The 57,671-nt window shown below is 44.4% G+C and carries 43 protein-coding genes (2 of these 43 cut by a window edge); 1 reads left to right on the forward strand and 42 read right to left on the reverse strand.

What is annotated here, in order from left to right; all coding sequences use genetic code 11:
• The 16 genes from AC0YOD_RS14555 to AC0YOD_RS14630 all read right to left on the reverse strand — a co-directional run.
• Positions 1-569, reverse strand: the beginning of a protein-coding gene (locus AC0YOD_RS14555; protein WP_475800045.1) for a sensor histidine kinase. 592 nt of this gene lie to the left of the window's left edge; the window shows 569 of its 1,161 coding nt (coding positions 1-569); the start codon lies at positions 567-569; its stop codon lies beyond the left edge, outside the window.
• Positions 570-645: 76 nt separating this feature from the next.
• Positions 646-3,357, reverse strand: a complete 2,712-nt coding sequence (locus tag AC0YOD_RS14560; protein WP_475800046.1) for a stalk domain-containing protein — start codon at positions 3,355-3,357, stop codon at positions 646-648.
• Between the two features lie 187 nt (positions 3,358-3,544).
• Positions 3,545-7,915: an Ig-like domain-containing protein gene (locus tag AC0YOD_RS14565; RefSeq protein WP_475800047.1), complete on the reverse strand. Its 4,371-nt coding sequence runs from the start codon at positions 7,913-7,915 to the stop codon at positions 3,545-3,547.
• Positions 7,916-8,104: 189 nt separating this feature from the next.
• Entirely contained in the window at positions 8,105-9,319 is a 1,215-nt protein-coding gene (metK, locus tag AC0YOD_RS14570; protein WP_475800048.1) for a methionine adenosyltransferase, read from the reverse strand.
• A 153-nt stretch (positions 9,320-9,472) separates the two neighbouring features.
• Positions 9,473-9,751: a small, acid-soluble spore protein, alpha/beta type gene (locus AC0YOD_RS14575; protein ID WP_475800049.1), complete on the reverse strand. Its 279-nt coding sequence runs from the start codon at positions 9,749-9,751 to the stop codon at positions 9,473-9,475.
• Between the two features lie 112 nt (positions 9,752-9,863).
• The gene (locus AC0YOD_RS14580) at positions 9,864-10,355 is read right to left on the reverse strand and encodes a hypothetical protein (RefSeq protein ID WP_475800050.1); all 492 of its coding nucleotides are present in this window, start codon (positions 10,353-10,355) and stop codon (positions 9,864-9,866) included.
• A 76-nt stretch (positions 10,356-10,431) separates the two neighbouring features.
• Positions 10,432-12,516: a hypothetical protein gene (locus tag AC0YOD_RS14585; RefSeq protein WP_475800051.1), complete on the reverse strand. Its 2,085-nt coding sequence runs from the start codon at positions 12,514-12,516 to the stop codon at positions 10,432-10,434.
• 261 nt (positions 12,517-12,777) lie between these two features.
• Positions 12,778-15,321: an S-layer homology domain-containing protein gene (locus AC0YOD_RS14590; protein ID WP_475800052.1), complete on the reverse strand. Its 2,544-nt coding sequence runs from the start codon at positions 15,319-15,321 to the stop codon at positions 12,778-12,780.
• 536 nt (positions 15,322-15,857) lie between these two features.
• The gene (locus tag AC0YOD_RS14595; protein WP_475800053.1) at positions 15,858-19,988 is read right to left on the reverse strand and encodes an S-layer homology domain-containing protein; all 4,131 of its coding nucleotides are present in this window, start codon (positions 19,986-19,988) and stop codon (positions 15,858-15,860) included.
• A 355-nt stretch (positions 19,989-20,343) separates the two neighbouring features.
• On the reverse strand, positions 20,344-21,486 hold the full coding sequence (locus tag AC0YOD_RS14600; RefSeq protein WP_475800054.1) for a glycosyltransferase family 4 protein: 1,143 nt from the start codon (positions 21,484-21,486) through the stop codon (positions 20,344-20,346).
• Between the two features lie 102 nt (positions 21,487-21,588).
• Positions 21,589-22,299 (reverse strand): WecB/TagA/CpsF family glycosyltransferase, encoded by a 711-nt coding sequence (locus AC0YOD_RS14605; protein ID WP_475800537.1) that lies wholly within the window; start codon positions 22,297-22,299, stop codon positions 21,589-21,591.
• A 58-nt stretch (positions 22,300-22,357) separates the two neighbouring features.
• Positions 22,358-23,530, reverse strand: coding sequence for a polysaccharide pyruvyl transferase CsaB (gene csaB, locus AC0YOD_RS14610; protein ID WP_475800055.1), 1,173 nt, complete (start codon positions 23,528-23,530; stop codon positions 22,358-22,360).
• A complete protein-coding gene (locus AC0YOD_RS14615; RefSeq protein ID WP_475800056.1) occupies positions 23,494-25,644 on the reverse strand; it encodes a DUF5693 family protein in 2,151 nt (716 codons plus the stop codon). Before AC0YOD_RS14615 ends, csaB begins: the two co-directional genes overlap by 37 nt.
• A gap of 34 nt (positions 25,645-25,678) precedes the next feature.
• Positions 25,679-27,415 (reverse strand): phospho-sugar mutase, encoded by a 1,737-nt coding sequence (locus AC0YOD_RS14620; protein WP_475800538.1) that lies wholly within the window; start codon positions 27,413-27,415, stop codon positions 25,679-25,681.
• Positions 27,416-27,436: 21 nt separating this feature from the next.
• Complete coding sequence (gene fabZ / locus AC0YOD_RS14625) at positions 27,437-27,868, reverse strand: 3-hydroxyacyl-ACP dehydratase FabZ (protein WP_056631018.1); 432 nt, start codon at positions 27,866-27,868, stop codon at positions 27,437-27,439.
• Between the two features lie 172 nt (positions 27,869-28,040).
• A complete protein-coding gene (locus tag AC0YOD_RS14630) occupies positions 28,041-28,574 on the reverse strand; it encodes a CDP-alcohol phosphatidyltransferase family protein (RefSeq protein WP_475800057.1) in 534 nt (177 codons plus the stop codon).
• A gap of 274 nt (positions 28,575-28,848) precedes the next feature.
• Here AC0YOD_RS14630 and AC0YOD_RS14635 point away from each other — a divergent pair, with 274 nt between their 5' ends.
• Entirely contained in the window at positions 28,849-31,038 is a 2,190-nt protein-coding gene (locus AC0YOD_RS14635) for an Ig-like domain-containing protein (RefSeq protein WP_475800058.1), read from the forward strand.
• Positions 31,039-31,103: 65 nt separating this feature from the next.
• Here the strand turns inward: AC0YOD_RS14635 and AC0YOD_RS14640 are convergent, their stop codons facing one another.
• The 26 genes from AC0YOD_RS14640 to AC0YOD_RS14765 form a co-directional block, all read right to left on the reverse strand.
• Positions 31,104-31,418, reverse strand: coding sequence for a DNA-directed RNA polymerase subunit beta (locus AC0YOD_RS14640; RefSeq protein ID WP_475800059.1), 315 nt, complete (start codon positions 31,416-31,418; stop codon positions 31,104-31,106).
• 16 nt (positions 31,419-31,434) lie between these two features.
• Positions 31,435-32,277 (reverse strand): flagellar hook-basal body protein, encoded by an 843-nt coding sequence (locus tag AC0YOD_RS14645; RefSeq protein ID WP_475800060.1) that lies wholly within the window; start codon positions 32,275-32,277, stop codon positions 31,435-31,437.
• A gap of 30 nt (positions 32,278-32,307) precedes the next feature.
• Positions 32,308-33,171 carry a flagellar hook-basal body protein gene (locus tag AC0YOD_RS14650; RefSeq protein ID WP_475800061.1) on the reverse strand — a complete coding sequence of 288 codons (864 nt, stop codon included), beginning with the start codon at positions 33,169-33,171 and terminating at the stop codon, positions 32,308-32,310.
• Between the two features lie 167 nt (positions 33,172-33,338).
• Positions 33,339-34,337, reverse strand: coding sequence for a rod shape-determining protein MreB (mreB, locus tag AC0YOD_RS14655; RefSeq protein WP_475800062.1), 999 nt, complete (start codon positions 34,335-34,337; stop codon positions 33,339-33,341).
• 124 nt (positions 34,338-34,461) lie between these two features.
• Positions 34,462-34,749 (reverse strand): sporulation transcriptional regulator SpoIIID, encoded by a 288-nt coding sequence (spoIIID, locus tag AC0YOD_RS14660; protein WP_475800063.1) that lies wholly within the window; start codon positions 34,747-34,749, stop codon positions 34,462-34,464.
• Positions 34,750-34,948: 199 nt separating this feature from the next.
• Positions 34,949-35,551 carry a peptidoglycan DD-metalloendopeptidase family protein gene (locus tag AC0YOD_RS14665; RefSeq protein WP_475800064.1) on the reverse strand — a complete coding sequence of 201 codons (603 nt, stop codon included), beginning with the start codon at positions 35,549-35,551 and terminating at the stop codon, positions 34,949-34,951.
• The gene (locus AC0YOD_RS14670) at positions 35,527-35,688 is read right to left on the reverse strand and encodes a hypothetical protein (RefSeq protein ID WP_475800065.1); all 162 of its coding nucleotides are present in this window, start codon (positions 35,686-35,688) and stop codon (positions 35,527-35,529) included. Before AC0YOD_RS14670 ends, AC0YOD_RS14665 begins: the two co-directional genes overlap by 25 nt.
• Before the next feature lie 93 nt (positions 35,689-35,781).
• On the reverse strand, positions 35,782-36,945 hold the full coding sequence (gene spoIID, locus AC0YOD_RS14675; RefSeq protein ID WP_475800066.1) for a stage II sporulation protein D: 1,164 nt from the start codon (positions 36,943-36,945) through the stop codon (positions 35,782-35,784).
• A gap of 150 nt (positions 36,946-37,095) precedes the next feature.
• Positions 37,096-38,286, reverse strand: a complete 1,191-nt coding sequence (locus AC0YOD_RS14680; protein WP_475800067.1) for an ABC transporter permease — start codon at positions 38,284-38,286, stop codon at positions 37,096-37,098.
• Positions 38,228-38,989, reverse strand: a complete 762-nt coding sequence (locus AC0YOD_RS14685; protein WP_475800068.1) for an ABC transporter ATP-binding protein — start codon at positions 38,987-38,989, stop codon at positions 38,228-38,230. Before AC0YOD_RS14685 ends, AC0YOD_RS14680 begins: the two co-directional genes overlap by 59 nt.
• Positions 38,986-40,476, reverse strand: coding sequence for an efflux RND transporter periplasmic adaptor subunit (locus AC0YOD_RS14690; RefSeq protein ID WP_475800069.1), 1,491 nt, complete (start codon positions 40,474-40,476; stop codon positions 38,986-38,988). Before AC0YOD_RS14690 ends, AC0YOD_RS14685 begins: the two co-directional genes overlap by 4 nt.
• 153 nt (positions 40,477-40,629) lie before the next feature.
• Positions 40,630-41,580 (reverse strand): carbohydrate kinase family protein, encoded by a 951-nt coding sequence (locus tag AC0YOD_RS14695; RefSeq protein ID WP_475800539.1) that lies wholly within the window; start codon positions 41,578-41,580, stop codon positions 40,630-40,632.
• A gap of 197 nt (positions 41,581-41,777) precedes the next feature.
• On the reverse strand, positions 41,778-43,223 hold the full coding sequence (gene murA / locus AC0YOD_RS14700; protein WP_475800070.1) for a UDP-N-acetylglucosamine 1-carboxyvinyltransferase: 1,446 nt from the start codon (positions 43,221-43,223) through the stop codon (positions 41,778-41,780).
• A gap of 298 nt (positions 43,224-43,521) precedes the next feature.
• Positions 43,522-43,788 carry a DUF1146 domain-containing protein gene (locus AC0YOD_RS14705; RefSeq protein WP_475800071.1) on the reverse strand — a complete coding sequence of 89 codons (267 nt, stop codon included), beginning with the start codon at positions 43,786-43,788 and terminating at the stop codon, positions 43,522-43,524.
• Between the two features lie 49 nt (positions 43,789-43,837).
• Positions 43,838-47,107 carry a S8 family serine peptidase gene (locus tag AC0YOD_RS14710; RefSeq protein ID WP_475800072.1) on the reverse strand — a complete coding sequence of 1,090 codons (3,270 nt, stop codon included), beginning with the start codon at positions 47,105-47,107 and terminating at the stop codon, positions 43,838-43,840.
• A gap of 591 nt (positions 47,108-47,698) precedes the next feature.
• A complete protein-coding gene (locus tag AC0YOD_RS14715) occupies positions 47,699-49,225 on the reverse strand; it encodes an NADH-quinone oxidoreductase subunit N (protein ID WP_475800073.1) in 1,527 nt (508 codons plus the stop codon).
• Between the two features lie 3 nt (positions 49,226-49,228).
• Positions 49,229-50,866, reverse strand: a complete 1,638-nt coding sequence (locus AC0YOD_RS14720) for a complex I subunit 4 family protein (protein WP_475800074.1) — start codon at positions 50,864-50,866, stop codon at positions 49,229-49,231.
• Positions 50,863-52,734, reverse strand: a complete 1,872-nt coding sequence (gene nuoL, locus AC0YOD_RS14725; protein ID WP_475800075.1) for an NADH-quinone oxidoreductase subunit L — start codon at positions 52,732-52,734, stop codon at positions 50,863-50,865. The genes AC0YOD_RS14720 and nuoL overlap by 4 nt, the downstream gene beginning before the upstream one ends.
• Positions 52,735-52,740: 6 nt before the next feature.
• Positions 52,741-53,043, reverse strand: coding sequence for an NADH-quinone oxidoreductase subunit NuoK (nuoK, locus tag AC0YOD_RS14730; RefSeq protein ID WP_475800076.1), 303 nt, complete (start codon positions 53,041-53,043; stop codon positions 52,741-52,743).
• Between the two features lie 4 nt (positions 53,044-53,047).
• Positions 53,048-53,563 carry an NADH-quinone oxidoreductase subunit J gene (locus tag AC0YOD_RS14735; RefSeq protein WP_475800077.1) on the reverse strand — a complete coding sequence of 172 codons (516 nt, stop codon included), beginning with the start codon at positions 53,561-53,563 and terminating at the stop codon, positions 53,048-53,050.
• The gene (nuoI, locus tag AC0YOD_RS14740) at positions 53,564-54,013 is read right to left on the reverse strand and encodes an NADH-quinone oxidoreductase subunit NuoI (RefSeq protein ID WP_475800078.1); all 450 of its coding nucleotides are present in this window, start codon (positions 54,011-54,013) and stop codon (positions 53,564-53,566) included.
• 16 nt (positions 54,014-54,029) lie between these two features.
• Positions 54,030-55,046, reverse strand: coding sequence for an NADH-quinone oxidoreductase subunit NuoH (nuoH, locus tag AC0YOD_RS14745; RefSeq protein ID WP_475800079.1), 1,017 nt, complete (start codon positions 55,044-55,046; stop codon positions 54,030-54,032).
• Positions 55,046-56,146, reverse strand: a complete 1,101-nt coding sequence (locus AC0YOD_RS14750) for an NADH-quinone oxidoreductase subunit D (RefSeq protein ID WP_475800080.1) — start codon at positions 56,144-56,146, stop codon at positions 55,046-55,048. Before AC0YOD_RS14750 ends, nuoH begins: the two co-directional genes overlap by 1 nt.
• A 6-nt stretch (positions 56,147-56,152) precedes the next feature.
• Positions 56,153-56,887, reverse strand: a complete 735-nt coding sequence (locus AC0YOD_RS14755) for an NADH-quinone oxidoreductase subunit C (protein ID WP_475800081.1) — start codon at positions 56,885-56,887, stop codon at positions 56,153-56,155.
• Positions 56,884-57,402, reverse strand: coding sequence for a NuoB/complex I 20 kDa subunit family protein (locus AC0YOD_RS14760; protein WP_475800082.1), 519 nt, complete (start codon positions 57,400-57,402; stop codon positions 56,884-56,886). Before AC0YOD_RS14760 ends, AC0YOD_RS14755 begins: the two co-directional genes overlap by 4 nt.
• Positions 57,387-57,671: the 3' portion of an NADH-quinone oxidoreductase subunit A gene (locus AC0YOD_RS14765; protein WP_475800540.1), read on the reverse strand. Its footprint extends 87 nt past the window's final position; only the last 285 of its 372 coding nucleotides appear in the window; its start codon lies beyond the right edge, outside the window; its stop codon occupies positions 57,387-57,389. Before AC0YOD_RS14765 ends, AC0YOD_RS14760 begins: the two co-directional genes overlap by 16 nt.

Raw genomic sequence — 57,671 nt, forward strand, 5'->3', positions numbered from 1 at the left:
GCCGGTCCATCATGAATCTCTCTTGCGATTCGTTTGCGTTCTTCTTCTTGCGCCAAAATAATTTTCAGCCCTAAAAGCTGTCGGGTCTTGGCAGATTCTACAATTCGGGTCACTTGGTTTAGATCCCCTGCTAAATATTCAAGTACAACATTTATTTGCGAAGCAATGGTTTCAGCGCGTTCTATGGAGTTCTCAACATTACGGACGCGTTTTTGCAAATCATCTCGCCGCGTTTTTAAATAAGACTCTTTCTCACGGTAAACGGTGTGATCCAGCTGAATTTGGGTAGCTTTCTCATATGCCGTTTTAATATCTTCTTCTTTGTACTTAACGAAATCTCGACTGACTTCCGTTAAGCGAATACGCGCGCGACGATAGTCTCGCTCAAGCTCATCCACTTTTTCAATGGTTTTTCTTGTCTCTTGAAGCACAATCTCAAGCTCCTGCTCAAGCAGCTCCAGCTCCGAGCGCGCGGATTCACAGATTTCATAGATTTGATATTTGCTGTCTTCCATCACTTCAGTTGCGTTTTTTATTATTCGGTTTATATCGACTGTTAGATGGTCCACAATAGCTCGGCAACCTTTCTCTATTTAAAGGTTTATCTGTTCTATCATACCAAGATTTGTTATGTTTCGTCTATCGTTATTGGATGATAATCTTTTTCGTTTTACCGTCATAACCTACCGTTAAACCTAGCTTCTCTGAGAACAATCGAACGGGAATCAATGTTCTATCATTACGAATAATCGGCGATAAATCAGAGGCTTGAAGAACACCATTTAGATTGTATTCTTTCTTGCCTATCGTCATTTCCATCATTTTATTCCCACGAAGGACAATAATTTTTCCTGTTTGACCATTAAACATAAGATTCAAGCCCATTTTGTCTGCTACAAATCGAACGGGTACATAGGTCGTTCCATTCAATACTAGCGGCGCTGAGTCCAATGTTACCGCTTTGCCGTTTACTACTGCAGCTGTTTTTCCTACAGTCATCTCTACCTTTGAAGCTGGAGGAACAGTCGCTGACGGCGGATAGTTCAGCTTTATATTATCCAGTCCGATTGATCCCGAATAGGTACGCTCATCCTGTCCTTCTGCAATCGTTACAACGTAGATGCGTTTCAGCTTAACCGGAAATTTCATGCCTGCTGATGATAAATTGACTTTGACATTTTTCCAGCCTGTCCAATCCAGTTGCTTCGCTAGATCAAGCATATATGCTTTTCCATCAGCGTCGATAAATTCAGCACGGACCCAATTCAAGCTGTTATCACTGTATAGATCAACGTTCATAGCAGTTGGCGAACCCTCAATAGCGAGCCCAGTTGAATTAAACACTGCGTAAGATGCTTTAGTTCCTGTACCATTGGTGAAGTCATAATCAATCTTTAAAGCTTTTGGAGAGGCTTGACCTGGCAGATCAGAAACCAAATTGACAGCTCCAGTGGTTGTTGTCGGCGTTACCTGTGAGGTAATCGCGTAGGTTGATTTCTCAAAATCCTCAAGCGTCTTAACTGTTTCTCCCTTTGTGAAAGGAATCATAGTCGAGAACCCATCATATCGTGCAATGGCGTATCCAGTCGTAGTACCGGCATTTACTGATTGTACAGTCAAGGTACCGCCCTTTTGTGTAGCTTTGAAGCCGACAAATTCCCATTTAACAAGGTCTCCGCTAAGTTTATAGCTTTTGCCATTCTTGAGTTTTGCCGTAAGCGGAACAGATACCGTTGCACCCGCTGCAAGCTCTCCTGCTGCCGTATCAATCGTTAATGATGCTATTTGATCTTGGCCGATCACTTCAATGTTATAGGCAGTCGAGATTGAGCCTGATTTCACGCTAATAGATGTTTTGCCAGCTTTCGTAGCGGTAAATTCATTTCCTTGCATCGTTCCAAGCGGACTAGCAACCTTCCATACAGCTGAACCGTTTCCTACTTCCATCGGATTATAGTATGTATCATAACCTTTAAGAGAATAGGATGCTTTTTGACCGATGAGCATCACATTCTCACCACTAACCGTAATACCTTTTAAAGCGCCCTGCGGTGCAGATGTGAATACACCAATACTATTCGCGATACTTCGTTGCGTTGTTCCATACTGGGTAGGATGTGACAACTGTAGTGAAAAGCTTCCAAGCGGACGTTCGATCATTGTAGTCGAACCGCCTCCATCAAGATTAACGCCTTTGTATACGCCAAGCTTCAGCATAATTTGCTGTAACTCTTTTAAATTAACACCTGTGTTGTTGTCGCTTCTCTCACTCGTAATCAGATAAACCTTTGTGCCATCCTTAGAATAGCCAACTGCCGAACGAGACGTATAGGACGAACCGCTTACCCCTGTAATATCACGCGAGAACGCTGCTGCTGCGCCCCCGTCTACGAGCAACGTATGTCCGCCCGCCATCATTTGAAAGGCAGCAGGATCAACTTTTGCACCCGTCGTTTGCGAGACGAGAGAGTAGTTCGCTGTGATAGGTTGTCCGATTTGCAAATGCTCCTTCACATAAAGAGCCGCTTTGCCATGCGTCCGCAAAATATAACCGTCGGCAGGTATTGCTCCAGCAATGGGTTGGTCGATCGAGATTTCTTCAATAACTCCGTTGCGTACTAGTACTTCTGTAGGTGTTGTGCCGGAATTTTTTGGACGCTCGCCTCCTCCCCAAGCACTTGTATAGATATACATCATATTAACGTGACTATAATTGGTGCCTGTTGTTTCAGGGACATAAGCCGATTGATTCAAACCTGCTAGAGAAAAGGTAGAACCATCTGCTGCTGTCACCATACCATCAAATGTATAGTTATCGATCATCGGCTTTTTGTCCTTCGAGATAGAAAAAGCGAACATGCCTTTCAAGCTTGCTGGGCTAGACATGAAAATGCCATTTGACACTTGACCGCCAAGCGGAGCTCCCTCATTCCCCATAACGAATACATCCGCATTGATTGCAGCTACAGCCCCATTTTCTTTGGACATATTAAGCGTTGTATTCAACTGACCAATACTATTATTTTTACCGCTCATCGCGTTTAAGGATACATAGGGATTGGTTAAATCAATTTCAATAACATGGACATCAGTCTGTACCTTTGCATTTCCTCTTGTCGTATGCCATACATAGTCAAGTCTCTTAGCACCCGAGGTTACAATGGACTCTTGTGAAAGTTTAAGAACTGGATCACTTACGGCTGCTGCCTCTGCTCTATCAATGACTGCCGTGCTCCAGCCGACTGGTAACAGGGATGATACAGGTTGTATGAGTAATGCACTGCCCAACATGATGACAATGACTCTTTTTCCTATGATTTCCGACTTCTGCCCGATGATGCTCTGATTCTTACGCATTATTTTAGCAACTCTCCCATTCTGCAATCTAATCTATTAGTAATAGACTACAATAATGTGGAAAAGTTACGAGTGATAGCATATTCTTATAATCCTCATAATTATGAAAGATATTATTTATTTACTATAGTGGGCATAATAGCTCCATCCACGCATAGAAACAGTGGATGGAGCTATATTTTTCCTGCTATACAGTCAAAAACTTAACTTTTTGCAATAAACGCATAAGCATTACTGTTCCTTCTGCGCGAGTTGCATTGGTTAATGGGCTAATGGTATTAGCTGTTTTGCCATTCATGACTCCAATGTAGACAACCTTAGCTACATCTGTTTGAGCCCATGTACCGATTTTTGACCGATCCGTATACTTTTGCAGGTAGGATGCTGTCGATTGCGGCAATTCAACCGTTAATCCCGCAAACTTCGCAGCTCTAATGAGCATCGATGCCATTTCCTGTCTTGTAATCGGATTGTTAGGCTTAAATGTTCCGTCGGTATTTCCGCCTACAATGCCTGCTGCTGATGCTGCGCCAATATAGGCTGCCATTGCCGTGCTTGTATTTACATCCTTATATTTGGCCGCTGAGGATTTATCTCCGCTCAAACCAAGCCCCTTTGCAATGTATGTCGCAAACTCGCCTCTCGTAATTGGTTTTTCCGGCTCAAACTTTGACGTCGTTCGACCTTCCACAATAAACTTGCGGGCTAAGGAATTGATAGATACAGCTGCCCAGTGCGTAGTTACATCCGTAAAGGTCTTAGAGTTTTTAATGAGTGCATAGGAACCATTGCCTTTACGCATAAAAGTAGCTGTTGTTTTACCGTTGCTTGTTGTGAGCACTGTCGGTACGTAGGATAACGCACCTGTTGACGGATCAAACCACACCACTGTTGTTCCTTTGAAATCTGCAGTTTGGTAAGTTTGAATCGTGCGGGAAACATAACCGCTAAAGTCATTAAAAGATTTCTGAATAGATCCATATACAGCTGTGACATCAAAATAATAAGGTCCTGCTAACAGCTGTGAGCTCGAGCTGTTGATCTTTGTGCTTAAGCTGCTCGTTAGTGTGGATAGCCCTTGATCGATTCGAATAATGAGTTGTCCTCCGGAGCTGTTGCCGCCGAGCAAAGCACTTAATTTCAAGTAATCTGTTGCATTCAGTTTCAGCTCATAGCTGGCATCGCCATATTGAACTGCAAACACGGAATTCGTATTTAAGCGATAAGCAGCTTCCAACGTGCTTATAGAAATGGCTACTATAGCAGCCCGTTCTGTGCTAGGTACTTTGAAAGTAACACGTGGACTTGTCATCCCCGATGAGCGAGCTGTCTGGAATGCTGTAAGAACCTTTTCGCTCGTTACGGTATAACGATTAGCTTGAACGCCAGCTGGAGTTACGTCTGTGACTGAGGTTGCAGCTGTCGTCTTTAGAGCTATGCCTCCGCCGTCAGCAGCTTCATAATCCCCTGTTAAGCTGTCTAGCAATGTTGTCTGATTAGCTACACTTACATTTGAAAAACTATTAATCGTTGTACCATTTATGGTACGAAGTCCGTAGGTTGAAGAAGTATAGGTAATAGCTATGCTCTCCCCAACTGCAACTGGCGCTGTTAAGGTTAAGATTACAGATGTACCGCTTATTTCTACATTCGATACGGATTTCGAATCATTGCCTCTTACGAGAAATTGAACAATGGAGGGCACATAGCTGCTATAGAGCGTGTCTCCGAAGGTTAAGGTTAGCTTATTTCCTTTTACTATAGCCCCATAGATGTTGCTATTTCCCCCGCCAATGCTTCCTCCACCTCCAGAACTCATATTGTTGAAGGATGGTGCAGCATTGCCCGCAAGATCAGTAACTAAGGTTACAGATGCTAAGTAAGACACGGATACCACCTGCCCTGCTGTTACAGAAGATGCTAACAACAATAGTACCGAATCACCAGAGATTTGAACCCCAATAATTCCTCTTGTAATATTATCGGCCACAACGCTGTATTGTCCGATTGTAGGCACATTCGATGGATTTAAAGCTTTGTTATATTTTAATGTAACGACTGCTCCGCTAGCCGTAATAGATTGTAAGCTCGGTGTTGCAGTGTCTGGAGCACTGTATAAGTTATAGTTTTCAAAGGCAGTTAAATAATTACCAGCCTTGTCTCGAACCTGATAGCTTCCAGGTGTATACGCAACTGATACCGTTTGATAGTTTTGAATCGTTCCATTTACCGTAAGCAGTATGCTGCTGCCCGTGCTGGATATAGAAGTGGTTCTGTAGTTCACCCCGCCTACATTCACACTAAATTGTAAATATGCATAGCTGTTAACCGGCATTAGCTCTTTATTAAACGTTAATGTGATGGCACTGCCCGAGACGGCGCCACTCAAAATAACAGGTGGATTAACATCTTGTGCACCGGTTACTTCTAGATTATTAAAGCTTGCTGCTTCATTGCCTGAGAGGTCTTGAATGAGTCCTATAGCAGCTTTAGAATAGGAGAGTCTTACAAGCTGTCCTGACACAATGGGAGCTGATAACGTCAAAATAACAGCCTCTCCTTTGATCTGAACACCCGTCACTGCACGCGGTGCTCCATTGACCGTTACATAGAAGCTTCCTGCTGATGGGATCGAAGATGCTTTTAATTCTTCGTTATAATTAATCGTAATCGTTGAACCGCTCCATGCCAGCTTGCTTGTTATTGGCGCAGTGCGATCTGAACCTATCGTTTGAAACATCCATTGATATTCATTGAGGATGCCGGCAAATGAATTGTCAGCTAGATCAGTCACGGCACTTGCGTCAATATAGATGTAGTAATTCGTATTCTCAGCAAATGGTGTAGTCGGCGTAATATTAATTTTATGATTATCACGACTGTCTACCGAAAAGCTTGCTGGAATCGATTGTCCATCTTTTGATGGGATAAAAGTAATCGAACCTGTACTCTTCTTAACCGGCTCACTAAAAGTCGCAGTGAATTTTTGATTCAATTCAACAGCAGTTGCATTATTTACAGGATCCAATACCGTAAGCGTTGGTCGCTCTGTATCTTGTGAAACAGTGAATGACCATTGGTTAGAAGCAGAGATACCCGCATAATAATTGCCTGCTGCATCCCGAATAGCTCTGTTTCCGATTGTTACATAATATTTCATATTATTAACGAAGGCTTTTTCCGCTTCACCAACAATTGCTTTATTTGGATCAATTGTAATTTGGTAGCTCCCGCCGCCAGTTACTCTCTCTGATGTAATCGGAATGGAACGAAACAATGATCCGGTAGAAAGCTCCCGTACTTCAATCGCTCCGCTGCTAGGAAATACAGGCTCATTAAATGTAATCTGCAAAAGTGAATTCAGATTGTTAATAGTCCCATTGGATCCTGGATATACAGCAGTTGCAAGAGGTGGAATCGTTTCATAGCCGGGGTCTGTACTGAAGTTCCAGACAGAGGCTCCTGAAATGCCGTGATACCACTTATCGCCATTTGGATCAAGCTGTGTGAATGCACCGGCATCAATTAATATGTAGTAAGCGGTATTGGCTTCTAAATTGCTGCTGGGCGTAATTCGCACTTCTTCATTTGTAACGACAACACGCCAAGACTGTGCATCGAAACGCTCAAATGTTGTATTATTGCTTACTCTTCTTATTTCAATATATTTACCTGGACGCGCTTGGACCTTTTTATCAAATGTAATGGTTAGTGCTGAATTTACAGGAACCGAAGTCGCATTATCTGTTGGAGAGAATGCCGTAGCATTAACAGGTGCTATATCGGTTGTAAAACTCCACGTTGTTCCGGCATATAGATTGCCTGCAGCATCTTGGAATGCCGTGTTTGGAACCACTACGGTATACGTTGTTTTAGGCTGAAGCGCAGCGGGAGGCTGAATGATAATTTTATTCGTACCGCTGCCTCTAACTGAACTTGAAGTAACAGGGATCGTTCTGTTATCCTCCGTTGAATTCAATTGAATGCTCCCGCTAGCTACATAAACGGGTTCATCAAATGTGATTGTAATAGGAGTCGTAACACCAATTGGAGCGTAAACCGGCTGTACATCCGTATGTAAAGGACTTTTCGTATCTACTTCAGCTACAGTACGGAAATTCCAGCTGGTTGCACTATTGATACCTGCATAACCCGCACCATTCGATGTGTTTAGGAAAGCCCCTGCATCAATAAGTACATAATAGCTCGTATTTAAAGAAAATGGCTGTGTAGGATCAATGGTGACCGTGCGCTGGGAAGAATCTATGGATATGCGACTAGAGGACATACTAATACTTTCCACCAAATTACTCGTTGCATACTCATAAATGGAAATTGAGGTAGAGCTTGAGCCTTTCACAATGTTTTCGTCAAAGGTCATTTTTAGATCTGCCGTTTGCGGCACATTAATAAGATCGTCTGCCGGGCTTAAACTTAATACTAACGGACCGGCTTGGGCAGCATTAGCTCGCTGTGGTCCCGCTGGCCAACTAGATAAGCTCAATTGCAGCAATAGCATGATGGCGATGAATAAAGACAGCTTGCTCGTACGATTCATTTCTATTCACTCCTCAAAAATTACACTCGTACCTTATTTGTCGGTTTGTGGGAATGATTTATTTAGATTAAACGGTATTTTATCTCCTTGCATACCAAAAAAAGCTGACCATCAAGCAGAAATTCTGCTTAACGATCAGCTTTATATGCCCAGATTAGGCGTTGTTATAATCGAATTGGAAAGAGCAGCTTATACGGCGCTTTCTACGCCTGCTTCTGCTTTCAGCTTATCTGCTTTGTCAACGCGCTCCCAAGGAAGATCAACATCTGTACGGCCGAAATGACCATAAGCAGCTGTTTGTCTGTAAATTGGACGACGAAGGTCAAGCATTTTGATAATACCTGCAGGACGAAGGTCAAAGTTGTTTGTGATTAGCTCAACGAGCTTATCTTCACCAATTTTGCCTGTTCCATAAGTATCCACGCTGATGGATACCGGTTGAGCTACACCAATTGCATAAGCCAATTGGATTTCGCATTTGTCTGCAAGTCCTGCAGCGACGATGTTCTTCGCTACATAACGAGCAGCATATGCTGCTGAACGGTCAACCTTTGTAGGATCCTTGCCGGAGAATGCGCCGCCGCCATGACGAGCGTAGCCGCCATACGTATCAACGATAATTTTACGGCCAGTCAAGCCCGCATCACCTTGAGGTCCGCCGATAACGAAACGGCCTGTAGGGTTAATGAAATATTTTGTTTCCTCATCAAGCCATTCCACAGGAACCACTGGCTTAATAACATGCTCTAGAATATCTGCTTGAATTTGCTCAAGTGTGATTTCTTCAGCATGCTGTGTGGATACAACAATCGTGTCAACGCGAACAGGTTTACCGTCTGCGTACTCAATTGTTACTTGTGTTTTGCCGTCAGGACGAAGGTAAGGAAGTGTTTCATTCTTACGTACTTCAGCCAAGCGACGAGCGATACGGTGCGACAAAGCAATTGGAAGAGGCATTAGCTCAGGTGTTTCGTTTGTAGCAAAACCAAACATAAGACCTTGGTCACCTGCGCCGATATCTTCATTCTCTTGCTTCATGTCTTTACCATCACGTGTTTCAAGCGCTGCATTAACGCCTTGAGCGATATCTGCAGACTGCTCATTGAGAGATGTCAAAACAGCACATGTGCTGGAGTCAAAGCCATATTTGGCACGAGTATAACCAATTTCTTTAATTGTGCGACGAGCAATAGCAGAGATATCAACATAATCTGCGCGACTGCTAATTTCACCAATTACCAAAACAAGACCTGTTGCTACAGAAACTTCACATGCGACACGCGCATAGGGATCTGCTTCCAAAAATGCATCTAAGACTGCATCAGATATTTGATCACAAATTTTATCGGGATGACCTTCTGTAACTGATTCCGATGTAAACAAGTGGCGTCCTTTGACCGACATCCGTATCAACCTCCTATAACCTAAAAATAAATGCTTGGACTCTACATAAAAAATGAACCTTTTCCCATAGGAAAAGGTTGTTTGACAACTCTTCTAAAACAGTATGATACCGAAAATGTCGCTTACTGTCAATGGACGCCGGTAATTGTAAAATTATTGGTATCCGCCAAGAACAGATTCTGCTTGAGCAATTAGCCGTCTTGTAATTTCTCCGCCTACCGAGCCTGCTTGGCGGGTTGACAGAGACGACCAGTGAACGCTGTGACCGCCGCCAGAGCCCGATGACGCTCCGAGTTCACCGGCAAATTCCGTGTCCGCTCCGAAGCCTTCATAGCCGCCTGACGTTAATCCAAATTCAGCAGCAATTTCATACTTAAGACTATTTAGCGCCGCCTTGCTTGTCGGTACTATAACTTTATTCGAACGACTCATAAAATGACACCTCCAAATGATGTTGGAACACAAATATATTGTGTATCCAAAAGCATCATTTGAAGCGTATAATCTATTGTCAATTCGGGTAAATTATAGGCAACAATCCAGCTTATTGAATGGAATATTTTCCGATTACCAATACGGTCAAGCCATTCTTCTGTGCAGGGTCTGGCAAAATGCCTCGGCCCTCACGAGGAAATAGCAGTAAATGATTCGTAGGAATAGCCTTGCCTTTAACTAAATCAGTACCGCCAGTTAAATCAGCAATTCCGCTCGCATCAGAACTATAAGCAATCGCTTTGCCTACACGCACGATAACCTCAGTGCCTTGACCAGCCATCAGAGTCTGGCCTGGTAGTACGTTTACTACTTCAAGCGCAGCGCTTGAACCAGCACCCGTTCCGCCTCCTGTGGAGCCTCCTCCGTTCAGTGCAGCAAGCTTCTCGTCTACATAGCTCTTCGTTACGACCGGGTCTTCAACAGAGCCCGGGGTCAGCGCATTTGATTCTGCTTCTAGTGGAGAAGCAAAGTTCACGCCGGCCCACACGCCTGCTCCAACTAATACAACCGCGGCTAAAACTCGTAATCCTTGTTTTTTCACTTGATAGTCTCTCCTCTCAAACTCGCATCTCTTATAAAGATACTAGATTTAAAGAGGAGACACCAGTTTTTTGGTATTATTTTTTATCTTCAAGCCAGTTCACATAATTTGACCACTTAATATCTACGGATGCAAGCTTCTTCTTGTTGCCATCTAGCAACTCATAGAGATTGAGCGTGTAATCATCAAATACGGATACATCCGACATATCTTTTTTCACTTGCGAGAAGTTATTGCCCAATTTCCAAAGCGTACCTGCATCGGTTTTTGTTTCAAGATCGATTGTATGTGTAAAGATAACCTCGTTTGTTGCTTCTTTCTCCAACGCAATCATTAATTTGTTAGATTTGAAGTCATCGTAGCTGCGATCTTTTGTTACAGCTGCGCCCATATCAATAGCAAGATTATTTTCAAACATGTAAGCAGTGAAATAAGACATATCAATCGAATAAGGACCTACTTTAATTTGTTTGAAGCTTGATAGATCCGTTTTCTCAGCAGGAAGCTCAAGTTGCACAGCGCGTAGATAGCCTTTTGCAGTTCCTTCGCCTTTGAGCATTCCATTGTCATCAAAAGCTTCGCCAATCATCAGCTTCATACCTTCTCTATTCACATAAGGAGGAAGATCTGCATAAACGAGCACTTGTTCTTTATTAGTTGGTTTGATCGTTTTGTTGGCTTTCACCACTTTAGCTTCATAATAATTGCCTTCTACGGTCTTAAAGTAAGCTACCCAGATTGGCAAAATATTATTTCTCGTTTGCGTATTTGTAACATCTACATAGACTGCAAACAAATCGGTTTCTTCACCTTTATAGCTAGCTACGTTATTTATTACCGCAGTAAATTTGGAGCCAACATTAGAAGGTGTATACACTTGGCCTGCTTTAAATACAGGCATTGCAGTGATGGCGGATTTCGTCAATTCTGCCAATGTAGTAACATCTTCTCCCGTTCCTTTATTTAATTGAAGCTTAAATTTTTTCCATGTATAGTTAGCAGGTATTTCACCAATAAAATTAATGACTGTCGAAGTCCCTGGCGCAAGTCCAATTTCATCGACACCATTTAATTGTTTGGAAGATAATGTGATATTATCATCAACAATAAACTGTCCGTTTAAGGTAGGCAATGGCAGGTATACTGATTCTTTGTTGTAGATAACCATTTCCGCAATAACCTGATCCTTCGTTCCCCATGGCGATCTTTGAACATTTTTCAATTCAACATCATACGTACCAAAATCATTGGTAAACGTTGTTGCTGCTGTACCTGTGGAAACAGTAGAAAGCTTAAATGGTATATCAAAAGTTGCAACAGGAAGCTCTATTTTGCTTGTTTCCGATCCTGCATTGTTTGTAATCACAAGCTTCCACCCAGTAGTTGCGAGCGTTGACGGTATACTGCCTGTCAAACGTACCGCGTTCAATACAGCCGGCTCTAAGAGCAGTGTTTCATCTGTTTTATTTTTTAAATTCAACTTATATAATCCAGCTGATGTTTGCACATAATAGTTGTAGGTTGGTAAGGCTACGCCAAACTGACTCGTATTGCGCGCTACATAGCTCAGGTTGAAGTCATAATTTTTATCTTTTTTCGTTACATTAATTTTATCTACTCTTACATTAATACTAGAATTGTTAATTTGAATTTTTTTAAAGCCGCCTGCTTTTATAAAGTTAGTATAACCCTTAGGGAAGGTATACTTCGCTACAGAGCGTTCATAGCCAGCAACAGAAAAATCAAATTTGATAATATTAACCACCAATTGATCAAGCGTCATCTTAGCTCCAACTTGGCTGTAAAAGGTTAGCGTTGCTGAAGATTTGGGAGCAATTCTTTTCTTAGCTTGATCTAATAGAGTAAGTGTATATTTGGTTCCTCCAGTAGAATTCAAACGAGCCCAATAATCATTAAGAACAAGGTCTTTGCTGTCACCATTATAAAAAGTGAAAGTAAAGCTTGCTGTTGCTCCACTGGAGCTTGGAATGATGTTGGCGTCAATTAATTGAACGTATGATGCCCCGCTTATGTACACTTTCTTGTTTACAGCATCTGCTGTCGTGCTAGCTGCAAAGCTAACCGGTATTGCACTTAGCATTACGATTAAAGCGACGAAAGTAGATAAAAATACGGATGCTTTTCTAAAGCTGTGTCGCATGGAAATAATCACTCCTATTTTTTTAGCGTTTGATAATTAGACGCAAGTAACCTGGTAATAGTTTCACTTTTATCTAAATTGCTTCAAGAGAAATCATCAATCAATAGAAAAGTATAATGAGGAGGCCTCCTAACCTACCGAAAGTAATGCTTTCTTCTATATGTAAGTATAGCGATATTATGTGAACAGCATATGAACAAAAAAAAGAGCCGTCGATAAACGACGGCTCTCTTCTTTGTATCGCTTAGGAACTAATGGTTATTAGTTCTTTTTAACGATTACCAATGCAGCTTCGTTGAAAGTGCCACCGATTGAAGTGTCACCATTAATTACGGAAACTGTGTAAGAATTTGCAGTATCTTCTTTAGCACCAACGATGTCAGCGAAGTTACCAACGCTAGCTACGTTAGTAGCAGAGATGTAGAATACTTGAGTGTTGCCAGTTACGATGTAGTTAGCAGCACCGATTGCGAATGTGTTGTTGTTGCTGTTAGTTACAACTGCTGAACCAGCAGAAGTAGCAGAAGCTGTTACAGAAGCAACATCATATACCGCGTTAGTTGTAACAGTGTCAGTCAATTTCACCAATTGGTTAGCTGATGTACCGATTGCATTGTAAGCAGCTTGGCTAATTGGGAATTCTTTTGTTTCACCTTTAACGTTCAATTTAACGGAGTAAGTTGTAGTACCTGTAGTACCAAGAGTAGCTTGTTTCTCTACCAACAAACCAGTAATTGCAGGCATAGTTGTGCTTACAGCCTCGTTATCAGTGATCAAAACGATGTAAGAAGCTTTAAGTGATCCATAAACTCTAACTACGTCAGCTTTAGTGATATCAGCAATTGTTCCAGCTGAAACTTTATCATTAGCAAGATCAGTAGCATTCACTACCACTGTTGCGCTGTCGTATTGAACCGTTGTGTAAGTTGCGCCTGTTACAGTAGTCAATGTAGTAGCAGTTTTGCTGTCAACTACAGTGTTAGCACCAGGGTTAGCTACAGCAGTTACGTTAGAAATTTTACCATCAGTGTAAACGAAAGTTACCAGGTTTTGAGCAACGAGTTGTGCAGCGTATGCTGGAGTTTCGTTAGCAGTTGTATCTGGGTTGTCTCTTGGAACAAGAACTGTTTGAACAGCTTTGTCTTTCACTGAGTAGTAAGTGATTTTTTGTTTGTAAGCAAGAATACCGTCTTCGATAGTTGTTACATTTTCAGCTTTAATGATGAAAGCATCATTAGAGTTAGCACCAACAGTCGGAGCAGAAGCATCTGCTACTTTACCATCTTTGTTAAGAAGAAGCGTGTAGCTGTTGTTTACAGTCAATGGAGCTACGTTAGCAAGCAATTGGTATTGGTTGCCATCGATTGTGTAAACTGCAGTACCGTTAGTTGTTGTTTGACCAACTACTTTACCAGTTACAGCTTTGCGAGTAGCTTCAATTTTGATAGCGCCTGCAGAGTTTGAAGCGTAGCTTACGATATCGTTAGCAAGAAGATCGCCAACTTTAGAAGCAACACCGTTAATTGTTACAGAAGCAGTTTCAGGAACAGTTACTGTTGCAGCTGAAACGTTAGCACTGCGATCGATATCAACGTTCAAGCGAGCTGCACGGTAATCCGTTTTAGCATCAACGCCAGTTACACGAACGTCTGATTGATTCCATTTAGTTGCTTTAACGAAACGAACAGCGCCGTCTTTGTTAAGGAAGTATTCAACTTCGTCGTCAACTGCCAATGTAGCATTAGCGTCGCCGTTTACATAAGAAAGAACAGCATCAGTTGCAGAGTATTGTTTAGTTACTAGCTCAGTACCAACTTTAACAGTTAGGTAAGTGCTGTTAGCAACAGTTTGTGCTACTGATTTAGTACCTTTAACAACTTTAGCAGCTGCTTGGTTGTCAGAGATTACTACGATTTTGCCGCCTTTAACGATGTAAGAAACTTCGTGACCGAAAAGATCAGCCAATTTTTTGCCGCCAGTAACAATTAGATCGTCGCTAACAGTAACGCCTGTAGCAAGACCAGAAATGTTAAGGTTTTTGTTTGTGTCAGCAGCAGTTGCAAGCAGAACGCCTGTTGCAGGAGCGCCGATTTTACCTACAAGTGGATCGCCCAATACTTCAGCGCCAGTTGTAGCATTGTAAGTTACAGTTTTTTGACTAATAGTAGCAGAAGTCAATTGTGCAACTGTACCACGAAGTGCATTTTTACCTACATCAACAGTAGAAACGTTAGCGAACAATTTCAGTTCGTCAGCTTTGATTAGGTAGTTGTATGGCCAAGCGCCAGACAGGTTAGCTTCTTTGTATCCAAGAACGCGAAGCAAGATTGCTACGACTTCTTCGAATTTAACATTGTCGCTAGGACGGAATTTACCGTTGTAACCAACGATGTATCCTTTTTGTGCTGCAGCGTTGATATAACCTGAATACCAAACGTTTGTTTTAACATCAGAGAAAGATGGTTTAACACTTTGCAAGATGTTAGCAGCTGATTCATTACCGGATGCGATGATAGCCATTTTTGCTACTTCAGCACGAGTAATTGCGTTACCAGGTTTGAAAGTACCATCCTCGTAACCACTGATTACTCCTAGTGCTACTAGTTCTTCTACTGCCGATTGCTCAGGCTTGCCTGCTACATCGGAAGGTGTTGCTGCAAATGCTGTAAGAGATGTTGGAAGTACTAGCGCGGACGCCAATACAAGAGTTGCTATTTTTTTCTTCATAACCTTTATTTCTCCTCCTCTAAATACCTTCGGTTGTTGAGAGTTTTCTTTAACTAATGAATTGCTCTTTTCCCTCATAGCCGATTCACCCCCTTTCCAGAGTTGAGCATGGATTTAATATAAATGATGTCTACGAGCATGATAAACCCTTTGTAAGATCATGTCGCAGAAACTTGTAAACGGTGTATGTAAAATGCTAGAGTTGCTCCGCCACTATAATATTATACAATGGGCTACCCCTACCGTAAAGAGGAACTTGTGAATTCATTCCAATTCATTGGAAAAAGAGTAGGACTAGAGCAGCATTTTACTCTTTTGTAACATTGTCATGTATTTAAACGCACAGCAAACTAAAAAGTTGCGATGTTTTGAAAAAACTTTTGTTTTTTTAAAAATAAGTTCTTAAACGCTAATTTATGTAAGGCATAGCATCCTAGGCGGACTCCTAGTAGCTTGTTCTTCTATAAAGCTAGTATAGCTTGTTTTGAATCAGCAAGTATATACGTAAGTTTTACCATGGATAATGTTTCACATGATCCATCCATACTTACCCATTCAAAGTGAAAACCGACCGCAGAATGCTCCGCGGCCGGTTCTGGAAAGTACTTTCGATATTAACCTATGCTAGGCAGCTTTTTCAAGCTAGTTAGTATACGAGCTACGATAATAGCTGCATCTGAACGAAGCAGGAATGATCTTGGTTCAAACACGGAACCCGCTTTTGGATTGGCAGGATCCACATAAGCACCTAGAATATACTTTTTCTTCGCAATAGCTAGTACGGAGCTCTTAGCATAGTAATTTACGTTTCCAGCATCCTTAAATGTCTTCTCAAGCTCTTTTGTGATTTTTGCTGCGTCTGTATCCAGCTTCAAGTCCAGCGCTCTCGCGATAATAACGGAAGCTTCTTCACGAGTAAGGTTAGCACTCGGCTGGAACGTACGCGGACCAGTTCCGCGTATGATGCCCTCTCGCGCTGCCGTTTCGACATAGCGATAATCCCATAACGCGTCAGGATTAATAATGGCAGGCACATCATCGAAATGCGGTTTGCTTAGCTCGTAATTGAGCGGAATATCAAGCGCCTTGACCATCATTCTCGCGAACTCGCCGCGTGAAATGTAGATGTTGGAGCCGAAATCGTCAAAACCAGCTGCATTCATAATACCTTTGGCGTAGATCGCCTCTAGGAAGTTCCTCGCGTACGGATGAGAAGTCATATCTGTAAACGAGTAAACCATTTTACCAACCACATAATAACCGAATTTATTGAACGGAACGGTAACGGTATTTTTCTTAACGTCAACTACTCCGCCGATATTTTCCCAATATTTCGCTTTAACATCATAACGGTAAACCGTGATAATGGTACCCACGCTGTCCATCATTTTTGGATCAAATGCTAGAGTCAAGCTTCCTGTTTTTGATGTGATTAACTCACGATCATCAGGACGGTCATCATAAGATGGAACTTTTGTTCCGCCAGTTCCTGTCGTACCTGGGAATTGATAAGGGTCAACACCCATCGTTAACGGATCATAGACCAGTGTAGATGGATCATCCGCAAGTCCGGCATCAATCCAGTATACAGGGCTCGCTTTCGTGAATCTCGTTGGATAGGAAAGTCTGAATCTTGTTCCGAAGCTTTCCATAATGATGTTGAAGTTAGGCGGCCATGCTTCCAGCTCGCGGCGATCAACTACACCATCTTCAGGGTTTGCAATGGAGAAGAGCAGATTATGTCCGGTAAATACTTGGTTTTTCAAGTTTGCCGGTACATTGTAATCGGTACGAATCAACGTTGTTCCTTTATCGAACTTAAGTGAAAGCGCGCCATCGAAAATTTTATGGCTGCTTGCCATGGTCTCCAAGTATTGTGCGCCTGGAATATTGGTTGGAGCGTACGTGATTTCAATACTGCTTTGAACCTTATCGTTCGCACTTGAAATGATAAAGTCTATTTTGTTTTTGCCGACCTTCAATTTATTCACGTATACACGATACGTATTCTTGTACAATAATTCGATTGTTGCCGGATTGTTATCGGAATCATAATCAATTTTCTCTGCTACCTGTTTGTTAATAACGACGGAGTTTGCTCCTGGCGCATCGATAATGACCTCAACAAAGTTTTGGTTGACGATTGCTTTGTTTGGCAGAATCGGACGAAGAATCGTATACGGCAGGGAGGTTGGATCAACCTCTAGACGATAAGATGCTTTCGGACCAGTCTCGCCGTTATTGTATACGGTAAATGTGTATACGCTGGAGCTGCCGTCTGGGTTAAGCTTTTGACCGCTTAAAATAAATGAGAACGTTTTGGTCAATATGTCGTATCTGACTGCAAGCACGCCATCGTTTACGTTAGATGTACCTGGAACCGTACCAAGCACGTCATTGCCTCGCATAACAATTAACTGATTAGACAAGTTCCAGCTAATTGGTGTGTTAAATGCGCTGCTCTCAATTTTAAGAATATATTTACTTGGATGAGTTAGCTCAGCCGAGCTGCTCATTTGTGTTATTTTATCTTGAATAGATTTTACAATATCCGAGTTAGAGCTGCCTGATGCAATGAAGTCGATAAAATCGAAAGTACCATAAACCTTCATGTTCGCTTCATTTGTTGTGTATATACCGCCACGGTTAACAAAGTTCGGATCATTTGGAAACGGCTCTGTATACTTGCTTCCATAAGGATAAATTGTCGTTCCCTCTACTGGAATAACCGGCAGGTTTGTTGGAATAACATACAGCTTGATCTTCTTCTCGTAAGAGTTTTTGCTGCCTTGGAAAACAAATTTAATTTCATTCTCTCCAGAGAACAACGCTTCGAATGCCTTTGTTTTCTCCGTCGGAACAATTTCAAAGTTAGAAATGGCTGTAGAACCTGCCAGCTTTTGCAGCTTAATCGGCGTATTATTCACATAGAAGAAAATGGTTTGCGCCGCGGTCCCGTTAAAATCATATCGAATCTCCGAGGTATTGTTGATATTGTTGATAATACCTTTAAAATCGCTTAACGCACCCGTGATTACTTCATTAATACGGTCGGCTTTTAGCTTATTCGTATCATCATAAACAGTCATATTATCAAATATGCTTGTGTAATTCACATACGGTCCGAACAGCATTGTAAATTTCACTTGTTTCGTAACGGCGGTTGCGCCCGTTCCAACACTTAATGTTATCGTTTGTGTACCTTCAAAAGGAAGTTTCTTGAAAACGAGAATTTCTCTTTTGTAAATTTTTCCATTGACGTTTACGAATTTGTTTACAAGACCATTAGATACGTTTGTATATTCATAGTTTGCAGGTGCTGCCGATGCATTCGAGACGTTCTTGATATCTGTTACCGTTACCAGATTAGCTACGCTAGACAAGTCTGGATTACCGACAAGCACTTCCATTGCGAATGGCACGCTGTACAGATTCGCGCCCTCCAGCAATGTTCCTGTCAATGTTTCTTCATTGCCTGGTTGATAACCGCTTAAGTATTTAATGGTATCGATATACTGTGCTCCTGCATTTTGCAGTGTAAAGCTCATAAGACCCGTTCCTTCATCATCATCTGGAACAGCGAGAGCTGTTTTCTTCGCATTTTTGGCCGTTAATTTAATATTATAATTTTTATCAAAAGCAAGAGTGTTTGCAGCGCCGATAGGTGCTGTAAACGTATAAATGAAAAATGCATCATTCGGCGTAAATGTGCCAACAGCTGGCGGAGCAGCGAAAAGCTCTACTGTATTCGCTGTAAGGCCGCTTCCAGAAATCGTATATTTATATTTCATTGGTTGTGTAGGATCCGGATGCGGCTCTAATGTGCCGTTACCATCGTCATCCTTCAAATAGTTAGGAACAATAATTGTACCAGTTACGGTAGTCAAAGCCGGATTTGTTACTAATAGATTTGGATTATACTCCAGCGGCTCAGAGCTTTTAACTGCAGCGTTTCCAGACCCAACTTCTCCATTAAGATTCACATCATAAAAGGTTACCTCTCCATTGTAAAACGCTACCTCGCGCGTCGTTTCTACGACTTGGCTTGCATTTTTCACCTTGATAGTAACAAGGTTTTTCCCTTTTTGAAGGGTAATTGGTGAAGCTGCAAATTGATAATTGTTCGCACTATTAACGGAGTACGTTTTGCTGTTTCCATTAACATCAACCGTCACTTGCTGCGCATTAGGCGCAAAACCAGTAATACTGATGTCTGCTGATGGACGACCAGCTGATGTAGGGGAATGAACAACAGTCGTTCCATTCTCTTCGATATTAAATTTATTACCATCTAGTTGTGCAACCAGATCATAAAAAACAGGCCCGTTGTGATATTCAACATAAATTGAATTCGTAACTTCTCCGCCGCCCTGTACGCCTCTGAACGTAATGCGGTTTAGACCAGGGAATAGCTCGACGTTATAAACCTGAATGTTAAAGCCATTGATATAAATGTTACTCGTAATGTTCTCACGTTTAGATCCGATTTGCTCTTTTGAAGGATCATCATTTTTTTTGACAATTTGTACAACGCTGTATGATACCGAGCTTGGGTCTACACCCGTAATTGAACCCGTCAAAGTTAATGAGGGATCGGTCGTTATCCGCGCTTGCGCGGCAGTATCTTTCTCAGAAGGGAAGCTGAAGCTGCCTGTAGCGGCGGTTACAATTCCTGAAGAGCCGAACGGCGGCAACAATGTGATCAACAAAGCTAACGTAATGACTAATGAAAGTATTCTTTTCAAAACAAAGTTCCTCCTTTATTTATGTAACGAGCCTGGGTATTAGTATAGTAGTTGATTCGACGACAGCGCGGCTTGCTTGGGAATAAACCTTCCTCCTTATTCCTCTTTAGCCAGCATCCCTTGTTCCAGATGTACATGCGCTGACCGCAGAAAAGTTCTGTATCTTTGTTATCGGTTCTGAAGCCTTATTTTTTTAGCTATTTACACAATTTCGCACCCGTATTGATATAAATAAAATAAAACCCCGATTCCTAAACGGATTCGGAGTTTCACTTTTCTCTCTGCTTTCGTAGTTCGTATATAAGTTTCGTAAAAAAAGCCTCGACTCCCTGCTTCAGGGAACCGAGGCTTTCTATTATTTTGAACGAGAATCCGTATCCACCTTAATTCGAAGACGCATTTTGTTCAAAAAGTTAATTAGCGGTTTACGTGTTTTGTCTACTATTCCTGTTAGCTCTGCGCCAATTTGCAAGAAGAACATGAGCATGCAAATGACAGCAAAGGTAATCCAGTTCGCTGCGCTGGATTGAACGACTGCCGATTGTACGATAGCCAGCCCTCCGAATAAAGCAGCCACTCCCCAAATGATAAGAACAGTACGACGATGACTGAAGCCAAGATCGCGCAACCGGTGATGCAAGTGGCCTTTGTCCGGTGCAAAGATCGGTTTCTTGTTAACCAAACGGCGAACAATAGCAAAGAAAGTATCTGAAAGAGGTACTCCGATAATGAGCAACGGAGTTAAGAATGATACCATCGTTACTTGTTTGAAGCCAAGCATAGACAAGGTCGCTAAACTAAAACCGAGAAACAGCGAGCCTGAATCACCCATAAATATTTTTGCAGGGTGAAAGTTAAATACGAGAAAACCGACAATTCCGCCTAGCAGCAAAGTGCTGAGCAGAATAACGGGCTGAAAGCCCATCAGAGATGCCATGACTACGATCGTAGCGATTGCAATGCCGGATACACCAGCTGCAAGCCCGTCCAAGCCGTCAATCAGGTTGATTGCATTCGTCACACCGACGATCCATAGAATCGTAAGCGGAATACTCAGCCAGCCTGCAATCGGCTGCATCGTTTCCCCGAAAGGAATGTTCAGCAGGTCAATCTTAACGCCAAAGCCGAACACGACAACACATGCCGCAGCTAATTGACCGAGGAGCTTCACTTTCGCTGACAGCTCAAAGCGGTCATCGAAAGCGCCTAAAATGATAATAATGGTTCCACCGACAAGCAGCGCGTTGATCATGTTGGAATCCTGCGCACGAAGCAAGCCTTCTGGAATAAATGGAGACAGAATAAAGAATGAACCTACGAATGCAATATAAATAGCTAGACCGCCAAGACGCGGCATGATGCGCGTATGTACCTTGCGGTGATTCGGTTTATCTATTGCGCCTACTTTAAACGCGAATTTCTTAACAAGCGGTGTCATTGCAATGGCTAAAATAAGAGCGGTAATAAATCCAATCGTATACAGCAAGCCAACTGGCATGTGTGCAACTCCCCTTTTTTCTCTACCGAAGTGAATTATACTCCGATTGAAAAAGAAACTCCAACCCCGTTTTCAACCGATTTTCACGGTTTTAGGGACTATTTACGGTGTATGGTGTGGTTTTGTTACGTTTTCCTTGTCGCGAAGCACTTTCACGACGAATTTCGGCAAAACGAGCATCCTTTTGTAACGTTTAGGCTCTTGCAGCAGGCGATACAACCATTCCAGCCGAAGCTTCTGGTAAATTTGCGGAGCCCTCTTCAGTTTGCCTGAAACGACGTCAAAGCTTCCGCCAACGCCCATGATGAGCGGGACGCCAAGCCTAGCTTTATACTTCACGATCCAAGGTTCCTGTGTGTCTGCGCCTCGTGCTACAAACAGCATGTCGGGCGCTGCTTCAATAATCGTCTTCACTACTTCTTCGTCCTGTTCTGGACCAAAAAAACCATTACGGTATCCAACAATTTGCACCTGAGGGTATTGCATCTGCAGTTTCTCTGCTGCCGATTCGATAACCTCTTGGGAAGTACCTAGCAGATAAGCCTTCCATTTGCGGGCTTCCCCTTGTTGAAAGAGTCGCTGCATCAGGTCGAAGCCTGTTACTCGCTCTGCTACTGGATTACCCACATGCTTCGCAGCCCAAACAACTCCCGCGCCGTCAGGTACAATTAAGTCCGCTCGCTTCATCATCTTGCTGTAATTGGCATCTTCCACAGCAGACATAATCATGATGGGATTAGCTGTAATGATATGTGTAGGCTGTCTCTTTTCAATTGCGGATACTAGGTAATTAACCGTCTCATCCATGCTCATTTTTGAGAATGGGATGCCGTAGATAGATACGGTTGGTACTTGTTTTGACAAGTCGAAGTCACCTCAATATGGTTTGACGCATTAACTGAACAATTTGTTGCGCAGGTTTTTGCGATTGTTGTTTTAAAAGGTCGATAGCTGGCTTATGCTCGGCCTGCCAGCCGGCTTTGTCCTCAAGCAGCGTTAATGCCGCTGCTGCAAAGACTTCGGCATCGAGCTCTTCCGTCGTGCCGATGGCCTTTAACCCCAATCGATGGAGAAACTGATCGATCTTCGGGTCGTAAGATAAGCCAAGCATAGGTACCATTTGATTGGCGGCATAGATCAGCGCATGGAGGCGCATGCCGAACAAAGCGTCACACCGGCTGACCTCCAGCAGCATTTGCTGGGGGTCGTCGCCGGTAGCGGCAAGCTCGGCGGTGCTTCCTTCGCCGAGCTTATTGTTCAGCCGTTGCAGCATATCCTCCGACGCTTCTGTGTCGGAGGGTGTGTGGAACGGCAGGAAGCGAAGCCGTACAGGCGTCCGCTTCGAAAGCGCGATCAGCGCATCGGCGGCACGAGCAAGGTCGCCGCCATCACTGCGCCAGCGGCGCAAAGAGACGCCAATCAGCGGCGGCTTGTCCTCGCGAAGCGCTGAGAAGGATTGATCATCAACCATTCCTTCGTTCAACGTTTCAGGTGCAGGCAGGGGCAAACCCATAACAGGATCTGGAACAACCTGAATTCGGCTCTGCGGCATGCCGATTCTTCCAAGCAATGCAGCAGATTCCTCATCGCGTACAGATACGTATGCACTGCTCTTCATTACGCCGCGAATAAGCGGATCCATCCAGCGACGATTAACAGGGCCAATGCCCTGAGAATAAGCGAATGTCGGCTTGCCAAGAAGCTGAGCAAGCTTCATGACACCCGTATAATACGGTATGGTCTTCGCGCTCGTTGCATCCTGCAGAAGGCTTCCGCCTCCGCTTATCAATCCATCGCTGCTGCGCAGTGCTTTAAACAGATCTCCTGGATGCATACGACGAACAGACTCGACGCCATACATTTGGCTTGTCCATGCAGGATCAGCCGACAATACAATCGGCTGTATTTTTACACCCTGTGCTTTTCCCTCTTCTTCTAATGCAAGCAATATCGACTTTAACACCGCTTCATCGCCGCTGTTGTGAAAACCATAATAGCCAGAAATGACTATGCGACGAACTTGCGAATGATTGCTGGTGCCCATTTACGAACTGCCCCTTCCAAAACCTGCCACGCCAAAATAAAGATGCAGCCAATAATTAATCCAGTACCCCAACCTAGCAGTAATCGTATCACCGAAATATGAAGCGGTGTATGAATGTGTGCGAATGTATCCACCATCGTCAATTGTCCAATTGCTCCTACGATTACAAGCAGCCAAGCTGCACGATACCGAAGAGCCAAGAACAAACCTAGAATAAGCGGTGGATGGCCCAGCATAAATTCTTTAAAGCGCGGACGCACGCCAAAAGTCGATTCCAACCAGCCTCGAATGACAAGTTCAATATATGGCGCTTGACCATTATTGCCTGTTCGTGACAAATAGTAATAACCTATAATGCCAATAACACCTGCAAGGATAATCCATGTCAGAGTGATTGGCTTTGTAAGCAAGGAACGAAGCTTGCCTACTGACATTTGCCCATTGTAGAAAAATACATATACTGCAACAAGTGCGATTGGAGCAAGATGCAACAAGCTCACACCGCGGAACTGTTCGAGTACAAGACTGTACGTAATGTTGTTCAAAAGTCCAAATATGATAGGTACGGCCATTAGTGAAATTAAAGAAGCCGAAACAAACCAAGTTAAAGCTAAGCCAAAGCGTCTGCCCATTGATGCAGCTGGGAAGATCCACTTCATTTGAGTGCCGTTATCGTAGATAGCGCCCGGCTGATGCGGAGCTTTGTTAGAAGCTTGACTGCGGCCAATGGACCAATTTTCTCCTCCAACAAAGCGACGTTCTCCAACTGTTCTCGCATAAATCCGGTTCATAACCCAAACAAGTGCTAAAGTCGGCGCACTGATCGATGCCCCTAACGCGAGAGCTTGCTCCATTAAAGAACCTCTGCTCGTTAGGTACAATCCTGCACTTCCAATAATGCCTAATAGGAAAACTGGAATGTAGACACCTGGAATGAATGCCCCCGCCAGTAAGGAGATCAACGCAACTGCTCCTAAAGCAACAATGCCGCGAAGCGCTTTTGCCCATGATGGCTGATCATATACAAACGGCTCTGGATCACCTGGTGCAAAACCTGCTTCTGACAATCTAGTTACAATTCCATCATCTCCGCTCATCGCTTCGCTCAATTTATCGAGAGAATGAACTACTTTTGCTTTCTCTACACTGGATTGAGCGGTGCCATTAAGGAAGAACATACGAATATTACGATCTTTCGCAGCTAATAAGAAACGGTCAACAATCGATTCCTTTGACATATCCATACCGTCTTTATCAGACAGCGAGTATAACCTTACTACATTATAATCTGTAAGATAGGCTAATTTATTTATGCCTTGCTGAGGTTTCTTCAGATTTTCAATTGTAGCCAGGCCAATGTCATACTTATTAAGTAGAGCTGCAAAGCTGTCTAAGCTTTTTTGAGCCGCTTGATCCGATGCGCCCTTTACTTTATCACCGTCAAACAATACACGGTTAACGCCAAGCTCTTTCATCTTGCCCAGCAATGTATCCATCGCTTCTTCATTGTATGGTCTCACACGATCAGAGAAGCGAGGCAATATTTTAAAGCCAGCATCATGAATCGTCTGCAAGGACATCGGATCAAAGTCCATCGTTTTCATGATAGCTTCAGAAATCGGCACTTCAACAACTAGACCATTGCGTCCGTCATATGACCAATCACTATATTTGATCTCATCACGATCAAAGGCTTCTTTGACGATAGGACCAATCTTCTCTTCCTCTTGTTTTCCATTGTATAAAATATAAGTAAAGTTTTGTCCTACAGGTTCAAACTTACTTTGCAGCAGTGCCGCATCTCTTGAGCTATAGTAAGTTAGTCTGCCTGAAAGCAGCAATTCCTTCAAGGTGCTCTCATAAACAGACATCGTTGTAATACCCGATTCCTTCAGCAGCGCCAGTTGCTCATCCAAAAAGATTTGCGGTCTAGTCTGCTTCTCAGCGACCTCTATAATATCCCGGTAATCAAATACATATTCCACATGCTTCGAAGCTTTTTCCATATCCATACGTATAGCGCCAAGCGGCAGAGCCGCTAATACGCCAATTAAGGCAATAACCCAAAGTGCAAGCTTTACTTTCCGATTCCATTGCAGCCAACGTGAAAACACATAATTCCTCCGTCCTAAACAGGTGATTAAATATTTATTCGATGCGGTCTACCCGTTCCATAACGGCTGTCTTTAATGTTTGCAGCGTAGAAGCTGCAACAGCTTGGGACTGGCCCTTAACAGCAAAATAGACTTTAATTTTCGGTTCGGTACCAGAAGGCCTCAAGCAGAACCACGAGCCGTCCTCACGTAAATATTTCAATACATTTTCCGGACGAAGGCCTTCAAGACCTTTCGCATAATCCAGTACTTCTGTAACTTTTACTCCACCGATTTCAGCAGGCGGATTCTGACGCCAGTCATTCATAATAGCGCCAATCTTCTGAACGCCATCTAGACCCTTAAGCGTGCGAGACTCAAGCGACTCTAAATAAAAGCCGAATTGACCGTAAAGCTCAAGCAATACATCATACAAGGTTTTACCTTGACTGCTATAGTATGCCGCAGCTTCGCAAATCAATAACGATGCAACAACCGCATCTTTATCGCGTGCATAAGTGCCCGTCAAATAGCCATAGCTCTCTTCATAGCCGAACAAGAAGGAGCGTTCCCCATTTTGCTCGTATTGCGTCATTTTTTCCCCGATATATTTGAATCCAGTCAGTGTATTCTCAACAGCTGCACCGTAAGAAAGCGCAATGTCTGCACCTAGCTCACTGGTAACGATTGTTTTAATGACGACGCCGTTTTGAGGCAACTGACCGCGCTCTTTCAATTGACTAAGTACATAATGGACCATCAAAGCACCGGATTGGTTGCCTGACAGCACAACATATTCACCTTCATTATTTTTCACAACTGCACCCATGCGATCTGCATCCGGGTCCGTACCGATAATAATATCGGCATTTACCTCTTGAGCAAGCTTGATCGCAAGCGTAAATGCTTCGCGTTCCTCTGGATTAGGCGACTTTACCGTACTGAAATAGCCGTCTGGCTGTTCTTGCTCAGGTACAACATAAACCTTGCTGAAGCCTGCTTTTTTGAGCACTTCACGAACTGGCATATTCCCTGTTCCATGAAGCGGTGTGAACACAACCGTGCACTTTTCACCCAAACCGCCCTGCAGCAATTCTGTGTTTAAACTTTGAGCTACAACGGTATCAATGAATTTTTGATCAGCCTCATCGCCCAGCCAGCAAAGCAGCCCTTTTCCTTCTGCTTCCTCACGGCAAACCCGTTTAATTTCACTAAATGCAGCGATCTCTCCAATTGCCGCAATAACTTGCTCTGCTTCCTCCGGAATGAGCTGGCATCCATCTGAGCCATATGCTTTATAGCCGTTATACTCAGGGGGATTATGACTTGCTGTAATAACGATACCACTTGCCGCATTAAGCTCACGCACTGCAAAAGATAGCTGCGGAGTTGGGCGCAAGGAATGAAATAAATAAGTCTTGATGCCGTTAGCAGCCAATACGAGTGCTGCATCCAGCGCAAATTCAGGTGAGTTGTTACGAGAATCATGCGCTATGACTACCGAAGGACTTCCACCTTCTGGAGCCGCACTAGAAAGCAGCCAATTTGCTAGTCCTTGTGTAGCTTTTCCTACTGTATAAGCATTCAAACGGTTCGTGCCCGCACCCATAACACCGCGCAGACCTCCCGTGCCGAATTCTAAATCACGATAAAAACGATCGGTTATCTCTTTTTCTTGCCCTTCAATAGCGCGAAGCTCTTCCTTAGTTGCAGCATCGATAAGTGGATCATTAAGCCACGCATTATATTTTACCTGAATCGTATCAGTTGCTGGTTTCTCCATAGTTAGCAGCCTCTTTCATCAATGTATTTTTTAGGAAGGATTAGAAAGAGCAAACATAAGCTCACCCTCAGCGACAATCTGATCGCCAACTCTTGCTGTGCCTTGACCTTTACCAATAGATCCTTTGAGCCTTGTGATTTGCACTTCAAGCGTCAAAGTATCGCCAGGCTTTACTTGTCCACGGAAACGGAAACCGTCAATGCCCGCAAAAAAGCCCAGCTTGCCGCGATTAGCTTCTATCATGAGCATAGCTACCGTTCCTACTTGAGCAAGTGCTTCTACAATAAGAACGCCCGGCATTACCGGATAGCCAGGAAAGTGTCCTACAAAGTAAGGTTCGTTCATCGTTACATTTTTGAGTCCGACTGCTCGTACGCCTGGTTCTACCTCCAAAATACGATCGATAAGCAGAAACGGCGGACGGTGCGGTATAATTTCTTGAATTTGATTAATATCCAACATAATAATATCTTCCCTTCTCCATGTTAGGTCGTATAAAAAGCTCTCAAATGGTCAAAACTATTCCTATCCCTCATAAAACTGCAGTTTATGAAGGTTAAGATAAGGGGCTTGGTTGGCTGGACTCGATATGTCCTGCTCCAAGCCCCTTTGTTTATATGAAAGAGGCTTTATGTCATGTTTGTCCGGGTGGTCTAATCGCCTTTGGCTTATTCAGCTCCCTGAACATAACAATGTACATAATAGAAGTAGCAAACGAAAATACAATAACTGCCCAGAGATATGCATGAGCATGTGAAGCTTCAAAGAAAATCATCATAATCGCTAGATAAAATAAAACCGTTGTCAATTTCCCCATCCAATTGGAAGGAACCGTCTGTTTACCCCTGAAATGAAAGTACAGACCCCCTGCAATCATAGCCAAATCGCGCAAAAACATCGCTGCAGCCGCCGCCCAAGTAATATGACCGGAAAGGAGCAACGATACAATCACCGTAATAAGCATAAGCTTATCAGCTAGCGGATCCAGCATCATACCAACCGTTGTAACTTGACCACTTCTCCGTGCGATATACCCATCGAGCACATCCGTAATGCCAGCAGCGACCATAATGAGAAATGCAGGGATCATATGCCCGTTTACAAAAACGGTTATGTAGACTGGAATTAAAACAAATCGCAATGAAGTTAATAAATTCGGCAGATTCAAATATATACACTCCTCTACCTATTGCTGACTGTCCACGATGGTTCCCAACTATTATACAACTACCTCCCCTAAAAATAAAACTATCACTGCTCTCGAAAAAGGTTGAAAGCAATATCCTATCCCCCTATTTAACGTTTCTGAGAAAGTTTTTATATACAATATATGCGCTAGTTATTCATTTTCGGTTGCTTTTGACCGTTAAAGATTAGAAGATCAAAAAAACTTTTAAACCAGAAAGGACAGGGATGTAGTGAATTTTAGTTTACGATCCAACATGTCGTGGAAAGAGACTCGTAGATGGATAGCGGCTGCGCTAGCATTCATGCTTGTCATGATGTCAACAACAGGAATTGCACGTGCTGCAGATGACACAGTGACTGGCATTGAATTTGATTATGAATCATCCGATTACAACAACAGCACGTCATCGCTCCAAGCATTTGTGGAGGATGACAAAGTCATTGTTAATGTTTCAGCATCCTTATCCGGCTCATCGTCCAAAAAGGATGTTACATCGGAGGCTACCTGGAAATCTTCCAATACCTCATACGTTAAAGTAGAAAAAGGTGTCTTGACCGGCGTTGGTAAGGGAACCGCGACGATAAGCGCTACTTATAAAGGGTTTACAATCAACATTAAAGCTTCTTCTGATTATGTTTATGACTCCGTTACGCTCATGCAAAGCGGAACAACGGCTCCTGCCAATATGGATATCGAGATTGGACAGTCACTCGCTTTTACGCTGAATGGAACCAAGTCAAGCAGCACGAAAGACATCACTACAGATGCTGTTTGGACAACTTCCAACTCAGCTATTGCTACTGTAGATGATGGATCGATTACACTATTAGGTGTGGGCGCTGTTACGATAACAGCAAAATTTAAGGGGAAATCGGACAGCATCATCCTCAATGTCACTTCTCCATACAAATCCATCACCATAGATTCAGGTTCAGCTGCAAGCAATAAGCTGCTGGAGCTTGAAATTGGCGCAGATGACAAGAAACTTACAGCTTCAGCTGATCTAAAGACAGGCGGAACTGATCCGATTACAGACACAGCGACTTGGACCAGCGGTAACGAAAAGGTTGCCACTGTTAAAAAAGGCGTTGTATCGCCAGTTGCTGCAGGCACAACCTTTATTACGGTTTCACATAAAGGCGTGTCCGCGAAAATAGAGGTTGTTGTGCGTGCCGCATACCAATCCATTAAGCTTTCTCCTGAGAAGGAGTACCATATGCTACTGCAAGATAAGCCTTTGGAAATTGATGCGCAAGTACTCAACAACTCCAACGTTGCCTCTCCTGTAACGTCGTTGGCAGAGTGGACATCTTCCAATGTTGTTGTTGCAACTGTATTTAACGGTACTGTAACACCAAAGGCTGTTGGTACAACAAGAATAACAGCAAGCTATAAAGGCGTAAGCCGCAGCATTGAAGTTACCGTATATCCTAGTATTACTAAACTTAAGGTAGAGACGAAGACGATTGACGGATATAACGGATTGACCGGCGATCTGCCAAAAGTAACAGGAACGACGTTTGACGGCACAGAGGTCGATGTATCCAAGCTTGTAACCTGGACTTCTGATGATGAGACCATTGCGGTCATTAAAGATGGCACATGGTCAGCAAAAGCAATTGGAGAATCTATTCTTACAGCTGAAGCTCAAGGCTACGAAGCTGAGACCAAATTAATCGTTCATGTAAAGCCGTTAAAGCTGATTGTAGAAAACACGGATATCAGTCTTATTCTCGGTAAAGAAACAAATCTTCCCGTCGTTACGGTTGTAAATGAAGACGGTGAAGAAGAAGACGTAAGCGCGAATGTAACATGGAAGACTACTTCTGACAATATCGTATTGAAAGAAACTTCGATGAAGGGCATCGAAATATCCAGTATCACACTTACCGCTACTTACTTGAATAAAAGCGTTACGGTAAGAGTGAAGATCGAAGAAGAAATTGTTAAGCTCGTAGTAGAGCCATCAAGCATCGACATCTATCCAAACAAATCGAAATCGATCAAAGTAACCGGCTATTATAAAAGCGGCAAACAGGTTTCACTTGGTTCCAAAATGAATTGGGAGATTGGCAATCCTAATCTCGCTAACGTCAGCGGAACGTCCGTAAGAGGCATTGCAGTCGGTACAACGAAGATCTCTGGTTCTTATCAAGGCAAGAGCGTCATCATTCCAGTGATCGTCTCACCAAAGCTAAAATCACTTGTACTCTCCAGCAAATCGGTTCAACTCGGTATTGGAGGTACATATTCAGCCAAGCTGCAAGCTAATTACACAACTGGCAATCCAGTTGTCGCAACTGAAGATGCCACTTGGACAACCTCAAAGGCAAGTGTGGCTACCGTTAAGGATGGCAAAATCACTGCTGTAGGCAAAGGCTCAGCTTCCATTAAAGCAACCTTCGCCGGCAAAACCGTAACAATACGAGTTACTGTAAAGTAAAAATAAGCACAACAAAAAAGCAGAACGAAGGATTACTCCTACGTTCTGCTTTTTTTCTATACCTATTAAGATTCTGCGAAAACCAAGTCATAAAGGTGCTGCCAGGTAGACCATTGAAAAACATCATCTTCAGGCTGTTTCCCAATGACAACATAACCTACATACAAACCAACTATAAGCATGATAAGCATTATGAGCGGTACGATGCTTTTGCGTAACAACCACAACAGCACTCTTACCCCTTTGGGCCGTTGCTTCTTTTTGGCGCTCACGTCAGTCTTCGCGCGTTTGCCGCGTTTCTTCTTATCGGAGCCGCCATCTTCCGCTTGACTCTCGAAACCGCTAGCTTCACGGTCGATTCGTTCATCGGCCATACTCATTCACATCATCCTATCCTTAAGCGCGCAATCCATTTGCAAGGCTCATCATCGTATCACTGGACGATAAAGCTCTAGCTGCCAATTGATAAGCGCGCTGCACATTAATAAGCTCAGTCATCTCATCCGTCAACACGACATTGGATTGCTCCAAGTATCCTTGACGCAATGAAACAAGATTATCTGAATCTGGGACGATCTCCTGCACCACATCGCCAACCTCAATTCCACCTGCAACAACAAACAAGTTGTCAGAAACCGCAGACAATGCGGCCGGACGAGAAGCGTGAAGCAGCTTAATGCTTCCAAGTTCAATGGTTTGCTTGGAGGATACGCCTAGCACCGTTCCATCTGGATTCACCCGAAGACTGTAGCCTTGGGGCATAACAATATTGCCGTCAATCAATCTACCCGTCGTCGCATCTCTTACTTTCGCTACAACCGGATATCCATCTTGCGTTGCCAAAATCGTATCACCGTTTCCATCTACCGTCAACTGGAACGCTCCATTACGTGTATATCCGCGATTTCCTGCGGCATCTACCTCAACCTCAAACAATGCATTGCCTTCGATCGCAAGATCCGTGTCTTTGTCAGTTCCCTGCATTGGGCCTTGAGACAAATTCGGCTGAACCATCGTCATCTTGGCGCCCCAGCCTTGCGTGAAATCAAGGGGAGTTAGCCGTCCTGGCTGATTGAATTCGTTCTCCTGCTTCTTCACATTGTTAAGGAGATCTTCAAAGGTAGCTTCCTTGCGCTTGTATCCAACCGTATTCATATTCGCAATATTATCAGCAAGCAAATCAAGCTTCTGCTGAAGCCCATTCATCGATACCATTGCATTGATCATTGAACTATTCATGCTTCCTGCACCTCCTCTGCTTCATCGAAGTTATACGCGGCCGACTTCATTGACTGCTTTACTTAAGCTCTGATCGTAGAACTGAATAACCTTCTGATTCGCCTCATAAGCGCGCAGCGCGGACATTAGGTCTACAGCAGCCTGAGCAGCATCAACGTTGGAACGCTCCACATAGCCCTGTTTCACTTCTATACGTTCGTCTGCTGCTATCGCTACCGCTTGCCCATCCTCTGTCGCAAAGCGAAAATTACCATTTCCTTCACGAACGAGCTGGTTTGGATTATCAACCCGGCTGATAAGCAATTGAACGCCGACATCTGTCCCATTCGCGTCAACAAAACGTTGATCAGCAGTGAGCATCAAACTATCAAGTCCTACTCCCGCAGGCATTTGAATCGGTTGACCATCCGTTCCCAGTACGCTGGAGCCATCACTTGCAACGAGAAGACCTTGCTCTGTTAGTGTGAATTTGCCGCCCCTCGTGTATCTAACTTCACCATTTGCATCTTGAACGGTAAAAAATGCTTGCGGCTGAAAAGTGACCTTTCCATCGGCTCCAATGTTTTTACCAGATGCATCGAACGCAATACCATCGAGATCGATATTAGAAACAAGCGCAAAATCAGTCGCATTATTCGTTTGCGTCAAATCACCTTGCAAATGAATAGCTAGGCTTTCTTCGGCAAAAATACCAGTCGTCAATTTCCCGACCGTTGTTGCATTTTCAGGACCTGCACCGGTTAAGGACAAAAGCATATCCGGAAATGAACGCGTCACAGCATTCGCCTGTTTATATCCAGGCGTGTTTATATTAGATATGTTATTCGTTACTGTATCATGTCTGCGTTGCTGAGAAATCATGCCTGACGCTGCAGTATATAATCCTCTTAACATAATCCTTACCCCCTCGGAAGCTTACAATCGATCTTACTTACCTTTATTTATTATCGGTTGAAAGCGAGGTTGCTTGTATAGCTTGTCCATGCGACCTTAGACTCATTTCCACCTCGGCTACGCCCCCCTAAGGCTCCCTACCCGCGCAAATGAGTCTATCAGCACTATTATTTAATCTTCTTACCGAGCTTGTCCAAGTGATCGAGCAAGATACCAGTCCCTTTAACAACGCAGTGCATCGGATTGTCAGCAATTAATACAGGCACCTTAAGCTCATCTGCCATAAGGCTGTCCAACCCGCCAAGCAAAGCGCCTCCGCCAGTTAAAATAACCCCGCGATCAATAATATCCGCTGAAAGCTCAGGCGGTGTGCGCTCAAGCACAGACTTAGCTGCGGATACGATGGACATAATGGGATCCCATAACGCCTCGCGAACCTCACCGGAACGGATCGTAATCGTAAGCGGCAATCCCGAAACCATATCTCGTCCACGGATATCCATCTCTTCCTGACGTCCGCCCTCAAGCACAGTACCGATCTTGATCTTGATGTCCTCACTTGTTCTCTCACCGATAAGAAGCTTATATTTGTTCTTAATAAACTTCATAATCGCATCGTCGAACTTGTCCCCTGCAACTTTAATAGAAGAGGCGGTCACGACGTCGCCCATAGATAGAACGGCTACATCCGTCGTGCCTCCGCCAATGTCTATTACCATATTGCCGCTGGGCTGGAAAATATCCATTCCAGCCCCTATTGCAGCTGCCTTCGGCTCATCTTCAAGAAATACTTCCTTTGCACCACTGCGTTCCGCTGCTTCGCGGATTGCCTTTTGCTCAACCGAAGTAATATTCGTTGGTGCACAAATGAGGATACGAGGACGGCTGAACCATTTTCTGCCATCAACTCGATTGATAAATTCCTTGAGCATAATTTCTGTAATTTCAAAGTCCGCAATAACACCGTCGCGCAAAGGGCGAATCGCCACAATATTGCCCGGCGTACGACCAACCATTCTATGTGCTTCCTCACCAACTGCCAGTACCTTCTTCGTATCGCTTTCAATTGCTACAACAGAAGGCTCATCAAGAACGATGCCTTTTCCTTTTACATGAATAGACACATTGGCTGTACCAAGATCAATCCCAATATCCTTGCTCAACATAAGGCTTAAGTCCCCCAACGAATAATGTTTGCATAACGTACGATTAGTTCCCATGTCATGGAAACCGCTAACGTTCATTATTCGCCAAAAAAGACAAAAACCCTCTATGATTCGCGAAAAAAGTTCATGCTTTTCCAGCAGCTAAAACTTCCCGCTTCTTGGAGCCCGTTTTCTTATATTTTATCTTGGTTGCTTCTCCCCCTCTCAAGTGCCGAATTGATTTGTGGTACTCGAGAATGTGCTTAACCTGATCGGCCAAATCGGGGTTTATTTCAGGAAGCCGCTCAGTCAAGTCCTTGTGCACCGTGCTTTTGGATACACCGAACTCTTTGGCGATCGTTCGCACCGTATGCTTCGTTTCAACGATGCAGCGGCCTATTTTAATGGTTCGCTCCTTAATGTAATCGTGCACGTTCCCGCCTCCCTACTCGAGATAGTTTGGTACATTATATGAGTGGAGTGGATAGATATTCGTTATGAACAAGCCTGACAAGCCTGAATGTTAATAATTTTTCATAAAAACATAAAACAGGCAGGGGATTGACCCCTGCCTGTATGTCTAAAGACCTATTTTTTTGAAAACCAAACGGTTCTTTCACCGCGAACTCCTATTACTTCACCATCAATGAGCTTGGGTTAATTGCCTTGCCCTCATTGCGTGTTTCATAATGAAGGTGAATACCCAGATCGCGTTCAAGGTCATTCCTGCCTGCTACTGCGATTTTCGTACCTTGTTCAACATCATCACCTACTGCAACCTGAACGTCATTCACACTTTGGTATACCGTCACTAATCCGCCTTCGTGTGTGATTTCAATGATGTTCCCGTTCGTTGGATGCTGCTGTACAAGTGATACTTTACCCGACAGTGCGGCAAGCACATCGAATGCTTGACCTTTCGGGTCAACAAAATCGATTCCCATGTGTGCAGCAAATGTATCGCCGTTTTGTACCACTGCGGCTTCACGCTCTGCATCGCTTGCTGTCTCATCATAGAACTTCACTTGATCTTGAAGAGCTGCTTTGTCTGCAACCGGCCATGCCATTAATTCGTCGCCAACCACAACTTTGTTTGGTTTCTCATTTGTGTCTTTCGGATCGGCTTTTTCCCCTTGTGAAACTTCAGTAGAGTCGGGTTTTCCTGTAGTAGGACTCGTTTTGTCCGCTCCCTGATAGATCCACATTAAGGTTACGATAATTGCTGCCGCGGCCATGAAGATTGCTGGAGAAACCCATCGCTTTGCAAAAAGGTTCTTCCATCCACTGCTAGATTTGGCGGCAGACGTTCCTCCCAGAACAGTTTTGGGAGTTTCTTCTGGTCTTTGCTTCGGTTTGTTTTGATTTTGATCATTCATTTTCTATCACCTCACTAGCCATTGTTACCAGATCTGCTAGGTTTATACGTGAGGCAACTAGTAATTTTTAAGATTTTAATTCATAGCTTTTATGACTTCCATTTTAATAGCTTCGAATCTTTTTCAATCTTCGTTCCCGTATAGTAGTGCGTGATAATATCTTTAGCCGACTTCCCTGCTAGACCCATCCCGTTTGCTCCCCACTGGCTCATGCCCACACCGTGCCCATAGCCGTAGGTTGTAATGCTGATAGAGTCTTTCTTAATCGCCCACGTAAACTGAGAAGAAGCCAGCCCAAGACGCTCTCTTACCTCTCTACCTGTAAATTTTTTTCCTCCAATAGAGATCAGCCCTATTCGATTGCCTTCTGTCTTCTCCAAAATACGAATAGAAGAACTCTTTCTATCCTTCTTCCTTACATCTAGCTTATTGAAAAAATCATCCAGGTCTAGTTGAATTGTTTCCTTATATTTCGGAGAAATCGCCTCGTCCCACGGACTTGCGACGCTTCTTAAATAAGGAATTTCCTCCTGCCAATAATCCTCTGAGTTTTCTGTATAACCGTTGCTCGTAGAGAAGAAGGTTGCTTGAATCGGTGCGCCGTCATACGTTATGATCATTCCCTTTGTTTGCTCGATAACTGCATCCAGCTTCTTCATAGCTGCTTCCTGCTCATCCTTCGGCCATTTATGTGAAAGCTCATCTAGCGGAACATAAACCTGATGTTGAATCGTATCCGTTACATCTGCTTGATTGGCTGGCATATCACTTCTATCGTTCAAACTCATTCTTCTAACAATGTAGGTCCGTGCTGCTATGGCCTGTGCTTTTAACGCTTCCTGTTGAAAGCCGATCGGCATCTCTCCAGCTACAACGCCTCGAACATAAGTCTCCAGCGGAACACTCTCAATTCGCTTTTCCTTCGTCAAATAAATACGTATAGTAGGCTGATCTAGGGGATCTTCCTTTTTGCTACTCGTCCCTTTTCCTATTGGCGCTTGACGATCAGCTTCACCCTCAGCTCCCACAAAGCCTGGTTCACTATCTCCGTTTTGTTTTTCCGCTTCCTCATACTCATTTCTCTGAGATTCATCAGCTTCTATATTTGAAGCCTCTACCATTCCATTATTGGAGGTGGATACCGCTCGAATCTCTTTCAATGACAATTGAAGCATGAAATAGAAGGCGCCTAACAGCAAACCAATAATAAAAATACTAAACCATCTGCTTGTCCTCAAACGGTTAATAAGCATAATACTTGAAGTTCTCCCTATCCTTCGTCTCATGAGCTCTCCTTCCATCGCAACCGGAGGGAGTCAGCTAGCTTCGGCTCAGCCGAGCTTCTCTCTCAAACCGGCTTTAATGGTTTATTCTATGAGCAAAAATGATAGGGTAGAACCTCTTTAATCATATCGAAGCGCATCAACAGGTCTCAAACTAGCTGCTTTATTGGCTGGTAAATAACCGAATACGACGCCAACGAAAGCAGAGAAAGCAAATGATAGTAAGACCGTATCGCCTGGAACCTCGGTATCCGTCCCCATAAACATTCCGATAACAAAGGAGGCAATATACCCAAGTCCGATACCGAGAGCGCCGCCTAGACCGCTAATGCAAACCGCTTCAACTAAAAATTGAAACATAATATCTCGTTTTTTTGCTCCTAATGATTTTCTTATTCCAATCTCTCGAGTCCGTTCTGTTACAGAGACTAGCATGATATTCATAATACCGATACCGCCAACAATTAATGAGATAATCGCAACATAGATAAGCTGTCTATTCATCGTTTCATTTACAGAGTTAAGAGTCTTCATGGCTTCCTCTTGATTAAACACACGATATGAGTTTTCATTCCCTCTAAATTTCTCGTAGAGAACCGCTTCTATCGCAGTTACTGTCGCGCTCATTCTACTTGTATCCGTCACCATTAAATTAACAGTAGAAACGCCGTTTGATTGAAATATTTTTTGAGCCGTTGTAATAGGAATTAATATTTTCTCGTCATTCGACCCTGTTAGGGAGCTGCCTTTGGATTCAAGCAGTCCCACAATCGTAAAGGTGTAGCCGTTTATCGTAATTTTTCTCCCCACTGCATCAGAAGGATCTACTCCCTCGTCCTCGAATAAGTCTGCCGCCGTAGCTACTCCGATAAGGGCAACCTTTGTTCCATTACTAATATCAGGAGCGGAGATGTATCTCCCATCCTGTACCGGGAATTCCTTCACTTCATCATAAGCTGGCGTTATTCCTTCTACCGATACAGATACTTGTGTTTTTCCATATTTCGCATATGCCGTACTGCTGGTTATCGGAGCCACGCCCGCTATATTCGCAACTTCCTCTAGTGCATTTGCTTCGTCTACTGACAGCGTCGTTACTGTTCCTCGTCCTGTAATTGTAACGGAGAGCGAATTGGGGCTCCCTAATGAAGAAACCTGCTTGGCAACCTCGTTGGAGGATGCCTTGCCCATAGCAACTAAAGCAATAACCGTTGCTACGCCTATCAGAATACCAAGCATCGATAATGTCGTTCTAAGCTTGTTGGATAAGACACTCTTGATTGCCATCTTGAGGCCTTGCGAAAGTTTCATTTCCAGCCCCCCTTTCCTGCTCCGTTAACACCCCATCCCGTATAATAACGGTACGGCTGGCCCTCACGGCAACCTCCATATCATGAGTGATTAACACAATAGTCTGACCAGCCCTGTTGAGTTCCTCCATCATATTAAGGACTTCCATTCCCGTCTTGGAGTCAAGAGCGCCTGTCGGCTCATCCGCGAGCAGCATGGGTGGATTTGTAGCTAACGCACGTGCAATGGCAACCCGTTGCTGCTGTCCGCCCGAAAGTTCACTTTGGCGATGATTTAAACGATTCCCTAGTCCTACCCTCTCCAGTGCTTCCCTCGCGATTCGCTTGCGTTCTTTGCCAGACATGCCTCGATAGATAAGAGGAAGCTCGCAGTTCTCAAGTGCAGTTAGTTTCGGAAGCAGATGATAGCCTTGGAAAATGAAACCGATTTTCCGATTTCGCATTTCAGTCAGCTTATTATCACTCTGTCCGGTCATCTCTAGACCTTCGAGCTTATAACTTCCCTCACTAGGCAAATCCAAACATCCGATTATGTTCATCAGCGTCGATTTGCCAGAACCCGACGGACCAACAATGGCTAGAAAATCACCATGAGCGACCTTTAACGAGACCTCATGCAGTACAGTCGTTTTTTCTCGTGCCATTATATAAGATTTCGATACATTGGTCATTTCGATTAGCGGAACATTAGCGTGTTGGCTCATCGCATGCCACCGCCGCCCATTCCGCCACCCATACCGCCGCCGCCCATGCCACCACCGCTAGGGAATGCCATGCCGCCGCCAGGGAAACCGCCTTGCTGTTGTATCGTTACTTCCGTTGTGCTGCCCATACCGACTGCTCCTTGAGCAATAGGAACAAGAACGCTAGCGCCTTCTTCAAGACCAGATACAATCTCCACAAATGTCTCATTGCTAAGGCCGGTTGTAACCTCTACTAGTTTACCGCCAAGCGCATTCGGCGTCCGTCCGTTTTGACGGCCAGTTGCAGCTTGATCCCCTCTAGCTCCTGTTCCATTTGCCGTTGCTCCACCTTGAGCGCCTGCTGGCCTTTGTCCACTTGCAGCTGAACCCGAAGTGCCTTGTTGCCCGCCTCCGCCAGCCCAATTTTGATTAGGTGTTCCACTTTGCTTCCCGCCACTTGTCGTTCCATCCTGACCAGTTGCTCCGCCTTGCTGCATGCCACCCGTTGCTCCATCTTGTCCAGGTGCCCCGCCTTGCTGTACTACACCACTTGTATCGGATGTCTCGCCGTCTTCAGTTGGAACACGCACGAATGATTTTCCGCCCATTTCCACGACTGCATTTACCGGTACAAGAATGATATCTGACTTGGATTCTATGGTAATAGCCGCCTCACCAGACATTCCAGCCATAACACCATCAATATCTTTCAGAAGTATGCTTACTGAGAAGGAGGATGAGCCATTGCTAGCTGTGCCTTCCTTTGCAATTTCTGATACCGTTCCTTCAATCGTCTTATCCGTAATCGCGCTTAAAGTAAGATCTGCCGTTTGACCGAGTGAAACCGAAGCTATATCCAGCTCGTCAACCGATGTGACAAACTCAAGAAGCGTATAATCAACAATGGTTGCAACTGTCGTATTGGACTGTACTTCATCGCCCGCCTCAACGGTCATGGTTGTAATTTCTCCATTAATTGATGCAAGTACTGCTTTATCTTCCTTTGCCAGCTTGTCATTAATATCTTGCAGCTCATCTTCATAATCAGAAATTTCTTGTTCGGCTTCATCCATGGATTTCTGCAAGGAGGCTTTTGTTTCATCCTCCTTCTCCGTCCCTGTCGCTTCCTTGTACGATTCCTGATAGCCTGTAATCTTAAGCTTTGCATTCGCTATGCTTTTTTGAATCGAGCTAATTTTATCATCATAGTCATCCGTAGCTTCGAAAGTAACGAGTACTTGTCCTGCTTTTACCTTGTCACCTACTTTGAAGTTAACCGTCTCGATTGTACCGCTCTTGCCGGCAGTCACCGTCTCCCGAGAATTTGCCGCTACCGATCCTGTTCCGCTTATTTGATTAACAATTTCACCTTTAATTGCCGTTACTGTTCGTGCCGTTGGACTTTCTCCAGCTGTTTCTGTCTCTTTAACAAAATAATAGTAATAGATGCCTGCACCGACTGCAGCTAGTATTATAAAAACGCTGAGCCATATTATCCATTTCTTCATCTGCTCTCATCCACCCTCCATCGGTCTTAGTCCGGTAGACTATAACACTTTAAAATGAACGGAAAATGAACAGGCCTCCCCTAGTAAATAAAAAAAGAGCATCTTCCCTTCTCCCGCTTAAGCGAGAAAAAGAAAAACACTCTTTGGATTTACTTAGATGCCAGCAAGCTCACGTAGGATTGGCAGCGAAGATATCGCACCTGCTCTTGTCGTCGTGAGGGCCGCAGCTGCATTTGCAAAGGCTATAATTTCTAGAGCTTTATTGGCTTCAACACCTTCAAGATCACCCTCGTTCAATTGAAGCTGATAAAGCATGGCTCCTATAAAAGCATCACCGGCACCTGTTGTATCAACGACCTTCACCTTCTTACCCGGAACAGATACTTCATAAGAGGATGTATACCATGTCGCTCCTTCAGAGCCCTTTGTATAGACAACAGCTTTGACATCACCAACAAATAAAGAGGAGATTGCCTCCTGCTCATTCTCAATCCCCGTAATAAAAGTGAGCTCGTCTGAGCTTATTTTCACAAGGTGACTGAGAGGTATAAATTGCAATATCGTTTGTCTGCACTGTTCATGATCCGCCCATAGCGGAAGACGAACATTGGGATCAAAGCTAATGAGACCGCCTGCTGCCTTCATTGCATGAATAGCTTTAAGATGAGCGTATTTCACAGGTGCTTCTATAAGATCAACGGAGCAGTAATGAAGGATATCTCCTTTTACAAACCAATCGCCGTCTATCTCGTCTTCTGTTAAGAGCATATCTGCGCTTGGATTTCTATAGAAGGAAAAATCTCTGTCCCCATCCGATTTCAAGCTGACAAAAGCGAGTGCCGTATTGGCCTCAGTCGTACGAAGCACATGCTGAGTGTCCACACCCACTTCATTTAAAGTGTCCACTAGAAAATCGCCAAAGGCATCCATGCCCAGCTTACCTATGAAAACACTGCTGCCTCCCAGTTTCGTTACTGCGCAGGCAACATTAGCGGGTGCTCCGCCCGCCTCCTTCTTAAAGCCGACAACATTTTTCAATTCCACACCGCGCGTATCCGGAATAAAATCAATAAGTGCTTCACCGATCGTATATAATTTCGACAGCCTAATCCCCTCCTAATGGTAAAAAGCCACTATGTAAGCATGTATAAATACTCATTCTTATCCTAACTATTATAGCTAATCTTAGGACGTAATCCTATCCATCCATGGTTGAGCATATAAAAAGAAGCTGTTTCAAATAGGCCCATGATAGGCTTATTTGAAACAGCTTCTTTCTTTAAAACCTTTGGTTCAAGCAATTAAGCCCAAGTCGGCTGTACTTTGAGAACAGCAACTTCTTTCTCCCGTTTATAAGAAGGAAAAGAATCACTCTCAGAAGATGCTGAAATAGCTGCTACTGCAACAGCATCCCTAACCGTTGGTGAAACTGTGCTTGCACCTTTGACCTTACCCGTCGATGAAACCGTTTCTGCTCCGTTATCTTCCCCGTTCTCAACACGGTAGATATCAGCGCCAAGCGCGGCAAGCTTGCCAGTAATATTGACGTAACCGCGATCTACATGATGAAGTCCGGTCAATTCTGTTTCACCCTCTGCACGCAAGGCTGCACATATCAGCGCTGCACCTGCTCGCAGATCGGTTGCGCAAACCTTCGCTCCCATAAGAGGCAGTCCGCCGCTAACAATCGCTGTACGACCGTCAACCTTGATCTGAGCATTCATTTTTTGGAATTCCTCAACATGCATGAACCGATTTTCAAAAACCGTCTCCGTAACGACGCTAGTACCTTCAGAAACAAGCAATAAAGCCATCATTTGCGATTGCATATCTGTCGGGAAGCCTGGATGAGGCAATGTTTTGACATCAACTGATTTCAATACTGCTCCAGACTGTACACGAACACCATTATCGCTTGCCGTAATTTCTACGCCCATTTCTTGAAGCTTAGAAATAACGGGAGTCAAATGATCAGCAATTGCTCCTTCAACAAATACGTCCCCACCCGTGATAGCGGCAGCAATCATATACGTACCCGCTTCTACTCGGTCAGGAATCACATTATGAACTGCGCCATGCATCCGGTCTACACCTTCTATCCGAATGAGGCCTGTTCCCGCACCGCGAACTTTACCGCCCATTGCATTGATATAGTTAGCTAAATCAACGATTTCCGGTTCTTTAGCTGCATTTTCAAGAATAGTTGTGCCTTCTGCCAAAGCAGCAGCCATCATAATGTTTTCCGTAGCACCAACGCTTGCGACATCGAGGTAAATTTTCGCGCCTTTTAGACGTGTCTTCGTATTCGCCTCAATAAAGCCCTGTCCTAGCGTAATCTCTGCACCCATGGCCTCAAAGCCCTTCAAATGCTGATCAATAGGACGAGTGCCGATAGCACAGCCCCCTGGCAGCGAAATCCGAACCTTGCCAATACGTCCGAGAAGCGGTCCCATCACAAGGAAGGATGCCCGCATTTTACGAATAAGCTCATATGGTGCTTCGAACGACGTAATATCTTGCGCTGAAATACGCATGGTTTCATTATTATAGGTTAATTGTGCGCCTAAAGAAGCCAGCACCTTCTGAATGGTCATAACGTCGTCGAGGAGGGGTACGTCATTGATGACGCTGTCTCCTTCTGTCGCCAATAATGAGGCCGCTAATATAGGGAGTACTGCATTTTTAGCTCCGCTAACACGAACCGTTCCCTTCAAACGCTGACCTCCGCGGACAATAATTTTGGTCATCTTTGGTTCCCTCCGCGAACTGCAATTTCTATTTCCTATTCGTGAATAAATTGGTATTGAACACTTTGTCCAAACTTCATCTTATCATTCAATTACATGAATCGACAAGGGCTAAATTATTGATAAATTTAACAGTGAAATTTTGGACGTAAAATGACAATATTCGTTAAAAACGACGGGTTTTGGCCCCTTAAAAAATGCGTTTTCAACTCACTGGGCTCAGATATACTACTATTCGTGAGCATGTTGTATTTTGAGTCCATCATGTATTACCCATTGTTGACATATTTCGCTTTTGTTATTCGACAAAGCTTTTGAGCAGCACCGTGTAACCCCAATAATCCAAAAGGAACTTTGCTAATAGATTACCCATAATGATGGCTAAAATAACTTGAAAAATTCTCGCCTTTGGACTATTCGGAAATTTAAAGAATGTTTCCCATTTAACTTCTTGCAGTACAAACCATACAAATATAATACAAAGAATGACGATTACGATGGATAGCAGTCCGGTCATGCCGGTATAGGTCTGTAAATCGCTGTAAAGCTCATTATCAACGTTCATGAATCCTCCTAAGTGATGATCTAACTAAGCGTATTGATTTTCTTTTTGATTATTGAAGAAATACGCGGTACAGCAGTACAGAAAAATCAGCACGACTAGCCTGAAGCTTAGGCTTATAAAAATTGGATTGTACCCCTTTTATTTGACCATTTTGCTTCATGGCATACAGCATAGGGGCAGACCAGTCTGTTCTTGATACATCATCAAACGGATTAGAAAGGGGCAATCGAGGCTTTACGCCTTCTGCCATACCAATAATGCTTGCCATTTCTTCTCGCGTTATCGGCTTATCAGGCTTAAAGGTTCCGTCAGGGAAGCCTTTTATCCAGCCCTGTTGAACAGCTTTCATAATAGCGTCTGAAGCCCAGTGGTTAGCTAAAACATCCTTGAACCGCTTCATTTGAGCTGTACTTTTCGAAGCAGGCTTATACGCTTTTACGACCATCGCAACCGCTTCTGCCCTTGTAATAGCCCGCTTAGGTTCAAATTGATTTTTACCTGTACCGTTAATGATGCCCCGTTTACTTAATTCAACGATCTCATTTGCAGCCCAATGGTTTCTAATATCACGAAATCCGCCAATAAGACCCTCCGATTTTATTTTTAATCGATAGTACTGCGTGTCAAAGGAGGCATTAGCCGTTAGCTTCACATAGTATACCCCTGCATCAAGTAATTGTTCTGTCGATTGAAGCTTGCCGGCGGAGCCTGTATTCGCACTCGTTAGCTCTTTCATCCTTTTGTCATACACTATAAGCTTCAAATCAACACCAGTCGGAACCCCGCTTACGGTTGCACTCACGCTGCTTGGGCTGGCAATACGGAATTGAAACCAGTCGACATCGGACTTCGTTCCAATAACACCAACATATTCTGTTCCCGGATTAACCATAAATGCCTCATATGATTTATCATTTGGTTCATTAGGATCATCAAATTTCGGAAAATATTCCATCTTGAGCGTGTATGTACCCATTACTGGACTAGCTTCTGAGGAGATCGCATTGTGAACACGAATATAATATTTACCTGGAGTCACAGTTATGACTGGTGAATATTCTGTTGCCCCTTCTCCTTCATCGTCGTAAATCAACAATTGCTGTCCCGCTCTTTGGAGTGCAAGCCCAGGATCTATTCTCGCCGTATTTGTGCTAAGCGTAAGCTTGAGCTTCCCGCTTTGGGCAAACGTTACGACAAACCAGTCACGATCGGCTGTCTGATGAAAATTACCGCTTATAGATTGTGTACGTGGCTGAAGCGTATAGGCTTCATAAGATTTATCATTTTTTTCGTACTCATCCGGCTTAATGGTGAAGGCAGAGGTCAGCAAATAAGGAAGATGATCATTGCTGCTTTGGTTGATAAGCTCCAAACGGATCAAATGCTGCCCTTTTTTCACATTGAAATCAATGGATTTGCTCCCCAGTTTCGTGTCAATTACACTTTGCTGAATACCTTTTGTGTATTGTGTCATTCGTACTGGCGGTACAATTTCTCCGCTTTCCACGAGACCTTCGTAATAAATAGTCAGGGTACCGTCATATGGTGTATCAATACGATACCAATCCTGATCAGACGTTCCTTGCAGCACGGCCGAAATTTGTGTATTGAGCGGAAAACGTGATGCTGTACCACTGCTGTTGTTTGATTCGAATCCATCAGGCTTCAAGTCTTTATGAATCGCTTCACCAATCTGAAGCATGCCGTAACCTGAGCTGTTATCTGGTCCCGTCTCTCCAATATCTTTGGCTGTCTGACGAAGAAGCTCTCGAATTTGATAAGGCTTCATGTCCTTATTGCGAGCCCACACCAATGCGGCTGCTGCGGCTGCTTGCGGCGCTGACATTGACGTACCTTCATCTTTCTTATATAAGCCGCCTATTGCCGTCGTATATACATTCCAAGGTGCGACCAGATCCAGCTCTGAACCTCGATTAGAGCGAGGATCTACCGTGTTATTCGCTTTAACGCCTCCGACCGCAAGTACAGTTGGATATGCAGCTGGGTACTTCACCTCTGCTTGCTGCCCCAGCGTCTCGCCATCATTGCCTGCGGCTGCGACAAGCAGCACGCCTTTGCCCTCCGCATACTGTACGATATCCAGCATATAAGGAGAATAGCGATGTAAACCAACTGACAATACAACTATGCTGGCTCCATTACGGACCGCATACAATATCGCTTCACCCAGCTCCTGCTCCGTACCGTCACCTTGATTATCAAGAGCTTTTATCGGCATTATTTTGGCCTTCCACAGGATGCCTGATACGCCCAATCCATTATTGCCCAAAGCACCGATAATACCAGCAACACTTGTCCCATGACCATTATCATCATCAGGCGGCGTATTAGGAGTAATCAAATTAGTGCCGGGGACAAGATTAGCTTTCAAGTCCGGATGATCGAGATCAATCCCCGTGTCTACGATTGCGATTGTTATATTTTGCTGCTCGCGTACCAATTCCCACGCCTTTGGCACACCGATTTGGTTCAGGTAAAGCTGCTTGGACAGCTCCGGGTCATTCGGTGATGCCGCTTCGAGTGCACTGGGTGCAGGAGTTACCGCATTAGCCTCGGCTGCTATCTCCCTAGGCAACTGTTTCGAAGACATCGCCTCTGTTGAAGGGATAACTTCCTTTGGCGATAATTCCGTTGCTGCAGATGGGAGCGTCGCATGCGGCACGTTAGGTGCTGCTTCTTCTGATGAGTGTGACGCTAGCGGGACATTAGGTAGAGAATCCTCTGACGTGGGTGACGCAACCGGTACACTAGATAAAGACTCCACAGACGTGTGTGGTTCAATCGGCACACTTGATAAAGAATGCTCTGACGAGTGTGACGCTTCCTGCGAGTCAGGAAGCGGCGATAATGGTGAACCTGTTGCTTGCGGCTGTTTGTTATCGCCGGAAGGCGAGGAAAGGATATGCACCGCTGCATTAGGGTGCACATACTCGACAGCCGGCAGGCTTTGCAGCCGGCTCAGCCACTCTTGCACGTCCGTATCTTCACCCTGCGGACGCACGAGCATGACCGCCGCCTCATCCTGGCGGCGGAGCACTTCCGTCCCGCGCAGCTCATGCGCGAGCGCGGGGTCACGCCATTTGAGCAGCCAGCTTTGCGGCTGCTCTTCATCGGCGTCGCTGGCGCCAGTGGCCGCAGCATTCGCGGCCGCCGACGCCGTAGGCGGCGCTGCGGGAGCGAATGGCATGGGGGCTATGCCCCCGGACATGATGCTCCCGATCAGAAGGAGCAAGAGCATGGTGCGAAGCAGTGCTTGCTTCGTTCTTTTTTTCAATCGTAAATCTATATGATTCATCATCGCATTCTGCCTTTTGGTATCAGAGTAATAATGATTTGTTCCCACTTTCAGTTTAATGATCCTAACCTATTATTTCTATTTCGATACAGCATTTACCTTGTTTCCTCTAGACATGAGGACAAAAGACCTAGAATTCTCTACATTAAACGCATGAAAAGGAGCGAATCATGTAATAAATTATTTCCTGGTAAATAATTTAGGCGAAAACTAGCATCTATACCTTTCCTGTTTTTTCAATCTTGGTCCATTTACCTATTCTCTCCCCGCAAACTTACCCAATAAATATTCCCTTGAAACAAGGACACTCGATCATGCCGTTCAAATCGAAGCTACTACAGCTATTGATCACTACAACTCATCCCAGCACGCAAAAAAGTGATATAAACCTTCTCTTAGGAGAGCACAAGGCTCTCGCTAGATAGATTTATATCACTATTTATGGTTTTTACTTTTCTTTATTTAACACTTATCGTCTACTTTCTGCGTTTCCTTACCCCTATCACTTCACTCAGCGATACAATCTCACATATCTAGCACTTCATACGAACCAATCGTTACGTGCGCTCAGCAGCCTTTAATGAACTAGAATTTCTATGTCATGATCATCAAATCTTCTTTTATCGAAAATACGGCGTCAATCCATTCCATAAGGGGGCCTGGAAATAAGCCTAACGCCACCGTAGCTGCTGCACACAGCCATATCACGAGAGCTATCGGTACCGTTACCTTTATAATAGGATCTTCGCTGCTGCTTCTCATAAACATCTGACGCGCAAGACTAAAGTAGAAGTAATAGGAGATTACGCTGCTTATAACAATAATAGCGACGATCCAATAAGCCTTGGCACTAGCCGCTCCAAGTAAAATAAATAGCTTTCCGAAGAATCCACCGGATATAGGCAACCCCGCTAACGACAGTATGAAAATAACCATAGCTGCGGCTGTCCAAGGTGCGCGGTAATACATCCCAGCAAAACCCTTCATCTCTGAATGCCCAGCAGCGCGGCCGACAACCGTCAGTACCGCAAAAGAACCAATTGTCATAAAGAGATAAGCAATGAGGTAAAAGATAAATTCCGAGAAATTATTGCTATGCACGACAGTGATTGAAATGCCAATCGGCACAAGCATATAACCGGCATTCGCCACACCTGACAAGGCAAGCAGCCGTTTTACATTTCTTTGTCTCAGCGCTGTTGTTGTTCCGACCAGCATCGCAGCCGCCGCAAGCGCCAGCAATGCGAGGTAAATATCATCCGGCATATAGACAGTTGCGAAAATAATTCTAAATACAACGGCAAGCGCAGCTCCTTTCGCAATGACAGCCAAGAATGCTGATACTGGTGTTGGCGCTCCTTGATAGACATCTGGTGCCCAAGCATGAAACGGTGCTGCTGCAATTTTGATTCCAAAGCCAGCCAGCATAAAGGAAAAGCCAACGTACACTAAAGCTTTAAAATCAATCACTGCTGCTGGCAGCGCTTCTCTAATAGCCCCTAAATCAACCGCGCCTGTCACACCGTAGATGTAAGACATGCCGAAAAGTACCAAAGCAGATGAAACCCCGCCTGTTACCACGTATTTGAAAGCCGCCTCTGCCGACAAGGAAGATTTGCGTTTTAACCCGACAAGCACATAGCTGGTAAGACTGAGGAGCTCAAGTCCAATGTACAGCGTAATCAGGTTCCCTGAAGAGGCCATGATCATAGCTCCAACAACAGCAGGCAGCAGCAGGTAAAAATATTCACCTTTATCCGTTATCGTATCATCATCTCGCGCCGAACCGAGGGCCAGCAATACAATAAGTGCCGTTCCTATTAAAAATACGATTTTCAAAAGGTTTCCGAAATCATCTATCCGATAGCTGCTGCCCAGCAGGGAAATCGCTTTAGCAGACACCCCGCCTTGGTTCATATCCAGCAGCCTCCATATAACAAGACCCAGTGAGAGCAACAGGCTAATGAAGGCCAACCAGCCGATCGCCAGCCTGCTCGCTCGTTTGGGTAGAAACAAATCTACAATTACAAGTATCAAAAAAGCAATAACAAGAGAAAACTCAGGGGCAAGGTAGAACGTATCCGTCCATGTCAGTGGCATAAAAGAATTTCCATCGTTCATGACCTAACCCCCCGTTCTTGTTGCGAATAGTTGTTCATACAAGCCGTTAATGCTATATTGCACGGAATCTGTGAGTACAGATGGATAACAGCCGAGAAGCACGATGAAAGCCAGCAGCACGATCATGGGAATCGCCTCAATTAGCCTAGCATCCTTACTTGCGCTATATTTATCCGGTTGCGGACCAAAGGTAATCTTGAGCACCGCACGCAATACATAGACTGCCGTTAAAATAATACCTATTAAAGCAACCGTTGTCAGCCAACGCATTGATTCAAATAGCCCAAGAAAAGATAGAAACTCGCCTACAAATCCCGATAAACCAGGAAGACCTAATGAAGCGAGTCCCGCTGTTAGCAATACACCGCTTATGAAAGGCATGGAACGCGCCAATCCACCGAGCTCAGAGAGCTCTGTTGTTCCCGTTCTCTCATACATACTACCCACAATCAAGAAGAGCAGTGCGGATATAAGACCATGTGAAACGAGCTGAACCATTGCACCCTGCAACCCAATCTCGTTAAAAGCAGCGAGGCCAAGCAGTACAATACCCATATGACTAATGGATGAATAAGCAAGAACAAGCTTGAAGTCCTTCTGCCTGAAAGCGAGAAGCGCTCCATACAAAATGTTGATCAATCCCAGTACAGCCAGCACAACGGCCCAATCTCGCGCTTGTTCAGGAAAGAGAATGATTCCGAAGCGGAGCAACCCGTATGCGCCCATCTTGAGCAAAATACCGGAATGGATCATGACAACCGACGGCGGGGCTTCCGTATGCACCTTCAGCATCCATGTGTGAAACGGAAAGAGCGGCAGCTTAATGCCGAAAGCAACAAGCAGCATAATGAATAGGACCGTCTGCATCGTATCCGTCATTTGGAACGGATTAATCATGCCAAGGCTGCTAGGCGATAGATTGACCCATGCTCCAGGGTCAGTCAGATTGTGTAAAATATCCGCGTAGCTTCCGCTGTAAATAAAGCTGGCATGCTGGTCAACCTGATCAATCCGGAAGCCAGCCGTACTCACTAGCAGCACGAAAGCAATCAGCATAATCGCTGAGCCGATTCCATTATAAATAAGAAATTGATTAGCCGCTCGTTCTCGGTTAAAGTAACCCCAAATACCAATCAAGAAATACATCGCAATAATAGCTATTTCAAAGAAGACAAAGAAGAGAAATACATCGCGGGCAAGAAACACGCCCAGCATCGCAGTCTCGAGCAACAAAAACCAGACAAAAAATGATTTCCAGCGCTTCTTAATATGAATCGCTGCAAAAGCACTCATTGCTGTCACTAGAACCGTCAACAGCACTAGCGGAAGCGAGATACCATCTATTCCTAATGCATATTGAAATTGATAAGTAATGGCGGTGACGCCGTTTCCTTCTTGTAAATGCTTATTAAGCGGGACCTCTATCCAGCTGAGACTCTCATCGAAAGCTGCTCCGCTTTGCTGCTTGTCATAATCCGTATATAGCCATAACGACAATAAAAGAGGTATTAGCGTTGTAAGAATCGCAGCTGTTTTCATCCAACTGCTCCGATGCTTCGGAATGAGTAGGATGACGAGAATACCAAGCAACGGAAACAGCAGAATAATCGATAAAATCGGAATGTCTTGTAGGATACTCATAGCAGGAACCTCCTTAAAGCAAAAGCAGCAACGAGGATAGCAAAGCCTATTAAGGCAGCTAAGCTATAGGTTTGCACCTGCCCATTTTGAAGCCGTGCAGCAGTTCTGCCTAAGGATACAACAGCAATCCCCGTAATCCGAACGATACCTCCTATTACGTACTCATCAAAGCCATTTAGAATTCTCCCCAGCGCCTTAATCGGCTGCACAATAACCGCCCTGTAAAGCTCATCGACATAGTAACCATGCTCTAACAGATTAACAAGCCTTGGCGCTTTGACTGCCAAAGATTTTCTTTTCGCCGCAGCACCTCCGTATAAGAGCCAACCGGCATAAATACCCAAAAGACCAACAACAATGGAGGCACTAATTGCCACAAAACTTCCGTGAGCCTGCTCGTTCTCACCGTTAAGCCAAGAACCTAGCCACCCATTCCAAGGCGTCTCTACAAATCCCGCTCCAATTGCCAGTACTGCAAGCACGGTAAGCGGCAACGTCATAGACAATGTCGATTCAACCGCTTTAGAAGCAGCCGTCTTAGGCTTGCCCGTGAATACAAGGAAGAATAAGCGCGACATATACAAGGCGGTAAAGAAAGCAGTAATCAATCCTGCTATAAATAGAAGCGGGTTATTTTCCAGCGCAACCGTCAAAATAAGATCCTTAGACCAAAAACCAGATAGCGGAGGGATACCGGACAACGCTAGTGCGCCAATCGCGAATGTCCATGCCGTGATACGCATTTTCGAGCCTAGACCGCCCATTTCTTTTATGTTTTGCGTATGTACTGCATGAATAATGCTGCCTGCTCCAAGAAATAAAAGTGCTTTAAAGAACGCATGGGTGAAAAGGTGAAAAATCCCGCCTGTCAATGAACCAAGGCCGAGCGCCATCATCATATAACCAAGCTGACTAACTGTAGAGTAAGCTAGTATTCGCTTTATATCATTTTGAACGAGCGCAATAGTCGCTGCGAAGATAGCTGTAAACCCTCCGACATACGCGACAACCTCCATCGCAGCAGCAGAAGCTAGAAAAATATCATACGTTCTTGCAATAAGGAAAACACCTGCTGCAACCATTGTCGCCGCATGAATGAGCGCACTGATCGGTGTTGGACCCTCCATCGCATCGGGCAACCAGACATGCAGCGGAAACTGTCCTGATTTACCGACAGCACCGACAAAAATAAGTAATGCAATCAACGTCGTTATGCCATTTGCAATGGTTCCGGAATGTCCGCTGAATACACCTTGTATACTCGTAAAATCAAGCGCATGATCTGGCATATACCAGAATAATAGCAAAATCCCAAGAAGTAATCCGACATCGCCAATACGAGTTACAATAAATGCTTTTTTGGCAGCGGCACGCGCTTTTGGCAGAGTAAACCAAAATCCGATAAGGAGGAATGAGCAAACGCCGACCAATTCCCAAAAAATATAGAGAGATAATAAATTATCGGAGAGTACAAGGCCTAGCATCGAAAAGGAAAACAAAGCCACATACCCATAAAAAACGGTGATGCGTTCATCCTTTTTCATATAGCCTGCTGAGTACACATTAACCAGAAGGCTGACAAGCGTAACCACAACAAGCATAAGAGCAGTAAGATTAGTAACCTCAAATCCAATACGCAAGGTGTAGTCGCCAATTACGATCCAATCGAATGCATAATTATAGTCAACCGCATTCTCCCCAAGTCGTTCCACTACAATAATAAGCGATAGAACGAATGCCGCTAATGAGCCAATCGTACCGATAAGCACTCCCGCTCTCCGAAAGCTGCGGCCGAGTGCAAGCAAAACGAGGAAGGCCGCCAGCGGGAACAGCGGAATCAACCATGCCGCCTGAGAATAAATATCCATAGCTCGCTACCTCCTCATTTTGTCAAATTCATTGACATTAACGGTACCGCGCATACGAAACAACGCAATTAAAACGGCTACCCCAATCGCTGCCTCTGCAGCTGCAATCGTAATCGTGAATAGCGAAAATATTTGTCCGGTCAAGGATGGTACAACGCCGTACTTGGAAAATGCCACTAGATTCAAGTTGACTGCATTCAGCATAAGCTCAAGCGACAGCAGGACAACAACTGCATTTCGTTTCACCAACGCTCCATAAAGACCGATACAGAACAAGATAGCTGCCATTGTTAAATAGGATGGAAGCATGGGATTAATCCGCCTCCTTCTTTGCAAGTACAATTGCTCCGATAAAAGCAACCGTCAGCAAAACAGACAGCAATTCGAACGGAATAACATAGCCCGAATATAACAACTCGCCAATAGCCATCGTATTATCCTCGCCCGCTTGAAACTTCTGAGGATCTGGGAAAGTCGTCGTTCGAATGGCATAAAATAATATTCCAAATAAGCTTAATGCGCCTACTGCCGCAAGTGCTTCATGCAGTGGCTTCGCCTTCTCCCGCTCACCTTGCTGATGCTGCGTCATCATGATGCCGAATATCATCAAAATGGACACTGCCCCCGCATAGATCAATACTTGAACAAAGGCTACGAACTCTGCTTCTAGAAGTACGAACATACCGGCTAAGCCTAGAAAGACAGCTGCCATTGAAATGACCATATGAACGACCTTTTCTAAGCTGATCATCAGAACAGATCCGCAGATCATTATGACTGAGAAGACGAAGAAAGCAACAAATTCGCCCGTAAATGCTATATTGAACAACTATTTGCCGCCTCCTTTGGCCGGCGCACCGATATTATTATTGTCTTCGCGGACAAGCGTATTGTTCTCGCTAAGCCACTGCGCATCCTTAAACAAATCATCTCTGCTGAACGCAGACAGCTCAAAATGATTGGTCATCACAATCGCTTCTGTTGGACATACCTCGGTACACAGATCACATAAAATGCATATTTCAAAATTAATATCAAACGTATCTATTACTTTCCCCTTTTTGTCCGGGTCAGGATTCGGTTTGCCTGTCAGCGTAATACAATCCGTGGGACAGATCCGCGCACATTGATTACAGACGATGCACAAGTCCGGAATGAAATGCTGAATGCCGCGAAATCGGTCGGGCATAACAAACGGCACATCGGGATAAGAGGTCGTTACCTTGGGAGCCGTCATTGATTTGAGCGTAACGCCTAATCCTTGAATCAATCCCTTCATATTGTTCGCCCCTTTCCTATCGTTTGATAAAGACCTCTAAATAAGCAGCTGTCAGAAACACATTGAGCAGCGATAGCGGCAGCAGCACTTTCCAGCCAAGTCCCATAAGCTGATCCACTCGTATACGCGGGAAAGTAGCGCGAATCCAAAACAAGAAAAACACGATAAACGTAAATTTAAGCATGAACCAGATAATACCCGGTACAAAATCAAGAAAAGGCGCCGGCGCATGCCAGCCGCCAAGAAACAATACGGTCGTTAAAGCTGCAATCGCGTATACATACACATATTCCGAAAGCATAAAAAAAGCAAAGCGGAAGCCGCTGTACTCCACATGATAGCCCGCTACAAGCTCTGATTCCGCCTCCGGTAAATCGAAGGGTGTACGGTTCAGTTCAGAAACAGCTGCAATAATAAAGATAATGAAGCCTATTATTTGCGGGATAAAATTCCAGTTCCAGAACCATCCGCCACTTTGCGCCTCAACGATTACTCGTAAGTTCAAGCTGCCGCTAAGCAATATAACGCCGACAACCGATATAACAAGAGGCACTTCATAGCTTATCATCTGTGCAGCCGAGCGCATACCACCAAGCAGAGCATATTTGTTATTCGAGGCCCAGCCTCCAAGCACGACGGCAATGGTTGAAATACCGGATAGGGCCACATAATAGAGTAAACCAACATTCAAATCAGCAAAGTAGAGTTTTTGGGTATAAGGAATGACTGCAAGCACAGAAAATGCCGGTATGTATGCGAGGGCGGGAGCAAGAATAAATAATAACCAATCCGCTTTTTTTGGAATTGTGTCTTCTTTAATAAGAAGCTTGAAAATATCAGCCACCGTCTGAAGCATGCCGAGCGGTCCGACCCTATTGGGTCCTTTACGCTGCTGCATCCAGCCAATTACTTTCCGTTCGAAAAAAATAGCGTAGGTCACAAATCCAAGCACGATAAATAGAAATACGACTGCCCATAGAAACAGAATAATCGCATTTCCCCATGTCATCGTTTCGTTCAGCCAAGGCCCCATCAGCAATCAACCTCCCCAACGACAATATCGATGCCGCCCAGAATGGTTATGAGATTCGTCATGGTTTCACCGACAAGCAGCTTCGGTAGAATTTGCAAATTAACGAAGGAGGGTCTTCGAAACTTCAGGCGGTAAGGCTCCGCCTTACCTTTGGAAACGATATGACAACCGATCTCACCGCGCGGCGATTCTATGCGCACATATACCTCTCCGGCTGGCGGCCGAATAGCCCTTGGCACCTTCCCCATTGTTTCTCCGCTTTCTGGAAACTGCTCCAGCGCTTGCTTCAGAATACGAAGGCTTTGACGGATTTCTTCCAGCCTAATGCGATAGCGATCATAGCAATCACCGACCTTGCCTAGCGGTACATCGAAATCGAATCGGCTGTATAAGCTGTAAGGCTCTGCTTTACGAATATCCCAATCTACGCCGGTACAGCGTAAATTCGCACCCGAAAGGCCATAATCAATCGCCGTTGCCGCATCGTATCGTCCAATCCCTTTTATTCGGGCAAGAAATATTTCATTACCGCTCACAAGCTTATCGTATTCCTGCAGCTTGCTCTCCATATACGGAATAAAGTCTCTCACCTTATCCATCCAGCCTGGAGGCGCATCCCACTTCACACCTCCAACCCGCATATAATTATAGGTTAAGCGGGCACCGCATAATTCATTGAACAAATCGATAATCATTTCTCTATCTCGAAAAGCATAGAGGAACGGACTCATCGCACCGATATCCAGCAGATACGTCCCCCACCAGACAAGGTGGCTGGCAATACGTTGAAGCTCCATTACAATTAAACGAAGAAATTCCGCACGCAGCGGCACCTCAAGCCCCATCATCGTCTCAACAGCATGCACGAGCACATAATTATTCGTCATCGCTGAAACGTAATCCATGCGATCCGTATAAGGAATGATTTGAGTGAAATTTAAGTTTTCCGCAATCTTTTCCGTGCCGCGGTGCAAATATCCCATTACTGGCGTAGCTTCGGTAATGACTTCCCCATCTAGCTTAACAACGATTCGGAATACGCCATGAGTGCTTGGATGCTGAGGACCAACATTTAAGAGCAATTCTTCTGTACGGATCAAGGCTGCCTACACCTCCGAATCTAACGGTTCATAATCCTTGCGCAGCGGATGTCCCACCCAATCATCCGGCATCATGATTCGTCGCAGATCAGGATGGCCAGGGAAGGAGATGCCTAGCAAGTCAAAGATCTCTCGTTCATTCCAATTTGCGGTTGCCCATGTCGGCGTTGCGGAATATACCGACGCCGATTCCCTATGCGCCTTCACCTTAACGGCAACCTCTCGCTTACTCGCAAGCGAAACCAGGTGATAAACCACTTCCATATGTGTTTCATAATCAACGCCTGAGACGTTGCGTAAATAGTTGAATTGCGACAACTCATGATGCTTTAGCAATTCAGCGGCTTCCCTCCAGCCAGCATTGCTCACAATGATGGTCGGCATATCACTATTTAATTCATTCACATAAGCATCTTCTACTACCGCTTCATTAATCTCTTGCTTCAAGAGTGTAACGAGCTCATCCAGCTCAGGCTGCTTGAGAGATGGCGGTTTGGGCTCTGGCGGAGCAGCTTGAGCGGCTTCTGCATCAGCTTTCTCCTTAGCCGCCGCCCTTGCAGCGCGTGCTTCTGCCGCTGCCTTTAGCTTCGCTTCGCGTGCCGCATCTACAAGAGGTGCGCTTTGCTGTCCCGCCCCATCCGCAGGCAGTGCTTCAACTCCACTATGACCGGTCGCTGCTTCAATTTGTCCCTCTGTTTGATTTGAAAGCGTTTTCTCGTTGTTCTTTTGTTCATCGCTCATCGTCCCGTCACTCGCTTCCCGGTTTTTGCCTCATAGCGAATTTTCTCCTGAAGTTTATTGATCCCATAAATAAGTGCAACTGGATTTGGCGGACAGCCGGGAATATAGACGTCTACGGGCACGATTTGATCTACGCCTTTAATAACAGAATACGACTTGATATATGGACCTCCTGCTGTTGCGCAGGAACCCATTGCAATGACCCATTTCGGCTCTGGCATCTGATCATATAATCGGCGCAGAAGCGGCCCCATTTTCTTCGTGACCGTTCCGGCAACTATCATGACGTCAGACTGCCGGGGAGAGGTGCGAAACATAACCCCAAATCGGTCCAAATCATAATGCGATGCACCTGTTCCCATCATCTCAATAGCACAACAGGCTAGCCCAAATGTCAGTGGCCATAACGAATTGCTTCTTGCCCAAGCCTTCAATTGCTCCAATGTTCCCATGAATACGTTTCGTTCCAGCTCTTTGCGTTCCTCTAATGAAATTGACTCTAAATTGAATTCCATTTCAGCACCTTCTTCTTCCAGGCATATAGAAGACCTATGAGCAGCATTCCCGCAAAAAACAACATTTCGACTAGCACAAATAAGCCGAGCTTATTATATGCAACGGCCCATGGATATAAGAATACTGTTTCTACATCAAAGATAACGAACATTAGAGCAAACAAATAATAACGGATGTTAAAACGGATCTGTGCCTCACCTACTGGCTCATTCCCACTTTCGTAGGTCGTTTGCTTGAGCTCGGTCGGCTTATTCGGTCTAAGAAATCG

This window comes from Paenibacillus sp. J31P13, assembly GCF_056269295.1.

What these genes read in the sequence shown, in the direction of transcription:
- AC0YOD_RS14560 (WP_475800046.1), bottom strand. Translation starts at nt 3,357, where the DNA reads ATGCGTAAGAATCAGAGCATCATCGGGCAGAAGTCGGAAATCATAGGA.
- AC0YOD_RS14565 (WP_475800047.1), bottom strand. Translation starts at nt 7,915, where the DNA reads ATGAATCGTACGAGCAAGCTGTCTTTATTCATCGCCATCATGCTATTG.
- metK (WP_475800048.1), bottom strand. Translation starts at nt 9,319, where the DNA reads ATGTCGGTCAAAGGACGCCACTTGTTTACATCGGAATCAGTTACAGAA.
- AC0YOD_RS14575 (WP_475800049.1), bottom strand. Translation starts at nt 9,751, where the DNA reads ATGAGTCGTTCGAATAAAGTTATAGTACCGACAAGCAAGGCGGCGCTA.
- AC0YOD_RS14585 (WP_475800051.1), bottom strand. Translation starts at nt 12,516, where the DNA reads ATGCGACACAGCTTTAGAAAAGCATCCGTATTTTTATCTACTTTCGTC.
- AC0YOD_RS14590 (WP_475800052.1), bottom strand. Translation starts at nt 15,321, where the DNA reads ATGAGGGAAAAGAGCAATTCATTAGTTAAAGAAAACTCTCAACAACCG.
- AC0YOD_RS14600 (WP_475800054.1), bottom strand. Translation starts at nt 21,486, where the DNA reads ATGCCAGTTGGCTTGCTGTATACGATTGGATTTATTACCGCTCTTATT.
- AC0YOD_RS14605 (WP_475800537.1), bottom strand. Translation starts at nt 22,299, where the DNA reads ATGAGCATGGATGAGACGGTTAATTACCTAGTATCCGCAATTGAAAAG.
- csaB (WP_475800055.1), bottom strand. Translation starts at nt 23,530, where the DNA reads ATGGGCACCAGCAATCATTCGCAAGTTCGTCGCATAGTCATTTCTGGC.
- fabZ (WP_056631018.1), bottom strand. Translation starts at nt 27,868, where the DNA reads ATGTTGGATATTAATCAAATTCAAGAAATTATACCGCACCGTCCGCCG.
- AC0YOD_RS14635 (WP_475800058.1), top strand. Translation starts at nt 28,849, where the DNA reads ATGTCGTGGAAAGAGACTCGTAGATGGATAGCGGCTGCGCTAGCATTC.
- AC0YOD_RS14640 (WP_475800059.1), bottom strand. Translation starts at nt 31,418, where the DNA reads ATGAGTATGGCCGATGAACGAATCGACCGTGAAGCTAGCGGTTTCGAG.
- AC0YOD_RS14645 (WP_475800060.1), bottom strand. Translation starts at nt 32,277, where the DNA reads ATGAATAGTTCAATGATCAATGCAATGGTATCGATGAATGGGCTTCAG.
- AC0YOD_RS14650 (WP_475800061.1), bottom strand. Translation starts at nt 33,171, where the DNA reads ATGTTAAGAGGATTATATACTGCAGCGTCAGGCATGATTTCTCAGCAA.
- mreB (WP_475800062.1), bottom strand. Translation starts at nt 34,337, where the DNA reads ATGTTGAGCAAGGATATTGGGATTGATCTTGGTACAGCCAATGTGTCT.
- AC0YOD_RS14665 (WP_475800064.1), bottom strand. Translation starts at nt 35,551, where the DNA reads ATGGCCGCGGCAGCAATTATCGTAACCTTAATGTGGATCTATCAGGGA.
- AC0YOD_RS14670 (WP_475800065.1), bottom strand. Translation starts at nt 35,688, where the DNA reads ATGATCAAAATCAAAACAAACCGAAGCAAAGACCAGAAGAAACTCCCA.
- spoIID (WP_475800066.1), bottom strand. Translation starts at nt 36,945, where the DNA reads ATGCTTATTAACCGTTTGAGGACAAGCAGATGGTTTAGTATTTTTATT.
- AC0YOD_RS14680 (WP_475800067.1), bottom strand. Translation starts at nt 38,286, where the DNA reads ATGAAACTTTCGCAAGGCCTCAAGATGGCAATCAAGAGTGTCTTATCC.
- AC0YOD_RS14685 (WP_475800068.1), bottom strand. Translation starts at nt 38,989, where the DNA reads ATGAGCCAACACGCTAATGTTCCGCTAATCGAAATGACCAATGTATCG.
- AC0YOD_RS14690 (WP_475800069.1), bottom strand. Translation starts at nt 40,476, where the DNA reads ATGAAGAAATGGATAATATGGCTCAGCGTTTTTATAATACTAGCTGCA.
- murA (WP_475800070.1), bottom strand. Translation starts at nt 43,223, where the DNA reads ATGACCAAAATTATTGTCCGCGGAGGTCAGCGTTTGAAGGGAACGGTT.
- AC0YOD_RS14705 (WP_475800071.1), bottom strand. Translation starts at nt 43,788, where the DNA reads ATGAACGTTGATAATGAGCTTTACAGCGATTTACAGACCTATACCGGC.
- AC0YOD_RS14710 (WP_475800072.1), bottom strand. Translation starts at nt 47,107, where the DNA reads ATGATGAATCATATAGATTTACGATTGAAAAAAAGAACGAAGCAAGCA.
- AC0YOD_RS14715 (WP_475800073.1), bottom strand. Translation starts at nt 49,225, where the DNA reads ATGAACGATGGAAATTCTTTTATGCCACTGACATGGACGGATACGTTC.
- AC0YOD_RS14720 (WP_475800074.1), bottom strand. Translation starts at nt 50,866, where the DNA reads ATGAGTATCCTACAAGACATTCCGATTTTATCGATTATTCTGCTGTTT.
- nuoL (WP_475800075.1), bottom strand. Translation starts at nt 52,734, where the DNA reads ATGGATATTTATTCTCAGGCGGCATGGTTGATTCCGCTGTTCCCGCTG.
- nuoK (WP_475800076.1), bottom strand. Translation starts at nt 53,043, where the DNA reads ATGCTTCCATCCTATTTAACAATGGCAGCTATCTTGTTCTGTATCGGT.
- nuoI (WP_475800078.1), bottom strand. Translation starts at nt 54,013, where the DNA reads ATGAAGGGATTGATTCAAGGATTAGGCGTTACGCTCAAATCAATGACG.
- nuoH (WP_475800079.1), bottom strand. Translation starts at nt 55,046, where the DNA reads ATGGGGCCTTGGCTGAACGAAACGATGACATGGGGAAATGCGATTATT.
- AC0YOD_RS14755 (WP_475800081.1), bottom strand. Translation starts at nt 56,887, where the DNA reads ATGAGCGATGAACAAAAGAACAACGAGAAAACGCTTTCAAATCAAACA.
- AC0YOD_RS14760 (WP_475800082.1), bottom strand. Translation starts at nt 57,402, where the DNA reads ATGGAATTCAATTTAGAGTCAATTTCATTAGAGGAACGCAAAGAGCTG.